Consider the following 57430-nt stretch of genomic DNA (forward strand, 5'->3'; position numbering starts at 1 on the left):
GGCCACCTACATGATGGAAGACCCGCGCTCTATCTCGCGGGTCTTGAACATTATCTGGGTGCTGCGTTCGCTGGAGCGCATCGGCGACCACGCGCGCAATATCTCCGAGCTGGTCATCTACCTGGTGCGTGGCACCGACGTGCGGCACATGGGCCTCAAGCGCATGAAGGCCGAAGTTGAAGGCACTGCCGACCAAACCCCTAATGTTCCGGGCGAAACTGACGATAAGTAAGGTTGCCCGAGAACTTAACGCCCGGCCCTTGGCCGGGCGTTTTCGTTTGTGGCTTCTGAATTTTTTGCACAGCAGGCGACATAAAGTCCTTCTGTGACCCGCGAGTTTTGGCAAACTGCCATCAGTCAGGCGTTTTGCGTGCCGAAGTTTTTATAGGATGAAGGGTCGATGAGTAAAGTCAGTGTATTGGTGGTGGATGACGCCTCGTTTATCCGCGACCTGGTGAAGAAGTGCCTGCGCAATTACTTCCCGGGGATCAAGATCGAAGACGCGGTGAACGGCAAAAAGGCGCAATCCATCCTGATGCGCGAGACCTTCGACCTGGTGCTGTGTGACTGGGAAATGCCCGAAATGTCAGGCCTTGAACTGCTGACCTGGTGCCGCGAGCAATCCCACCTCAAGGCCATGCCCTTCATCATGGTGACCAGCCGTGGCGACAAGGAAAACGTGGTGCAGGCGATCCAGGCCGGCGTTTCCGGCTACGTCAGCAAGCCGTTCACCAACGAGCAGTTGCTGAACAAGGTCAAGCAGGCCTTGCACAAGATTGGCCGCCTCGACGCGCTGATCGCCAGCGCGCCGACCAAGATGAACTCGGCCTTCGGCAACGATTCCCTGAATGCCCTGACCGGCGGCAAGCCGGAAGCCACCCGCCCGGCGCCGGTCGCCGCCCCCAGCAAAGGCCTGCTCAACAGCCCGCCTGTACAGGCGCCTGCGGCTACCTCGCCGGCGAGCGGCAGGGGTCAGGGCCAATTGCGCCTTTCCAGCGGCAACCAGCAATGCGTGATCAAGGCGCTGAGCATCAAGGAGGCGCTGCTGGTGGTGCGTCGCGGTGAAGTGCTGCCCCAAGTACTGGAAAGCGCTGTGCTCGACCTGGAGCAAGGCGACAACGCCGAAGTCGCCCGTCTCAACGGTTACCTGCACGCCATCGTCGCCTATGAACCCAAACCCGACAGCGACTGGCTGCAACTGACCTTCCGGTTTATCGACCAGGACGCGCAGAAACTCGACTACATCTCCCGCCTGATCGCACGCGGCACGGCGCAGAAGCACTTCGTGCCGGGGGCGTAAGCTTCGCAACGCCACATAACCCTGTGGGAGCGGGCTGTGGCGAGGGAGCTTGCTCCCGCTCGGCTGCGCAGCAGTCGCCCGCTTTTTGGGGCGCTCCGCACCCCAGCGCAAGCAAGCTTGCTCGCCACAGCAAGCCCGCTCCCACATTTGATCTTCAGCGCTGCCCACACAGGGTTGTCATCAAACCTCGCTAACCTGCCGCTCAGTCATCCCGGCAGGTTCACGCCATGTTCATGCGTTTATTGTTGCTTTGCGGGCTGGCCACGGTGTGCACTCCAACCTTGGCCATGACCCTCTACCGCTCCACCGACGCCAATGGCGAGGTGTTTTTCAGTGACCGGCAAACGCCTGGTGCCCAAGCGTTCGAGATCTATGAGCGCAAGGTCCTGCGCCCGGCGCCCGAAAGGCCGCAACGCGCCTATCCACCGCAAGCCTACCGCTACCCGCTGCCCTGGCGCGGCGGCCCGTTCCGCTTGACCCAAGGCCCCAATGGCAGCTTCAGCCACACCGATGCCAAAAGCCGCTACGCCATGGACATCGCCATGCCCGAAGGCACGCCGATCATTGCGGCGCGCAGCGGCGTAGTGGTGAAGACCGAGAGTGAGCAGGTGGGGCGCGGCAATGATGCGTCGGGGAATTTTGTGCGGGTGCGCCACGATGACGGCACCGAAGGGGTGTACCTGCACCTCAAGAAAGGCTCGGTCAGTGTGACGGCAGGGCAGCGTGTGGCGGTGGGAAGCCCGCTGGCGCTGTCGGGCAATACCGGCAACAGCAGCGGGCCACATCTGCATTTCGTGGTGCAGCGCGCCACTGAAGCGGGGCTGGTGTCGATCCCGTATGAGTTCAGCAGCCCCGTCGGCACATTGCCCAACTTTGCGTTGGGCAATTAATCGTCAGTCCAGCAGCAGGACTTTGGCCAGCACGATCTTCGGCCCTTTCATCTTTTTGATGATGATGCGCAGGCCTTCGACCTCCAGCACTTCTTCCTCTTCGGGCACCCGTTTCAAGGTGTCGTAGATCAGGCCGGCCAGGGTTTCGGCTTCGATGTGGTCCAGGTCCACGCCCAGCAGGCGTTCCACCTTGAACAGCGGCGTGTCGCCGCGTACCAGCAACTTGCCCGGCTGGTAGGCGAGGATGCCGCGCTCGGCCTTGCGGTGTTCGTCCTGGATATCGCCGACCAGCACTTCGAGCACGTCTTCCATGGTCAGGTAGCCGATGATCTTGCCGTCGGCTTCTTCCACCAGGGCGAAGTGTGCGCCGCCTTTGCGGAACTGCTCCAGCAACTGCGACAACGGCATATGCCGCGACACGCGCTCCAGCGGGCGGGTCAGCTCGGCCAGGTTGAACGATTCGGGAATGTGGTCCAGCGCCGCCAGCTCCAGCAGCAAGTCCTTGATGTGCAGCAGGCCGACAAATTCATTGCGATCGGCGTCATACACCGGGTAGCGGCTGAATTTGTGGCGACGGAACAGCGCGAGGATTTCCTTGAGCGGGGCATTGAAGTCCAGGGTGACCAGGTCTTCCCGGGAGTTGGCCCAGTCCACCACTTCCAGCTCGCCCATTTCCACAGCGGAGGCCAGTACGCGCATGCCTTGGTCGCTCGGGTCCTGGCCACGGCTGGAGTGCAGGATCAGCTTGAGTTCTTCGCGGCTGTAATGGTGCTCATGGTGCGGGCCGGGCTCGCCTTGGCCGGCGATACGCAGGATGGCGTTGGCGCTGGCGTTGAGCAGGTAGATCGCCGGGTACATGGCCCAATAGAACAGGTACAGCGGCACCGCCGTCCACAGCGACAGCAGCTCGGGTTTGCGGATGGCCCAGGACTTGGGCGCCAGCTCACCGACCACGATGTGCAGGTAGGAAATCACGAAGAAGGCGGCAAAGAACGACACGCCCTTGATCACCTCAGGGGACTGCACGCCCACGGCGCCGAGCAGCGGCTCAAGAATGTGCGCAAACGCTGGCTCACCGACCCAGCCCAGGCCCAGGGAGGCGAGGGTGATACCCAGCTGGCAGGCCGACAAGTAGGCGTCGAGCTGGCTGTGCACGGTGCGCAGGATCTGCCCGCGCCAGCCGTTCTTGTGGGCGATGGCCTCGACCCGGGTGGCGCGCAGTTTGACCATGGCAAATTCGGCCGCAACGAAGAAACCGTTGAGCAGTACCAGGATCAGTGCAAAAAGAATCATGCCGAAGTCGGCGAAGAGTGTCGCGAGGGTGATACCAGGGGAAGGGTCCATGATGGGGTTTTGCAGGTTCCGTATGTTCAATAAGGGGTGACAGAAGGGCCTGAAAGGCAGGCGCAAGTCGGCCAATGTAGCGGCTGACGGGGCGCTTGCCTAGTGCCCGCTGCCGGGCGGGACCTGCAGAAACAATACAAATCCAATGTGGGAGCTGGCTTGCCTGCGATAGCGGTGTGTCAGTTGGCATATTTTCAGCTGACTAGCCGCCATCGCAGGCAAGCCAGCTCCCACACTTAGATTTGAGTTGTTTTCGGGTTATTCATCATTCCCGACCAGCCGCGAACGCGTCACCTGCATCGGCGGAAAATGGCAGGTAAACGTGCTGCCATGCCCCAGCACACTGCTGATTTCCAGGCGTGCGCGGTGGCGCAGCAACACGTGTTTGACGATCGCCAAACCCAGCCCGGTGCCCCCGGTGTTGGAGTTGCGGCTGGAATCGACCCGGTAGAAACGCTCGGTCAGGCGCGGCAGGTGCTTGGCGTCGATGCCGATGCCGGAGTCTTGCACGCTGAGGTGCGCGCCGTATTCATCGGCCCACCAGCGGATGCGGATATTGCCCTTGTCCTGGGTGTACTTCACGGCGTTGAACACCAGGTTGGAAAACGCACTGCGCAACTCGCCCTCGCTGCCTTTGAGCAGCACCTGCGGGTCGGCTTCCAGGGTGATTTGCTGCCCGCGCTGGCCGGAGAGGGCCTGGGCGTCGTTCTTGATGGTCTGCAACAGGCTTTGCACGGTGACCGGGTGGTTGTCCGACGGGTAATCCGTGGCTTCCAGCTTGGCCAGCAACAGCAGGTCGTTGAGCAGCGTCTGCATGCGTGAACCTTGCTGCTGCATTTGCTGCAGGGCGCGGCTCCAGCGCGGGTTGATTTCGTCGACGTTGTCCAGCAGCGTCTCCAGGTAGCCGCAAATCACGGTCAGCGGCGTACGCAGTTCGTGGGAGACGTTGGCGACGAAGTCTTTGCGCATCTGTTCAAGCTGGTGAATGCGGGTCACGTCGCGTACCAGCATCAAATGTTCGTTGTTGCCGTAGCGCGTCAGGTACAGCTGGATGCGCACGCGGTCATTGGTGGGCGAGGGGATTTCCAGCGCTTCTTCATAGTTCTCCTGTTCGAAGTACTCCTTGAAGCGCGGGTGGCGCACCAGGTTGGTCACCGGCTGGCCGCTGTCCTGGGGCGTCTTGAGGCCCAGCAGGGTCTCGGCGGCGCGGTTCCACCATTCCAGGTTGCCGTCGCTGTCGAGCATGATCACCGCGTCTTTGAGCGCGGCGGTGGACTCCTGCACCCGGTCGATCACCGCTTGCAGGCGCCCGCGTACCCGTTGGTCGCGACGTTGCAGGTGGTAGATGCTGTCAAACACCTCGCCCCACAAGCCGTAGCCGTCGGGTGGCGCTTCGTCGGGTTTGTGCTGGCGCAGCCATTCATGCAGGCGCAGCAGTTGCTTGAGGGTCCAGCCCAGGTACAGGCCGATACCCACGGCCAGGGCCCAGCCATATTGGCCAGTGACCAGGCCTACCACCAGACAGCCGGTGATCAACAGAAGCATGTGGCGGATCAGGGTGCCATGCCAGTTTTGATTCACTTGAACATGCGTCCTTGTCGGCTGTTTAAGGAAAGAAAGGGGCCCGCTCAGCCTTTGGTGGAAAAGCGATAGCCAGTGCCGCGCACGGTTTGTACCAGATTCTCGTAGGCATCGCCCAAGGCTTTGCGCAGGCGGCGAATATGCACGTCCACGGTGCGCTCTTCCACATACACGTTGCCGCCCCAGACCTGGTCGAGCAACTGGCCGCGGGTGTAGGCGCGTTCCTGGTGGGTCATGAAAAATTGCAGCAGGCGGTATTCGGTCGGGCCCATCTCGGCTGGTTTGCCATCGATGGTCACGCGGTGGCTGATCGGGTCCAGGATCAGTCCGTCGACTTCAATCGGCGCTTCGCCATCGGTCGGGCCGGCGCGGCGCAGTACGGCCTTCAGGCGAGCAACCAGCTCGCGTGGGGAAAACGGCTTGGTGATGTAGTCGTCAGCCCCCACTTCCAGGCCCTGGATCTTGTTGTCCTCTTCGCCCTTGGCGGTGAGCATGATGATCGGGATATCCCCGGTCAGCTCATCACGCTTGAGGCGGCGGGCCAGCTCGATGCCGGAGGTGCCGGGCAGCATCCAGTCCAGCAGGATCAGGTCCGGCTTGCGGTCGACGATAATGGCATGGGCCTGCTGGGAGTTCTCCGCCTCCAGGCAGTCATAGCCGGCCATTTCCAACGCAACGGCGATCATTTCGCGAATGGGCGCTTCGTCGTCAACGATCAGAATGCTCCTGCCAACCATGCCTAAATCCTCTTGTCATTTAACTGTCTTGCGCCGCATTAGATAACGGAATTATTGCAGTCGTGTGACAGTAATTTAGTCGCTCAGGCAAATAACGGCACTCTGGACTACCCTTTGGGTCCGAATCCTGACAACCAAAAAAGGAAGGTTCCGATGACTTACAGCACGATTTCCTGGAAAGCCCTGTTGGTTACGGCTGCGTTGACGCTGCCGACCCTGGCGTTCGCCGCAGAGCCGGCGATGACCAAAGACGGTCTGTTGGTGGATCACAAGGGCCTGACCCTCTATACCTTCGACAAGGACGCAGACGGCAAATCAGTGTGCAAAGACCAGTGCGCGACCAACTGGCCACCGCTCAAAGCTGAGTCTACCGATACGAAAGTGGGCGATTGGACGGTGATCACACGCGATGACCAGACCAGCCAGTGGGCCTACAAAGGCAAGCCGGTCTACACCTACAAGGATGACAAGAAGGCGGGTGACAAGACCGGTGATGGAAAGGGCGGTGCGTGGCACGTCATCAAGCCCTGAACCTGCGGCGCTGCTGAAATCATCGCGGGCAAGCCCGCTCCCACACTTGGAACGCGTTCCATATGTGGGAGCGGGCTTGCCCGCGATGGCGTCATCTCTGGTTACCGAAAGGCATAGTCCAGCACGATCCCCACAAAAATCGCCAACCCCGCCCAATGGTTATGCAGGAACGCCTTGAAGCACTTCATCCGGTCCTTGTCGCGGGTGTACCAGAACTCCCAGGCGAAACACCCCGCCGCCGCCAGCAACCCCAGGTGAAACCAGCCGCCCAGCTCAAACCGCAGGCCCGCCAGGAACAAGCAGACCAGCGACAAACCCTGCAGGCTCAAAATGATGACGCGGTCGGCGTCGCCGAACAGGATGGCGGTGGACTTCACGCCGATCCTCAAGTCGTCATCGCGGTCCGTCATCGCGTAATACGTGTCGTAGCCCACCGTCCACAGCAGGTTGGCGATGTACAGCAGCCAGGCCGTGGCGGGCAGGTGACCGGTCTCGGCGGTAAACGCCATCGGCATGCCCCAGGAAAACGCCGCGCCCAATACCACCTGCGGGTAATAGGTGTAGCGCTTCATGAACGGGTAGCTCGCCGCCAGCGCCAGGCCGCCGAGGGACAGCAGGATAGTGCTGGCGTTGGTCAGCAGCACCAACAGGAAACTGATCCCCATCAGCACTGCAAAAAACACCAGCGCCTCTTTTGAGCTGATCTTGCCGCTCACCAGCGGGCGTTGCTCGGTGCGTTTCACGTGGCCGTCGACCTTGCGGTCGGCCCAGTCATTGATCACGCAGCCGCCGGCGCGGGTCAGCACCACGCCCAGTACGAAAATCACGACATTGGTAAAGGAAGGCGAGCCCTTGCCGGCGATCCACAGTGCCCACAGCGTTGGCCACAGCAGCAGGTAAATGCCGATGGGCTTGTCCATGCGGGTCAGCTGAATGAAATCCCAGGCCCTGGGGTTCAAGTGGTTCAAGGATTTGAGCAGACGTTGGTACATCAGCAGTTCTCCGGGTGGTCGTGCAGCGCGTGCCAGAAGCTTGGCAGGAATATTTCTGCCACCAGCACGCTCAGCGGCCCGCGGTCGAAACGCGAACGGCGGCCCCAAAGCCCCTCAACCTGGTCGGCGGTGGGCAGCCATTGCCGAGGGTAATGGCACACTTCGATAGCCTGGCGGGTGAACGCCCGGTCGCAGAACAGCAGTTCACCCAATGAACGGCTGCCGAGCTCATCCATGTGCAAACCGTCACCCTGCAAAGCGCTGCGCGCCGCCACACTGCGTGCAAATACCCACGGTTGCCCGTGCCCGCGCAGATACACCTCGCGTACCCAGCCGACAGTGGCCGGGGCCAGGCCCAGCGTGGCACATTCGTCATCGCGCAGCGGCTGCCAGCCTTCGAACAGCGGCGTCACGCTGAAGCCGCCGTGGGACAGCCACGTCAACCGGCGCGTCAGCGAGTCTTCATTGAACAGCCAATTGAGGGTCAAGGGCGCAGGCAATGGCGTCAGAAGGCTCTGGGTCAGCCATTGGCAAGCATCGGGCAGGGCGGTTGAGTGCGGCACAGTGAGTCAATATTGGCAGCAAAAGAGGCGGCGAGCTTACCATGGTGCCCGGCACTTTTGCCGGGCTGAACCGGCCCCACGCGTCGATCCCGCTTGCATCTGGCGGCCCCGATCAGTACAAAACGCCCTGAGCCGCGCGGCAACGTTGGTCTATCGACCGTCGGCCAAGATGCCTGGACCCTGAGGAAGCAAGTGATGAAGAAGTGGCAATGTGTAGTGTGCGGCCTGATCTATGACGAAAAAGACGGCTGGCCGGATGACGGCATCGCGCCAGGCACCCTGTGGCAGGACGTCCCGGAAGACTGGCTGTGCCCGGATTGCGGCGTGGGCAAAATGGATTTCGAAATGATCGAAATCGGCTGATCTGATTTTAAGAAATGGTTTACAAGGAGAACGGAATGAACGCACCTGTCGTGATCATCGGCACCGGATTGGCCGGCTACAACGTGGCCCGGGAGTTTCGCAAGCTCGACAGCGAGACCCCATTGCTGCTGATCACCGCGGATGACGGGCGCTCCTACTCCAAGCCCATGCTCTCCACCGGTTTTGGCAAGAACAAGGAAGCCGATGGCCTGAGCATGGCTGAGCCGGGCGCCATGGCCGAGCAACTCAAGGCCGAAGTGCGCACTCATACGCGCATCAGCGGCATTGACCCGGGCCATAAGCGCCTGTGGATCGGCGAGGAAGCGGTGGCTTATCGCGACCTGATCCTGGCCTGGGGCGCAGAAACCGTGCGTGTTCCGGTGGAAGGTGACGCGGCTGACCTGATCTTCCCGATCAACGACCTCGAAGACTACGCACGCTTTCGCACGGCTGCGGCCGGCAAACGCCGTGTGCTGTTGCTCGGCGCCGGTCTGATCGGCTGTGAGTTTGCCAATGACCTGATCCTCGGCGGCTATGAAATCGACCTGGTGGCGCCGTGCGAGCAAGTCATGCCGACCCTGTTGCACCCGGCGGCGGCCGCTGCCGTGCAAGCCGGGCTGGAAGGCCTGGGTGCGCGTTTCCACCTGGGGCCGGTGCTCAACCGCCTGCAACGCACGGCTGACGGGCTGGAAGCGCATTTGTCGGACGGCGAAGTCATTCCCTGCGACCTGGTGGTTTCGGCCATTGGCCTGCGCCCGCGAGTGGACCTCGCCGCCGCCGCCGGCCTGCAAATCAACCGTGGGATCATGGTGGACCGCCACCTCAAGACCTCCCACGCCAACATCTACGCCCTGGGCGACTGCGCCGAGGTCGACGGTTTGAACCTGCTGTACGTAATGCCGCTAATGACCTGCGCCCGCGCCCTGGCCCAAACCCTGGCCGGCAATGCCACCGCCGTCAGCTACGGCCCCATGCCCATCACCGTGAAAACCCCGATTTGCCCGCTGGTGGTATCGCCACCGCCACGCGGCACCGAAGGCGTGTGGAGCGTCGAAGGGCAGGGTGCCGACATCAAGGCTGTGTGCCGCGACGCCAGCGGCCGCCTGCTGGGGTATGCGCTGACCGGCAGCGCCGTGATGGAAAAACTGGCGCTGAACAAAGAACTTCCGCCGTTGCTGGCGTAAATACCGGTCGTTCTGTCGGAATCAGCACGTTCCTACCCCCAGAAAGGTCGCCGCGAGACTGGCGCAGCGCCTTGGGGCATGCCATCCTCACTCCCGTCTGCCGCAGAGTAGAGCCTGCGGCGCCTTGGGCGCTGCTCCACCAGAGAGCAGCACGGACATAACAACAAAAAACCGTCAAAGAGGCTTCATATATGCGTAAACCAGAACTCGCAGCCGCCATCGCTGAAAAAGCGGATCTCACCAAAGAACAGGCCAATCGCGTACTCAACGCCGTTCTCGAAGAAATCACCGGCGCCCTGCACCGCAAGGATAGCGTCACCCTGGTTGGCTTCGGCACCTTCCTGCAACGCCACCGCGGCGCCCGCACCGGCAAAAACCCGCAAACCGGTGAGCCGGTGAAAATCAAGGCCAGCAACACCGTTGCGTTCAAGCCGGGCAAGTCGCTCAAAGACAGCGTCAACCCGTAAGAGCAGGACCGTCTGAAGGGAGGCGGGATGGTAAAGAAAATGGGCACGCCGACTGGGTTGGGTGCCCATTTTTTGTGGCTATCAGTTGAGCAGAATTTTAAAAGACGTAGACCCAGAGCTCGTTGAATACAAAGTCGAGATCGAGATGATCGGTCAAGGCATCAAAATCATCGCATTCCTCAGGCAATGAGAGACCTACGCCGCTGATATTATCTATTTGTACAAAACCTGACCAAGCCACTTGCTCCCTGGAGTGCTTCAGGACATCGGCTACCGTCATTCCCGGCCATAGCCTGTTGTCAAAATTACCCTTGAAATCCACATTGCACGAGAGGGCAGAAATAACGCCATTAGCATCGTGATAAGCCGTAATTAACCCGTTTTCTATCGTGAGTGAGTGAGCGCCATTTTCGGTTTTATATCTGCCTGATAAACGTGCTTGTACCTTACTAATGTTTTCTCCGATGGTTACTCCACCGATAGAAGTTTTTGGCACTATTACGTGGGTCAATTCCATAGCTACCTCTATTTCGGCGCGTTCATCAATGCGCCGTCTACATAAACTGGGCTGTCGACAATTTTTTCGTATTTCACAAAATCTTTGGGAGCAATACGCCCTTGGACCTCTCCATTTCGGTAAACCTTCCAGTAGCCGGCTTGGTGGACACCGCCACCCGGATGGTAATCCAAGACATCCTTGTTCTTTCCAGACTTCGTCACCCTGGTAAATTGAGTGTGTTGAGTCTTGTTGGTGTTCAAGTTTGTGATGCTTTTGGTAAAGCCTTTTTTCAGCAGCGCCGCTTCAACTTGATCAGGCGTTTTACTGGAAAGCTTGCTTACCCATCTTTTGGAAATAGTTTGTCTTTTGTTAAAGGCCTTGGTGCAAGTCAGTCCAAGAGGATCTATCCACTCGATTGGGTTTTTTGCATAGGCATAGAGGTTAATCCCCCCGCTTAGGCCAATCGGATCCGGCGTCGTAAACCGCCCCACCTCCGGATCATAAAACCTGAACGTATTGAAATGCAGCCCCGTTTCCCGGTCCAGATACTGCCCCTGAAACCTCAGGTTCTGCTCTTCAATGTAATAAGGTTCGCGCACCTCCTCCAGCGTGTTGCCCCACACCCGATAAGTTGCCTGCCAGATGTTGTGCCCGTCAGCTTCGGTCAGCTGTTCCGGCAACCCGTTCAGGTCGTTGTGGTAGTAACGAATCTTCTGCAATGCACCAACGCCGTCGACGCGGGCAAGGGGTTCGTAGCCATCCTCTTCGTAAACATAGAGGCTGGTCTGGCTGTGCTTGTGCTCCTGCAATAACCGCAGCCCGTCCCACACAAAGCGCGTCTCGCCCAGCGGATACCCATCGCTGCCATGTTCGGTCTTTTCAATCCTGCGACCTAACGGGTCGTAGGCCATCCTGACCACGCTGCCGTTGTCATTACGCACTTCAACCAACCGACTTTCCGCGTCATACGCAAACCGCTGCACGCCACGTTTGGCACTGCGCTTTTCAATCATCCGGCCAAACGCGTCATAGCGATAACGCTTGTCCTGATAGGTCAGCAGCTTGTTATGCACCACCAGCCCGGCACCCGCTTGCGGGCCATCCAGCAAGTTGGCGGCGGCGTCGTAGGCGAAGGTTTCGCGCTGGCCGTGCAGGCTGTCCTGGCTGGCGATGATGCGGCCGGTGGCGTCGTAGTGCAGCAGTTGGCGATGTTGCGCGGCGGGTTGTTGGTCGAGTTTGCCGATCAGGTTGTCGGCGGGGTCGTATTCGAACTGCTTTTGCACCGCTGCAGGCATCAGCGAGGGCTGACTGTTAAGGCGGCGCTGGCGTGAGCGCAGGCGGCCGCTGCGGTCGTATTCGCTACGGGTGCTGAGTTGGCCTTGGGTGCGCAGCACTTCGCGGTGCAGGCGGTCGCGTTCGAAGTCGCTGATGACCTGGCCGTCGAGGTTGATCTGGTGCAGGTGGCCGCTGCCGTAGTAGAGGCGGTTGAGCCAGCGGCCGTCTGGTAGCTGGGTCTGGATCAGGTTGCCGAGTTCGTCGTAATGGTGTTGCAGTTTGCCGTCGGCACTCTGTTCGGCGAGTAACTGGCCGAGGGCGTCGTAGGCAAAGCCCAGGGCCTGGGCGTTGCCTTGCAGATCGGTGAAGGTCACAGCCGTGAGCTGATCCACTGCATCGTAGCGGTAGTCGGTGCGGCCATCGTCGGTGGTTTTGGCCACCAGTCGCCCGACCGCATCACGCTCCAGCCGATGAACGATGGGCGCGGGTGGTGTCTCGGGCACCACCGCCAGTCCATTGCCATAAGGCGCAGGATGCGCAGTCACCGCGGTGATGTTGTCGAGCAAGTCGTAGTCGTAGCGCTTGGCACTGCCGTCGAGGTCTTGCTGCTCGGTCAGCCGATCCCCGGCGTCCCATGCGAACCGATAGCTTTCACCGTTCTCGTTGACCAGCGCTTGCAACCGCCCATAGCCGTCGTAGCCAAACTGCACCTGCCGACCGTGGGCATCGGTGCGCTGGCGTACTTGGCCTCGCCGGTTGTGCTGATAGAGTGTGGTGTGCCCGGCAGGGTCGGTGTAGCCCACCAACTGCCCGCTGGCGTCGCGCTGATACTGCTCGGTGCGTCCATCCGGTAATTGGCTGGTGAGCAGTCGTCCTTGAGCGTCATAGCCGAATAGGGTGCGCTCGCCGAGGGCGTCGGTGATGACCTGCAAATTGCCGCGTTCGTCGTAGCTGAAGCGCGTTGGGTAGCCTGAGCAATCCACGTGCTCGACCAACTGCCCGAACGGGTTCCAGCGCAGCTTCTTGCTTTTGCCGGTGGCGTCGATGATTTCTACAGGCTGGCCGTGATCGTCATAGCGGTAGCGGGTGACATAGCCCAGCGGATCGGTCTCGGCGATGCAGTTGCCGCGCGGGTCGTAGCGATACGCCCAGCTATTGTCGGCGGCATCGGTCTCCACCAGCGGCAGTGCCCAGTGCTCAAGCCATAAGGTCGAGTCGCTGCGGCCCAGAGGGTCGGTTTCGCCGATCAGGTTGCCGGCGTCGTCGTAGCTGTAGGCATAGCGCCCACCCTGCGGGTCGGTGGCGCTGAGCAGTTGGCGCTCGTCATTCCACTCGAACAGCCAGGTTTGATCGAGGTTGTCGCTGTACCGGATGATCTGATGCTGAGTGTTCCAGTGCCGGATGCTGACGCGCTGCAAGCCATCGGTAATCCGCGTGATGCCCGCCTGCAAGTCATAGTCGAACTGGTAGGCGTCGCCTTCGTCGGTCCAGTGCCGGACCACGCGCCATTCCACACCTTCAACCAGCGCCCAGTCATAAAAGCAGCGCAAACCGGCAGGCAGTTGGTGTTCCACCATTCGCCGCCCCGCGTCGTAGGCAAAACGCCGCTGCACTTGGCCGGTTGCGTCACGCACTTGCGCCAGGTTGCCCGCCGTGTCGTAGCCGTAGCTGACCAGCACTTCACGACGTTGATCGGGATAGAGCCGTTCGATTCGCGCCAAATGACCCTGATCGTGTATCAACTCAACCTGCACCAGATCGAAGGTGTCGCGCAGCCGCACAAGGCGCCCGGCCTCGTCATAGTCGACATGGATGCGGTTGTCGTTACGATCCCCCAGCTGGCTCAAGCGCAAATGTGACGGGTTCGCCGCCGTGGCTTCGAACAATCGGTAAAGGCCGTCATCGCTTTCAATCAGCAATTGCCCGTTGAGGTGTCGCCGCACGGCGAGCCCCTCACCGGCACTGAACACCGCGCCGCCGAGGGGAACCCAGCCCATGTCGATGGGCCGCCCTTGCTCGTCGGTGTAGACCAGTGTTTCGCCGCCTTCGGGATGGGGTTGCATCTCGACGCACACTTCATAGGGCACGCTCCAGCCGGTACCCAGCAGGCTGCCCGCGCGCTCGTCGCGGCTGTTGTAAAAGCGTTGCCAGTCGATCGGCAAGATGCCCGGTAACGCGAAATCCAGCTCCCCGGTATCGCCCAGCACCTTTGCCCCCGTCGCGGCATGGACCGGGTTCGACGAGCCCATGGCGGCGTTGGCCGCAGCGCCCATCGCGCTGCTGATGGCCATTGAGGTCACCCCGCCGAGAATCATGCACGGCAGCTTGCTGAAGAATTTGCCCTTGCCGCCCTTGAGCATCAATATCGCCGAAACGGCTAGCCCGACCCCCGGTGTCTTGCCGCTGCGAATCTCCCGCACCACCACCGAGCCTCCGCCAATGGTCACGTTCGATGAGATCAAGCCGGACGACACCACCGTCGCATCGCAGGTACTGCGGTCACCGCTGCGCACCGCCGGTTGGCCGTTGATCGTCACCTTGGCCGAGCCCTCTGCCAGAAACTGCGGGGGCATCGGCGGGTGTTTCATGCACACCACCAGGTCCAGCGGCTTGGGCACGGCGCCAGGCGCAGGTGTTGCGACGGTGGGGCGCCACATCTGTGAGAAAAAACTCTGGGCCATGTCCAGGTAGCTGGCTTCAGGCTCGGGCTCGGGCGCTTCCAGCTCGGTGCCGGCGGGCGCTACGTGGGAACTGATCGCCCCGGCGGCGCGGGCCGCCGGGATGTTGTTGGTGAGGGTATCGGTAGAGCCGGTGAGAATGTTGGCCTGCACCGTGGGCGGAAAGAGGGCATTGCTGAAACTGTCACATAAATTCGTCAGGCCTTTGTCCGCGCCGGTCTTGCTCATCGCCAGGCCGACTATCGTGCCCACCACCGCGCCGAGCAGGAAACAGCCGAGCCCACCGGTGGCCACGGTGATGCCAGTGGCGGCCACCACGGCAGCTGTCGCCACAGCCGTGATCGCAATATTGGCCGCCACCTCCAGCACACCGCCGAGGATGTCGGCCATCATTGAGGTATGGTCGAGCGCGTCGCCCATGCGGGCTGCCCATAGCGCGTCAGACATGCAGGCGGCTCATCAGGAAATGGCGTCGAACGACAGCGAGTTTTTGATCAAGGCCCAGTGCGCAGCCTCGGCATCGCCGAGTTTTTCCGCCTTCACGTAACTCAGCGCGAGCATCTTGCGCGTGCCCGGAAGCACCAGCGCCAACTGGAACTGGAACACTTTGTCATTGCCCTTGTTGAACTGGCTGCGCAACTCAATGCCTTCCACCTCTTGAGCCGCGCCCAAACGCACCTCCACACTCGGTTGGCAGCGCAAATCCTGCACCTGTTTTTCCAGGCGCTGGAGCTGGTCGTTGAAGTTGCTGTGCAGGGTTTCGCCCTCGTTGAGCAGGCTGCGGCTGATGATCAGCGACGTGCCCAGCTCGGGGAACTTGAGGATATTGATCGACGCGTCCTGCAGCTCGGCGGCAGGCAGTTGGAACTGGAATTCGTTGATTCGGTACGTCATGGCAAACAGGTCTCGTCAGGAGCTTTTGGGCGCTGGAAACGCGGCTTTGATATTGGCGTCGATGCCGGCTTTCACGCCCTGTCCATCGGGTGTCGCGCCGGGGCCGCCGCCGTTGTTCAGGTGCAGCACGCCACCGGTGTTGAACTCGGCATCACCGCTGGCGTAGAAGCTGATCTGCACGCCGGTGAGGTTGATCTGGCCGCTGGCGTTCAATTCCAGAATGCTTTCGCCACACACCAGTCGCAGGTTTTCACCTACTTCGATGACGTAGCTCTGGCTGATGCTGTCAGTCTTGCGCTGACCCACCGAAAGGATGTCTTCCTGCTTGACGATGCGCAGCCGGTTATTGCCAATCGTCACCGTCTCGTTATGCCCAATGCTCTTGTTGCGGTCATGCCCCACCGAGTGGCTTTCGTCCACTTCCACCACGATGTCCTGATTACGCTCGGCATGGATGTACAACTGCTCCAGGCCCTTCTTGTCCTCCATGCGGATTTCATTGAAGTTGGCCGGCGTGCCGCCTTTGCTCGAACGGCTTTTCATGCCGCTCTGGGTCGCGTTTTCCGGCAGGTCGTAAGGCACGGTCTGCTCGGCGTTATAGACGCGCCCGGTGATGATCGGCCGGTCCGGGTCACCTTCCAGAAAGCTCACAATCACTTCCTGGCCGATGCGTGGAATCTGCATCGAGCCCCAGTTCTTCCCGGCCCAGGATTGCGACACACGAATCCAGCACGAGCTGTTTTCGTTGGACTGGTCGTGGCGGTCCCAATAGAAGTGCACCTTCACGCGGCCGTACTGGTCGGTCCAGATTTCCTCGCCTTTGGGGCCGACCACCAACGCGGTCTGCGGGCCTTTGACGATGGGGCGGTGGGTGCTGGCCAAGGGGCGGAAGCTTTGCTGTGCGTCGATGCAGGTCAGGCTGCTTTCGAATTGCGCCGACCCCGAGCCGCCGCCACTTTCCAGGCTTTCCTGAACGATGTAATAGCGGCAGCCGACGATCAGGTATTCGCGGTTCTGATCCTGGCGGCTGAAGCCGGTGAGGCTGAACAGATGCCCCGAGCCCAGGCCGCGCGCGTTGCCGGCGAATTCGATCTGTTCATGCAGGGTTTGCAGGGCTTCGATGCGGGTGCGCGCGTAGTGTTCGCCGTCGGCGCTTTGCACGTAGGTGCCGGGGTAGTCGTACAGCGGATAGTCGCCGGCGGTGTGCGGGCGCGGCATGGCTGAACGTACGTCGATGCTGGCGCTGGGGCGCTGAAAGTCGTAGTCGTTGAGCTCCAGCGAGCCAGGTTGTACCTCCTGCGCCAGGTGCCAGTTGTGCATGTGGTCGCGTTCGCGCTGCTGCTCGTCCTTGGGGTAATACGGAATCGACGCGTAGCCCGGTACCGTGGTGTGGGCGCCGTAGGCGTCGGCCAACACCAGCACATGGCGGTCCTGCTCGTGGCGGAAGAAGTAGTAAATGCCTTCCTGTTCCATCAAGCGGCTGACGAAATCGAAGCTGGTCTCGCGGTACTGCACGCAGTATTCCCACTCGCGGTACGGCCGGCTCAGGGCGTCTTCGAAGTCGGAAAAACCCAGGTCGCGAAACACCTGCTTGATGATCTGCGGGATGCTCAGGTTCTGGAAAATCCGGCAATCCGACGTGCGGCTCAGCAGCCACAACCACGGGCGCAGCGTGACTTGGTAACTGGCGAACTGGCCCTGATCGATGTTCTGGCTGCAGCGCGCAACGATGCCGTGGAAGTGGCGTTCACCGCCATCCGCCAGTTGCACGCCGACGCTCATCGGCTTGCCGAGCAACTGGTTAAGGTCGATGTTGGCGTCGAGCGAAGTCAGTTGCAGCTCATAGTTGAACAGCCTGCCCAACTCCTCGCCGCCGCCCATTTCATTGAGCAACAGCACATCCGGCCCGAGGGGGCTGGTGATCTTGGCCAGGCGTGAGGCTTGGTTGAATAGCATCGGTTAACCCGTAAATTGCTTAATAACTGGAGGAACCGGCTCCAAATGTGGGAGCGGGCTTGCTCGCGAATGCGGTGAATCAGCCACCGGATGCGTTAACTGACACACCGCCTTCGCGAGCAAGCCCGCTCCCACAGTTTTAATCGCATTCCGTCAGGTCAATCGTTGAACTGGTAGTGCAACTCGTTATCCCGGCTGCTGATCCGCACCCCCGCCAGCGCCTTGCCTTCGAGCATGCGTGTGAGGAATTCACGGCTCATGTCCGGCAGCAAACTGTTGGTCAGGATCGTGTCAATCATGCGCCCGCCGCTTTCGGTTTCGGTGCAGCGCGAGACGATCAGGTCGACCACTGCATCGTCGTAGTCGAACGCCACTTTGTGGGTGGTCTCCACACGCTTCTTGATGCGGTTCAGTTGCAGGCGGGTGATCGCCTTGAGCATCTCGTCGCTCAGCGGGTAGTAAGGAATCGTCACCAGACGGCCGAGCAGGGCGGGTGGGAAGATCTCCAGCAGCGGCTGGCGCAAGGCCTTGGCGATTTCTTCCGGCTCCGGCACGTTCGCCGGGTCTTTGCACACACGGGCAATCAACTCGGTACCGGCGTTGGTGGTCAGCAGGATCAGGGTGTTCTTGAAGTCGATCACCCGGCCTTCGCCGTCTTCCATCACGCCCTTGTCGAACACCTGGAAAAAGATCTCATGCACGTCCGGGTGGGCTTTTTCGACCTCGTCCAGCAGCACCACGCTGTAGGGTTTGCGCCGCACCGCTTCGGTCAGCACGCCGCCTTCGCCGTAGCCGATGTAGCCCGGTGGCGCGCCCTTGAGCGTCGATACCGTGTGGGCCTCCTGGAACTCGCTCATGTTGATGGTGATCACGTTCTGCTCGCCGCCGTACATGGCTTCGGCCAGGGCCAGGGCGGTTTCGGTCTTGCCCACACCCGAAGTGCCGGCGAGCATGAACACGCCAATCGGCTTGCTCGGGTTATCGAGCCCGGCGCGGGAGGTCTGGATGCGCTTGGCGATCATCTGCAAGGCGTGGTCCTGGCCGATGATGCGTTTTTTCAGGTGCTGGTCGAGGTTGAGCACCGTCTCCAGCTCGTTGCGCGCCATGCGGCCTACCGGAATGCCGGTCCAGTCGGCGACCACCGAGGCCACGGCCTGGTAATCCACGGTTGGCAGGATCAGCGGGGTTTCGCCTTGCAGGGCGCTCAGACGCTGTTGCAGGTCGACCAATTGCGCGCGCAATTCATCGTTGCCGCTGTCCACTACGCCGGCTTTTTCGCGCAAGGTGGCGCGGGTGGCGAGCAATTCATCCACCAGTGTTTTTTCTTCAGCCCAGCGGCTTTCCAGTGTTGCCAGACGCTCACGCTCGGCCGTCAGCAAGGCTTCGCTGTTCGTCTGGCGCGCGCCAATGGCAATGCCGATGGCATGCTCGCGAGCGATGATTTGCAGCTCGGTTTCCAGCGCTTCGATGCGACGGCGGCTGTCGTCCACTTCGACGGGCACGGCGTGCAGGCTGATGGCGACGCGGGCGCAGGCGGTGTCCAGCAAGCTCACGGATTTATCCGGCAGTTGGCGCGCCGGAATGTAGCGGTGCGACAGCTTCACCGAAGCCTCCAGGGCTTCATCGAGGATCTGCACCTGATGGTGTTTTTCCATGGTCGAGGCCACGCCGCGCATCATCAGCAGCGCCTTGTCTTCCGACGGCTCGGCGACTTGTACGACCTGGAAGCGGCGGGTCAGGGCCGGGTCTTTTTCGATGTGTTTTTTGTACTCGGCCCAGGTCGTGGCGGCCACGGTACGCAAGGTGCCACGGGCGAGGGCTGGCTTGAGCAGGTTGGCGGCGTCACCGGTCCCGGCGGCGCCACCGGCACCGACCAGCGTGTGGGCTTCGTCAATGAACAGGATGATTGGCTTGGGCGATGCCTGCACGTCTTCGATGACCTGGCGCAGGCGCTGTTCGAACTCGCCTTTCATGCTGGCGCCCGCTTGCAGCAGGCCCACATCGAGGCTGCGCAGCTCCACGTCTTTGAGTGCCGGCGGTACGTCACCGGCGACGATACGCAGGGCGAAACCTTCGACGACGGCGGTTTTACCCACGCCCGCTTCGCCGGTCAGAATGGGGTTGTTCTGGCGACGGCGCATGAGGATATCCACCAATTGGCGGATCTCTTCATCACGGCCAACAATCGGGTCGAGCTTGCCGCTGCGCGCTTGTTCGGTCAGGTCCACCGTGAAGCGGTTGAGGGCTTCCTGTTTGCCCATTGCGCTCGGTGCCATCGCGCCGCTGGCTTCGCCGGGTACGGCGCCGGCGTTGAAACCGTCGCTGGCACTCAGGGCATTTTCCGGCGAGTCGCCGACGTATTCGTCAAAGCGCTCGCTCAGGGCCTCGGCCTTGATCTTGTCGAACTCCGACGACAGGCCCAGCAAGGCGTGGCGCAGGCTTGGCGTCTTCAAGATGCCCAGAACCAGATAACCGGTGCGCACCTGGCTTTCACCGAACATCAGGCTGCCATACACCCAGCCGCGCTCCACGGCTTCTTCCACATGGGACGACAGGTCGGTGATCGAGGTCGAGCCGCGCGGCAGGCGGTCCAGCGCTTCGGTCAGGTCACGGGCCAGGCGCGCCGGTTCCACGTTGAACTGGCGGATGATGCGGTGCAGGTCCGAGTCCTGCAATTGCAGCAACTGGTGAAACCAGTGGGCCAGTTCCACATACGGGTTGCCCCGCAGTTTGCAGAACACGGTGGCGGCTTCGATGGCCTTGTAGGCCACGCTGTTGAGTTTGCCGAACAAGGCGGCGCGACTGATTTCACCCATGCTCTGGATTCCTTGAGGTGGTGGCCTGATCGGCGTAATGCCGGGCCAGGATTAGGTCGTTGGCGTCATGCTTGGGTTGGCCAAGCCAAGTGTTGAAGCCCAGGCGGAACTGGCCATTAAGTTGCAGCTTTGGGACTTCGGGTTGTTGCAAAACCAGGTTCAAGTCCCAGTCCAGTTCATGGCCCAGGTACTCGGCCACCCACGCCACCAGCTCGTTGAACGGCTGGCTGCCGGGCAGCATGCCCATGTAGTCATTCAGCGTGAGCGGCCCCAGGCGGATACGGAATTTATGCTGCCGGTCCCACACGAAACTGCCCAGGCAAAAGTCCACGCCCAGTTGGTTGGCGCTCACGCTGACGCGGCTGCGTTCGGGTAATTCGAGCCATTGGCCGACGTACTCTTCAATCGCCACCGGCAGGCCGAAGTATTCGCTTAGGATGGCCTTCAAACCGTCCGGGTAGCGGGTTTGCGCCGACAGGTGCCCGCTGTAATGCAGCTTCGCCGTGTCGGGAATCAGCCCCTGATTGAGCAGGCTCGGCATGCCCCGGCCACTCAGGGCGGCGAGGCGTGCGGACCAGTAGTCATCGTCCGGGCGGTCGTGGCTGACCGTCGGCCGCGCCTCGGCCCACGCCCGGTAAAACAGGCTGAGCAGACGATGGTGAAAAACGTCAAGGAACTGTTTGCTGGTGCTGTCGGCATTGTTGCGCTGGCGCTCGCGCACATACTCGGTGATGTGCAGCGGCAGCGGGCCGTTGGGGCCGCCGAGGCCAAAAAAGAATTGCTCCAGCCGCGCGGGTTTGCCGTCGCCGCCGGGGTCGACCGAGGCCAGGGTCGCAGGTGCGAACGTGCAATCGGCCTGCTGCCCGAGGCGCAACGGATCATCCGCCAGCCGCAGGGAATGGCCCAGGCGCGGCAGCTCTGGCGATTCGCACTCGATACGCCGCAGCGCCTGGAAGAAATCGTATTCCCAGGGCTCCTGATGCATTGCATCCAGGGTACTCACAGGGTCGGACGACGTCCGGGCTTGGCTTTCCATCGCATGATCTCGCCGCGTTCGGTGGTACGGATCACCGTCTCGGTAAAACTGTTGATCGACACGTAACGTGCCAGGAAGCGTTCCAGCACGGCACCGAGCAGGAACACACCGGTGCCGCGAAACGCGTTTTCATCAAATTCCAGGGTGATTTCCAGGCCACGACCAAACACGATCGGGCCGGGCATCGGCAGGCGCCGGGTCACGGCTTTGCTGCTGACCTCGCGCAGGCCTTCGATCTGCAATTGCAGGGCGGCGTCGTTGCTGTCGCCATACAGGCGCAGCAGTTCGCGCAAGGCGCCGGCGCCCTGGCCTTGTTCGCTCAAGGACAAATAGTTGAGTGAGAGTTGGCTGATCAGGCGCCAGGCCTTGGCGTCATGGGCGTGGCTGGCGCGCGGGCGGCTTGGGCCGGCCACACAGCGCACGGACAACACCGGGGCGCTGTCGGCGAGGGTGAAGTCGGTCTTGCCGTTACCCACGCTCATGAACAGCGGCAAGTCGCGGTTGGTGCACAGCGCCGTCACGCCGAGTTGGCGCAGGTCGTGGCTGTACGGCGCTTGTTGACTGTCCACCAGGCTGACGAAGGTTTCGCTGCCCACGTAAGTCGAGCGCGGGCCATTGCGGCGCTGGTCGCTGGACAACACCCGTGGCTCGCGGCGCACGGTGTAATACGCGAAGTCGCGGCCATAACGCGACGGGTCACGCACCGCATAAAACGGCAAGAACGGCTGCTCCGGCCCGGTGCCATGGCCGGTGAGGCCGCTCAGGGAATGAATTTCGAAATCCATCGGCCGCGTGCGGTCGGCGATCACGTGGTGCTCGTTGACCCGGTCGGACAAGTGGATACGGTCCACACGTTTGGGGAACAGGTTGATCGCCGGTGTGCAGAACGGCAGGAACTGCGCCGGGCCGACGCTGCCTTCCAGGCTCGGCTCATGGCGGTCAAACAGCACGATCAGTTCCAGTTCCTGGCCGTCGCAACGTTTGGCCGCACGGCTCAGTTCGGCGAACTCGACGAACAGGAAGCGGTGGGGCAGGGCGAAGTATTCCTGCAGCAGGCGATAGCCCTGGAACGCTCGCGCCACCACCGGCATGGCGGCGTCTGCATCGTCGAATCCACGGGAGCGCAAGGCGTCCTGGGGCAGGCGCTCGACCCAATCGCCGCCTGGCTTGCGTGCGAACACCGCGCAGGCATTGCCCAGCAGTTGTTCGTAGAGGCGGAACGGCTGCTCGTCGGCGCCGCTGAGGTACAGCGGCAGGCTGTCGAGGTCGAGGCTGTTGAACGGCAATTCGGCGCCAGTGCGTAGGGTCAGGCGCAAGCCGGCCTTGGCTTTCGGCTCGCTGGCGGCCAAACGCCCGAGCACGGCGGCGGGGTTGCCGAAGTACTCGGCATTCGCGACTTGCAACGGCCACAACGTCACCGGGTGCGCGGTGCGGTAATCGCAGCAGGTTTGGGTTTCGCGGCCCAATGCGGCACGCAACACGGTGTCGCGGGGCAGGGGGAAACCGCTGGCCAGCGAGCCCTCGTCCGGGTCGGTCTGCAACTGCACCACGGTCATCGACGGCGTCGGCGCCAGGTAGTGCGGGTAGGCGATTTCCAGCAGGTTGTGGGTGAAGGTCGGGTACTCGGCGTCGAGCTTGAGCTGCACGCGGGCCGTGAGGTAGGCAAAGCCTTCGAGCAAGCGTTCGACGTACGGGTCGGCGCAGTCCATACCGGACAGGGTCAGCCGACTGGCGATCTTCGGGTATTCCTTGGCGAACTCGGCGGCGCTTTCGCGCACGTGATGCAGTTCCCTGTTGTACAGCTCCAGCAGGCGCGGGTTCATGGGCGCCTCCGCTGGTCGGCATTGACCACGCGCACGTGGCCGGACTCCAGGTCCAGGTCGGTTTGCAGCAGCAGGCGCAACGGTACCGGCTGCGCCCACAAGTCGCCTTCGATCTCGAAGCTCAGCGCGTTGTGGTTCATCTCGCCATGGCCGACACGGGCTTTGACGCGCAGGCTGTGGCGCAGAATGCGCGGCTCAAAGGTGGCGATGGCCTGGTAGATCAGGGCTTCCAGGGCTTTGATGTCGACGCTGGACACGCTGTTGCCCGCGAGTGCCGGCAAGCCGTAATTGACCACCGAGGTGCCGGCCGGGGTGTGCAGCGTGGCATCGGCATCGAGCAACGAGGTGGTGTTGAGCAGCCACGCCAGGTCGCGCAGCACCGAGGCTTTCAATTGGGTCAGGGACAGCACGCGTTTGTCGGCGCTTTCCTTGGGGTTGGTCGGGTCGTCGTCGGTCAGCCGGTCCAGCAGGGACGGTTGCAGACGGTCGCGGGAAGCGATTTCAGTTACCACCAAAGCAGCTCCACGGACGGGTTGCGAGAGGGACAAAAAACCTTGGGCCGCGGCGTGAAGCCGCGGCCACAAGGGCTATCAGCGCTTGGTGTTGGAACGGATGTTCCAGCCAAACTTGATCGCGCCGCCGTCTTTGGTGCCATCGGCTTTCTGCGGCTGGTAGTCGACCATCACTTGGGCAAAGTTCAGGGTGACGTTTTCGGTCAGGCGATCATCAGTGCCCGAACCGCCGGTGCTCAAGGACGTGACCAGCACTTCTTCCAGGTTGATCACCATGTACTCGACCTGGCTTTCGCCACCGGCCTTGCGCACGGTCAGCTTGACCTTGTCGATGTGCTTGCCGCTGGCGCAGTGCATCATCAGGTTGGGGGAGGCCTTGTCGACGTATTTGGTCAGCGACAGGTCCTGGATATTCACCTTGCCCGCGCCGCCGCCACCGCCCACATGCATGTTGCCGGACTGGGCCATGCCCCAGCTCCAGTTCAGCACGTCGATTTCGTCCTTGTGGGCCTTGTCCATGGACTCGCCCTTGATGTCGCCGATCTTGATGAAAATATCAACAGCCATGTTTTCTCCCTGTGTGGTCTCAGCCACAGTATTTGGTTACCGCCAATGGGGCAGCGCTTTTCTGTGGGAGCTGGCTTGCCTGCGATTGCATCACCGCGGTGTGGCTGGCAGACCGCGGTGCCTGCATCGCGGGCAAGCCCGGCTCCCACAGAAGAGCTAGCTCTTCTGTGGTTTAGGCGGATTTCGCCGAAGGCAGCTTCGATACCAGACGCAACGACACCGTCAGCCCTTCAAGCTGGTAGTGCGGGCGCAGGTAGAACTTGGAGTTGTAGTACCCCGGGTTACCTTCGACTTCTTCCACGATCACTTCGGCCGCAGCCAACGGGTGCTGGGCCTTGGTGGTTTCGGTGGAGTGCGCAGGGTCACCGTCTACGTAGTTGAGGATCCAGTCCTGCAACCAGCGCTGCATTTCGTCCTTCTCTTTGAAGGAACCGATCTTGTCGCGCACGATGCACTTCAAGTAGTGGGCGAAACGGCAGGTAGCAAACAGGTACGGCAGGCGCGCGGCCAGGTTGGCGTTGGCGGTGGCGTCCGGGTCGTCGTATTCGGCCGGTTTCTGCAACGACTGGGCGCCGATGAACGCAGCGAAGTCGGTATTTTTCTTGTGCAGCAGCGGCATGAAACCGTTCTTCGCCAGCTCTGCTTCACGGCGGTCGCTGATGGCGATTTCGGTCGGGCACTTCATGTCCACGCCGCCGTCATCGGTCGGGAACGTGTGCGCCGGCAGGTTTTCCACTTCGCCGCCGGACTCGATGCCACGGATGCGCGAGCACCAGCCGTAGTGTTTGAACGAACGGTTGATGTTCACCGCCATCGCGTAGGCGGCGTTGGCCCAGGTGTACTTGGAGCTGTCGGCGCCGTCGGTGTTTTCTTCAAAGGCGAAGGCTTCCACCGGATCGGTTTTGGCGCCGTACGGCAGGCGCGCCAGGAAACGCGGCATGGTCAGGCCGATGTAGCGCGAATCTTCCGATTCACGCAGCGAGCGCCAGCCGGCGTATTCCGGGGTGGTGAAGATCTTGGTCAGGTCGCGTGGGTTCGACAGTTCCTGCCACGAGCCCATACCCATCACGGTCGGCGAGGCCGCAGCGATGAACGGGGAGTGCATGGCGGCGCAGACTTTCGACAGCTCGCCCAGCAACTCCACATCGGGAGGCGACTGGTCGAAGTAGTAGTCGCCCACCAGGCAGCCGTACGGTTCGCCGCCGAACTGGCCGTATTCTTCTTCGTACATCTTCTTGAAGATCGGGCTCTGGTCCCACGCGGTGCCCTTGAATTTCTTCAGGGTCTTGTGCAGTTCGGGCTTGGAGATGTTGAGCACGCGAATTTTCAGCTGCTCATCGCTCTCGGTGTTGTTGACCAGGTAGTGCAGGCCACGCCAGGCGCTTTCCAGCTGTTGGAAATCCTGGTGATGGATGATCTGGTTGACCTGGGCAGTCAGCTTGGCGTCGATGGCGGCGATGATCGATTCAATCGACTTGATCGCGTCGTTGGACACCAGGTCGGTTTGCGCCAGAGCCTGTTCGGCCAGGGTGCGCACGGCGGTTTCCACAGCTTCGCGGGCACGCTCGGTTTTGGGTTTGAATTCTTGCAGCAGCAGGTTGGCGAACTCGCTGGCTTCTTCGGTGGCACCCAGAATCTGGCTGCCTTCGCGGGCGGTATTGTCGGTCATGATTACTGGTCCCCTGCCGGCTTCGGCGCGCTCGCAAGGGCCTGCAGCAATGCCGGGTCCTTGATCGCTTTCATGATGATTTCTTCAGCACCGGTCTTGCCGTCCATGTAGGTCAGCAGGTTGGCCAACTGGGTGCGGGCCTCAAGCAACTGGTTCAGCGAGTCGACTTTGCGCGCCACAGCGGCCGGGCTGAAGTCGTCCATGCTTTCGAAGGTGATGTCCAGGCTCAGGTTGCCTTCACCGGTCAGCTCATTCGGTACGTGGAAGGCTACGCGTGGCTGCATGGCCTTGAGGCGCGAGTCGAAATTATCGACATCCACTTCAAGAAACTTGCGGTCGGCGACAGCGGCGAGCGGCTCGGCGGGCTTGCCGGCGAGATCAGCCATCACGCCCATCACGAAGGGCAGCTGGACCTTTTTCTCGGCGCCGTAAAGCTCGACGTCGTACTCGATCTGCACTCGAGGCGCGCGGTTGCGCGCAATGAATTTCTGAGAACTTTGCTTCGCCACGATGCTGCTCCTGGTCGCTTGAGCGACAGTGTTGTTACTGCACGGTCCGGCGGCTTATTCGCTGTCCGGGCCGCGCAGGTTTTCAAATTGGGACATGCCGTCGGGAATCAGATTGCGCACGATGGCCGCGAAGTCGGCGTGCACCAGATGCTTGGCCCGGTTCAACAACACCGGCAGCGGGCTCGAAGGCTCGTGCCGGGTGTAGTACGCGAGAATCTTGTCGAGGCTGCGCAGCACGTCGTCGCGGGTGGCGATGTCGCCAGCGGGGCGAGGGGCTGCGGGGGCGGCGGCGTAATCGGCCGAGGGGGCATTGTCGTCACTGACAACCTCGGGTTCGCCGCTGCTTTCGGTGCCGGGCACCGCTTGATTGAGTAGGTTCAGGGCCTGCTTGAGCGGTTGCTTCAAGATGCTCAAGTCCACGCCTTGGGCGGAACCGACCTGGTCGTTGACCTGTTGTTCGATGGCTTCGCACGCCGCACGCGCCGCGCTCAGGGCCTCGCGGGTGGCTTGCAATTGTTCGGGGTCACTGTCGAGGAACGCCGCATTGAGCTGCTGGGCGCCGAGTTGTTCATCGGCAAAAATCTGCAGGCCGCTGGCGTTGAGCGCCGCACGCAGGCTGACGGGCCCGAAGGTGCGCGAGCGTGTGAGGATGCTCTCGCGCAGCAGACGAATGGTGGTGTCGCTCGTCAGGCCGGACAGCGCATTGACGCGTACTGTTGGGTCGTTATCGTCGTCGGCGTCCAGGCGTGGGTGCAGGTCGGCCCAGTATTCGCGCAGCAACGCGTTGATCAGCGTGAGGGCTTCGGCCAGCCCCGCCACACCCTGGAGGGCGAGGGTGCTTTGCAGCAAAAAATGGGTGATGCGCAGGTCTTTGCTGCGCGCGAGCAAGTCGAGGCTTTGCTGCTGGATGCTGCGCCATTCCGGCGGTTCGGCGGGCAGGATGGAGTCGCCCATGCTGCGCTCGGGCTGGCCCTTGGCGTCACGTTCCAGCTGAAGAAATTGCGCGTCATATTCCATGTCTTCGCCACATGGCGAAGTCGCGGAAACGGCGGCGAGCAGCAACGGCACATCCACTTGATTCGATCTCCCTATCAGCCCGTTAGATGGCGGGCAGTTCATGCCTTAGTTGCGTAATGAACTTTGCATGTTTTCCTGATCATATAGTCAGAGTGCCACTAATGTGCCATCAATGATGTTCAAGAAGTTGTGCATTTTTGGTGTAGTAGTTGGGCCTTGTCAAGGTAAGCTATTCGCCCTCTGTGACAGATGTGCGGTGCTTAACAACCTGCGCGACTGGTGGGTCGGGTGACGCACCGGAACAGGATTTCTGTCATGGAGGCCGGTTAAGATCAGCGATCATGCTGGTAAAAGCCGGTTGCAAGGGTCGTTTGCACGATCTGGTAGGGATTGCCCGGGAAGTGTTGCCCCGGGCGTCGACTGCGCGCGAAGTATCAGCAAGGAGGCAAGATGTCGCTGTGTTTGACTATTACTAGTTATCACAAGATTACCCCTGGGCAGTGCCCCGAAAAGTCCTTGAACCAGGGCTCGATGGCGATCGGCCGCAGTTCGGATAATGACTGGGTATTGCCTGATCCAGAGCGTCTGGTCTCTTCGCAACACTGTGTTATTCAATACAAAGAGGGTCGTTATTATTTAACCGATAACAGTACCAATGGCGTGGAGTTGGTTAACGCCGGTATTCGTTTGCGTCGGGGTAACAGCGAACTGTTGCAAGATGGCGAACTGATCCGTATCGGCGATTACGAAATTCTGGCGCGCATCGACTTCAACGTGCAAGCCGTTGATAGCCAACCCTTTGCCAATGAATCACCGAACAGCTTTGAAGCGTTGATGGGCGCCGTGGTGAACACGCCCGCGCCTGTGCCGGTGATCGCGCCGCAGTTTCAGGGCGCCTCGTCGATGGACACCCTGCCAGACCTGTTCGACTTTCTCAGCCCCACCGCCGTACCGCCACCGACCGTGCCGGATCATGTGCCCTCCGAGCAGCACGATTTCCGTCCGCCGACGCCGGTTGTCGTCGAGAAACCGGTGGTATCGGGCTCTGTGATTCCCGACGACTGGGACCTGTTTGCCGATACGCCGCCAACACCCGTCGCGTCGCCGCCCGCCGCCGTCATCCAGCCGCCACCCGTGGTCGAGCCCGTGCTCCCCGTGGCAGACAGCAGCCAACAACCCGATCTGCTGCAAGCCTTTCTGCGTGGCGCCGGCCTCGACCAATTGCGCCTCGACAAAGCCCAGGCAGAGGCCCAAATGGAAAGCATCGGGCGCAGCTACCGCCTGATGGTCGAAGGCCTGATCGACGTCTTGCGTGCCCGCGCCAGCCTCAAGGGCGAGTTTCGCATGCAGCAAACCATGATCCGGCCCGCCGAAAACAACCCGTTGAAATTCGCCCCGAATGCCGACGAAGCGTTACTGCTTTTGCTTCGCCACGGTAACCAGGCGTTTATGGCGCCTGACATCGCCGTGCGCGACAGTTTCGACGACCTGCGCGCCCATCAATTGGCGGTGATGGCCGGTGTGGAAGCCGCGATCAAGCACCTGCTGGCGCGCTTCGAACCGGGGCAACTGGAAGAGCGGATGGGCAAGCCGGGCGGGCTGTCGAGCCTTTTCAACGGCTCGCGCCAGGCCCAGTACTGGCAGCAGTTCACCGAGCTTTACAGCAATATTTCCCGCGAAGCCCAGGAAGATTTCCAGGACCTGTTCGGCCGCGAATTCAGCCGGGCCTACGAAGAACACAGCGCACGACAGCGACGCTAAAACGCGTCGCAACCATGGATAAAACGGATAGCTAAGTACGTCATTGAGGACGCAGGATGATTCCCAGGTTTTTACTCGCAGTTGCCACCGCGTTGCTGTTGACGGCGTGTGCCAAGGATGCCGCCAAACCCGAAGCCGCCGCCCAGGCGGATGCCGACACGGCCGCCGTCGAATTGCACTTCCACGCCATTGCCGGGCTCAACCCCGGCGCCAACGGCCACGCCGCCCCGGTGCGGGTGCGCATTTTCGAACTGAAAAACGCCGCCACCTTCGGCCGCTCCGATTACTTCGCCCTGGCGGATCGCGCGCAATCCACCCTCGGCCTGGACTTGCTTGACCAGGACGAAGTGATGGTCCAGCCCGGCCAGCAGCTGAGCATTAAACGCGACCTCGACCCGTCCACCCGCCAGATCGGCTTGCTGGTGGGCTATCGCGAACTCGACCGTGCGCAATGGCGCACGGTGTTAGAGGTGCCGGCGCGCCAATACACCGAATACCAGATCAGCCTCGATGTGCACGCGGTGCGTGCCGACGTCGTGGTTCCCCCCGCAAGCCCTGCCCAATAACAAGAGATCGGAGCCCCCATGTCCTGGAACAATCGCGTGGTCTGGTCGGAAGGCATGTTCATCGGAACGCAGCACTTCCAGCAGCATGACCGTTACCTGGAAAACCTGATCGACGCGCGCAGCCGCCCGTTGTCCGCAGGGGCCTGGGGCTTTTCCGAGTTGCTGATCGATCAGGGCCTGCTCGCCCAGGGCAAGCTGGCGATTGTGTCGGCGCGGGGCCTGCTGCCGGATGGCACGCCGTTCAATATTCCCCAGGATGATGTGGCGCCGAGCCCATTGAGCATTGACGACAGCCTGCGCGACGGGCTGGTCTATCTGGCGCTGCCGCTCAAGCGCGCGGGCGCCCGTGACACCGTGGATGAAGGCGAAGCGCTGGAAGCGGCGCGTTTTGTCAGCCAGGTGCGTGAAGTGCGCGACGATAACGCGCCGTTCGAAAACCGCGCGCCCGTGGCCGTCGGCTCGCGCGCCTTGCGTTTGCTGACCGCGCAGGATGGCATCAGCGATTACGCCGCCATCGGCCTGGTGCGCATCAAGGAAAAACGTGCCGACCGCGCGCTGGTGCTTGATGACACTTACATCCCGCCGGTACTGGACGTCGCTGCAAGCAAACCACTGACCGCATTTCGCAGTGAACTGCTCGGCTTGCTGCATCAGCGTGGTGAAGCGCTGGCGGGCCGCGTGGTGGCGTCGGGCGCCGGTGGTGCGTCGGAAATTGCCGACTTCATGCTGCTGCAACTGGTCAACCGCGCCCAGCCGTTGATCCAGCATTTGAGCCAGCTGACTCCGCTGCACCCGGAGCGTTTTTTCAGCGAGCTGGTGAGCCTGGCGGGTGAATTTTCGACCTTCGCCACCTCTGGCCGACGCCCGCAGGAGTATCCGCAATACCAGCATGACGACCTGGCACTGAGCTTTACCCCGGTGATGCAGGCCTTGCGTGAAGCACTGTCGATGCTGATCGACAGCAAGGCCACGCCGATCCCGATTGTGGAAAAAGCCTATGGCATTCACGTGGCGATGCTGGCCGACAAAACCCTGATCGACAACGCCAGTTTCATCCTCGTGGTGCGCGCCGATGTGCCCGGTGAAACCCTGCGCGCGCGCTTCGGCCAGCAGAGCAAGGTCGGCTCGGTGGAGCACATCCGTGATTTGGTCAACCTGCAATTGCCGGGCATCAGCCTGCTGCCGTTGCCGGTGGCGCCACGCCAGTTGCCCTACCACGCAGGCTCCACCTACTACGAGCTGGACCGTGGCAGCGAGCATTGGCAGCAACTGAGCAACTCCGGTGGCTTTGCCTTCCATATCGCCGGGCAGTTCCCGGGCTTGAACCTGGCCTTCTGGGCGATCCGAGGATAAACCGCGATGCATCCCAATGATGATGAACGCACCCAGTTCATGCCGCGTCCGGGTGGCCGCTCGCCTGAGCCCGCACGTGCGGAACCGGCCCCTTTGTCCATGCCCGCCGCGCCGATGCTCACCGGCAAGAGCCATGGCCTGAACCCGCTGGAAAGCGCCGCCGGCCCGCTATTGGCCTTGCTGACGCGCCTGCGCAACACCATCGCCCATCCGGCGCCGGCCAGTTTGCGCGCACAGTTGCTGGCCTACCTGCGTCAGTTCGAAGAACGTGCTGAAGCTGCCGGTGTGGCGCGCAACGAAGTGCTGCTGGCGCGTTACGCGCTGTGCACCGCGCTCGACGAAGCCGTGCTGAGCACGCCGTGGGGCAGCACCAGTGACTGGGGCAAGCAGAGCCTGTTGATCACCGTGCACAACGAAGCCTGGGGCGGCGAAAAGGTTTTCCAACTGCTCGACCACTGCCTGCAGAGCCCGCGCGAACGCTTGTACTTGCTGGAGCTGTTGTACCTGTGCATGTGCCTGGGTTTCGAGGGCCGCTACCGGGTGATGAACGACGGCCGCAGCCACCTGGAAGCGTTGCGCGAACGCACCGCCGCCGCGATTCGCAGTGCGCGCGGCGAACACGAACGTGAGCTGTCGCCGCACTGGCGGGGCGTGACCGTGGCGCGGGACCGCCTGGCGCAATTCATGCCGCCGTGGATCGCCGTGGCCATCGGCCTGGCGCTGCTGTTGGCGTTGCTGTTCGGGCTGCGCATGAAGCTGGCGTCGGATGCGGAGCCGGTGTTCAAGAATATCCATGCTCTGGGCGAGATTCCGGTGCAGGCCATCGATCGCCCGGTGGCGCAGCCAAAAGTGGTTGAACGGCCGCGCCTGGCAGGTTTTCTGGCGGAAGACATCAAGGCCGGCCGCGTCGCCGTCGAAGATAAAGTCGACCGCTCTGTCGTAACTATTCGTGGCGATGAATTGTTCGCCTCCGCCAGCTCCAGCATCGTCGATGACTACCAGCCGCTGATGCTGCGCATCGCCGACGCCATCCGCAAGGTCAAGGGCCAGGTGCGCGTGACCGGGCACAGCGACAACCGCCCGATAGCCACGCTGCGTTTCCCGTCCAATTGGGCCTTGTCCGAAGCACGGGCCAAATCTGTATTGGAAATCCTCGCGGCCAAGACCGGCCAGGCAGACCGCTTCAGCGCCGAAGGCCGCAGCGACACCGAGCCTGTGGCGACCAACGCCACCGCAGAAGGCCGTGCCCGCAACCGGCGGGTTGAAATCACCGTATTGGCGGAGGGCGTCGAGTGAAGGCGTTTTTCAGTTTCATGATTCGCTGGGTGATCCCCGTGCTGGGCCTGATCGCCCTGAGCCTGATTATCTGGTTTGTCGGGCCGCTGCTCGACGTGCTGGTGCCCGAAGGGCGCCGCTGGGCGCTGATTATCCTGGTGTTCGCGGTGTGGATTGCCTACCGCGTGTTCCGCATCATCCAGGCGCGCCGTCAGGCCGCCGAAGTGCTGCGCAGCCTGGCAGCAGAAACCCCGGCGGACCCCAACAGTGTGGCCACCGCCGAAGAACTCACCACCCTGCGCCAGCGCATGGACGAAGCCCTGGCGCTGCTGAAAAAGGCCAAGCTGGGCGGTGATGAGCGCCGTAACCTCTACGAGCTGCCGTGGTACGTGATCATTGGCCCGCCGGGTTCGGGCAAGACCACGGCGCTGGTCAATTCCGGGCTGCATTTTCCATTGGCTGCGCAGCTGGGCGCCGGAGCGGTGCGTGGCGTGGGCGGCACGCGCAACTGCGATTGGTGGTTTACCGACCAGGCCGTTTTGCTCGACACGGCGGGCCGCTACACCACACAAGACAGCAACTCCACGGTGGATAAAGCGGCGTGGCTGGGCTTTCTCGACCTGCTGAAAAAACAGCGCTCGCGACGCCCCATCGACGGTGCTTTCATCGCCATCAGTTTGTCGGACCTGCTGCTGGGCACCGACGCTGAGCGCGCTGCCCACGCCGCTGCGATCCGCCTGCGTATCCAGGAGCTGTACACCCAATTGGGTGTGCGTTTCCCGATCTACCTGATGCTCACCAAGCTCGACCTGGTGCCGGGCTTCATGGAGTTTTTCGACAACCTGAGCAAGGAAGACCGCGCCCAGGTGTGGGGCATGACCTTTGCGCTGGACGATGGCAAAAACAGCGAGAGCCCGCTGGCCCATCTGCAAAGCGAATTCGCCGGTTTGGAGCAACGCCTCAACGAACGCTTGGTCGAGCGCTTGCAACAGGAACGCGACCCGGCGCGGCGTGACCTGATCTATGGCTTCCCACAGCAATTCGGCGCCTTGAAAGATTGCCTGCAGAGCTTCCTCGAAGGCGTGTTCAAACCCAACGCCTATGAAGAGCGCGTGCTGCTGCGCGGCGTGTATTTCACCAGCGGCACCCAGGAAGGCAGCCCGATTGACCGCCTGATCGGCGCCATGGCCCAGAGCATGAACCTGGACCGCCAGCACCTGGCGCGCCAGAGCAGCACCGGGCGCAGTTACTTCATCGAAAAACTCTTCACCGCCGTGGCGTTTGCCGAACGTGGCCTGGTCGGTGTCAATCCGAAGGTCGAGCGCCGGCGCAAGTGGATCGCACGCGGCGTACTCGCGGCCACCGTGGCGCTGGTCGTCGTCGTCAGCGGCTTGTGGTGGGTCAGCTACCGCGCCAACCAGGCGTATATCGCGCAGGTTGACCAGAAGGTCGCGCCGCTGGGCCAAGCGGTGCAAACCCTCAGCCCGGCGCAGCGCGACGTACTGGCCGTGTTGCCTCTTCTGAATGCAGTGAAAAGCCTCGCGGGCGATTCGCCGAGCTGGGCCGAGGGCCTGGGCCTGTATCAGGGCGATATGCTTGAAGCCGAGTCGGGCAGCGTCTACCGCAAGCTGTTGATCGCCGTGTTCGCGCCACGCCTGGTGACGCGCATCGAAGAGCAACTGCACGGCGGTGGCAATTCCGACTTCCTCTACGAAGGCCTCAAGGCCTATCTGATGCTGGCCGACAGCGAGCATTACGACCCGGACTTCATCAAGGCGTGGATTGCGCTGGACTGGGACCGCAGCCTGCCGCGCGACCTGCCCGCCGATCAGCGCCAGGCATTGACCACGCATTTGCAGGCCTTGTTCGACCGCCATCCGCCGAGCGCGCGCCTCGACCCTCGGCTGATCGACGACCTGCGTCGGCAGTTGCAACAGTTGCCGGTGGCCCAGCGCGTCTATGACCGGGTCAAACGCCAGAAACTGCCCGAAGGCATCCCGGATTTTCGCCTCAACGAAGCCGCCGGCCGTGATGCCGCGCTGGTGTTCAGCCGCAAAAGCGGCAAGCCATTGGGCGAGCCGTTGAGTGGTTTCTTCACTGCCAAGGGTTATCGCCAGGCCTTCTTGCTGAGCAGCCTGAACCAGACCGGCACCCTCGCCGAAGAGCAATGGGTGCTCGGCCATGAGCAGGCCAATCAGCAAAACGTGGTGAGCCTGGCCGGTGATGTCCGCCGCCTGTATTTCCAGGACTATCAGCGCCAGTGGGACGCCTTGCTCGCCGACATCGACTTCGTGCCGATCACCAGCGTGGCCCAGGCTGCCGACGTGCTGCGAGTGATTTCCGGCCCGACCTCGCCGCTGAAAAAGCTGCTGGTGGCCGTGGCCAAAGAAACTGACCTGCAAGCCGAAGAACGCCAGCTGGCTGCCAAAGGCGTGCCGGTGGAAGGTGGCGTGGACAAGCTCAAGGAGCGCCTCGGCAGCCTGCTTGGCCAGGAGCAACAGGCGGCCAGCAAACCCGAAGCGGCAGATGATCCGGTGACCGCGCACTTTGCCGAACTCAACGGTATCGTCAGCAAAAACGAAGGCGAACCCGCGGCCATCGACGGCCTGCTGGCCGATATGAACGCGCTGTATGTGCAGGTCAGCGCTATGGTTGGCGCCAGTGGCGACGCGTTGCTCGGTGAGGCGAAGAACCAGGCTGCGGCGGCGGCCACGCGGGTCAGCCTGAATGCCGAGCGCCAGCCGCCGTTGGTGCAAGGCATGGTCAAGTCCGTGGTCAATTCCACCACCAACAGCATGATGGGCGGGGTGCGTAACCAGCTGAACGCAGCCTGGGTCAGCGAAGTGGTGAATGTGTATCGCCAGTCCCTGGCCGGGCGTTATCCGATGGCGCCGGGCAGCGCCCGCGATGCCACGCTGGATGACTTCGGCCAGTTCTTCGGGGTAGGCGGGGTGATGGATAACTACTTCCGCAAATACCTGCAGCCTTACGTGGACACCTCCACCCAGACCTGGCGCTGGCAGCCGGGCGCGGCGCAAAAACTCGGGATTGCGCCGGGCGTGCTGCAAACCTTCCAGCGGGCGGCGACGATTCGTGACGCGTTCTTCCGCGCCGGTGGCACTCAGCCAATTGTGCGTTTTGAACTCAAGCCGGTCTCGATGGACCCCACCATCACCCAGTTCCTGCTCGACCTCGACGGCCAGCAATTGAGCTATGACCACGGCCCCAGTCGCCCGGTCGCGATGCAATGGCCGAACCCCGGCAGCATTGGCGTGGTGCGCATTTCCATCATGCCGCCATCTGCCAGCGGGCGTTCGGGCGTGACCCTCGACGGGCCGTGGGCCTGGTTCCGCCTGCTGGAACAATCGGACCTCACGGCTGGTAACTCACCGGACCGCTTCAACCTGCGCCTGCGGGTCGATGGCGCGAGCATCGCCTATGAACTGCGTGCGAACAGTGCCTTCAACCCGTTCAAGAGCCGTGTGCTCAGCGGCTTCAGCCTGCCGGAGCGGTTATGACGGCGCCCGGTTTCTACGGCAAGTTGGCCAGCCGCGGGGACTTTGTCAGCCGCGCCTTGCCCCAGCGTTTTATCGGCCCGTGGGACAGCTGGCTGGCGGCGGGTTTGCTCGCCAGCCAGAACAGCCTCGGCGGCGACTGGCTAAACGTTTACCTGGTCAGCCCGCTGTGGCGTTTTGTGCTGGCGCCGGGCGTGTGCGGGCCGGACGCGGCGGCGGGCGTGGTGATGCCGAGCATTGACCGGGTCGGGCGCTATTTCCCGTTGGCGGTGGTGGCGATGCTGGATCACGACACCAACCCCGCTTCCTTGGTCGGCGGCCCGGACACCTGGTTCGAGCAGGCCGAGGAGCTGTTGCTCAGCACTCTGGATGCCGGTGCCACCTTTGAACGCTTCAGCGATGGCGTCGACAACCTTGGCACTCCAGCCAGCGAGCCGCGAGCAGCAGACAGCCGCTTTGCCGGCCTGCAGCGGGTGGCCGCCACAGTGCCTCACACTCGAATGAGCGCCCTCGCAGAATTGGCCTGCGAAGGCGCGAGCTTGTGGTGGGGCCGAGGCTCGGAACGTATTTCCCCCGGTTTATTGCGGTGCCAGGGTTTGCCTGCCGCCGGCGATTTTGCGCAGTTTTTGCTTGGCCAAGAAGGTGTGGTGTAGATGGGCTCGACGTTCAAATCCGCAAGCAAAAGCCATGTGGGCATGGTTCGCCAGGTCAACGAAGACGCGTGCCTGGACCTGCCGGAAAACCGCCTGTGGGTGGTGGCCGACGGCATGGGCGGGCATGCGGCGGGCGACTACGTCAGCAGCCTGATTGTCGACAGCCTGCGCACGGTGCCGGTGGGCCGCTCCCTCGATGAATACTCGGCGGCGCTGCGCAATGACCTGATCCGCATCAACGCCACCGTGCGCGAAGAAACCGCCAACCGTGGCGTGACCATGATGGGCAGCACCGTCGTGCTGTTGGCCGCACGCGGGTTGCGCGGTGTGTGCCTGTGGGCCGGTGACAGCCGCCTGTACCGCCTGCGCGACGGTGTGCTGGAAAGCATTTCCCGCGACCACAGTTATGTGCAGGACTTGCAAGACAGCGGCCTGCTCAGTGAAGCCGACGCCCGCGTGCACCCGCGCGCCAATATCGTGACCCGCGCGGTGGGCGTGGAAGCCCAGCTGGAACTGGCGGTGGCCGACTTGCTGATCGCCCCCGGGGACAGCTACCTGCTGTGCAGCGACGGCCTGAACAAAACCGTGGAAGACCATGAGATTCGTGAAGTCCTCGGCCACGACACGCCGGATGAAATCGTGCGCAGCCTGGTGCACCTGGGCCTGAACCGGGGCGCACCGGACAACATCACCGCCATTGTTGTGAAGGTGTCGTCATGACCATTCTGATTCCAGGCTATGACATCGAAGGCGAGATCGGTGAAGGCGCCATGGCCAGCGTGTACCTGGCGACTCAGCGCTCCCTTGAGCGCAAGGTGGCGTTGAAGGTGATGGCGGCGGCGCTGGCGGCCGACCCGAGTTTCTGCGAGCGTTTTTTGCGCGAGGGCAAGACCCTGGCGCGCCTGTCGCACCCGCACACGGTGACGATCCATGACATCGGCAATGTCGGTGAGCTGTATTACATGGCCATGGAATACCTGCCCAATGGCACGCTCAAAGAACGCATCGCCGCCGGGCTGACGCCGGAGCAGGGGCTCACGTACATCCGCCAGATTGCCTCGGCGCTGGGTTACGCCCACGCCCAGGGGCTGGTGCACCGCGACGTCAAACCCGCCAACATTCTGTTCCGCGCCGACGGCACGGCAGTGTTGTCGGACTTCGGTATCGCCAAGTCGCTGGATGATCGCACCCAATTCACCCAGGCCGGTTTTGCCGTGGGTACGCCGAGCTACATGAGCCCGGAACAGGCCCGGGGCCAGGAGATCGATGGCCGCGCCGACCTGTATGCGCTGGGCGTGGTGCTCTATGAAATCCTCGTCGGCAAGCTGCCGTACAACGGCACCGACGCGCTGTCGACAGCGCTGGCACATCTGACCGAACCCTTGCCGGAATTGCCGGTGCACCACGGGCGTTATCAGGATGTGTTGCGCAAGTTATTGGCCAAGGACCCGGCCGAACGTTTCCCGGATGCGGCGGCGCTTTTGCGGGCACTTGATCAACTGCCGACGGACTCGCCGGAAGCCACGCTGGTGCGGCCGCTGCCGATTCCACTGAGTTTTGATTTGGGCGGTATCACGCCCGAGTCCATCGAAATCCCGACCGACAAGCCTCAGTCCGTGCGCCAACCGGTGGTGACGCCGACGCAGCACCGCGCCGTGTCCGAGCAACGCCGTGGCCCGGTGGTGGCGTTGGCTGCCGTGGCCGTTGCGGTGGCGCTGGCCATTGGCGGTGCAAGTTATTGGTGGTTAAGCGCCAGCGAGGCGCCGGCCAAGCCGCCAGCCGCCGTGATCCCGAAAACGCCGCCGCCGGCGTTGAAACCCGTGGTGGCTGAAGTCGATGGTGGCCAGCGACCTTTGCTGATGGCCGGCAAACGGACTCTGTTCCAGCGTGTGCTCAGCAAGCCCGGCGCGAAACTCTCCCATGACGCTGGCGGCGCATCAAGCGAAGGGCTGGCGGCGTTTTCCGTGCTCTACGTTTACCAGCGCAAGGACGTCGATGGCAGCCCGTGGTTACGTGTGGGCACGGCCACTGACGGGCGCAGCGACGGCTGGCTGCCTGCCTCGCAAGTCAGCGATTGGAAGCAGAGCCTGGTGCTCAAGTTCACCGAGCGTTCGGGGCGGGCGCCGGTGATGTTCCTGCGCCAATCCGCTGAAGTTGAAAAGCTGTTGGCTGACCCTGCCGCCGCCAAAAAAGTGCTGGCCAAGGCGCAGACAAACAGCGAAGACAATCAGCAAGTGTTGGCGCTGGAACCGACCGCCAGCGCCGTGCCGCAGAACCAGTTCTACCTGTTGCCGATCTTTGATTCCAAAGAGAGCTTCGACGAAAACGGCCAACCGGTGCAGTTGCTCAATGTGGCGTCCATTGATCCCGGCAGCGTGGCGGCCAAGCCCGCCGCCCGGGCGGTCAGCGCCAATGCCGACGCCTTCCGTACCGCCGTGGTGCTGGTGGTGGACACCACCGTGTCGATGCAACCCTACATCGACCAGGTTCGCGACGTGGTGCACGCGTTGCAAACCCGCATTGGCGAACGGGGCGAACTCGACAGCGTGAGCTTCGGGCTGGTGGGCTTTCGCAACAGCATCAAGAAAACCCCGGGCCTGGAATACGTGGCCAAAACCCTGATCACCCTGGATCAGGGGCGCGACCCGCAACGCTTTCTCGACATGGCGCGCCAGGTCAAAGCGTCCACGGTGTCCAGCCATTCGTTCAACGAAGATGCGTTTGCCGGGGTGATGCAGGCAGTAGACGGCATGGATTGGTCCGGCTACGGCGGGCGCATTATTTTGCTGGTCACCGATGCCGGTGCCCTGCGCAAGAATGACCCGTTCGCCACCACGCAGATGAACGAGGCCGAAGTGCGCCAGGCCGCGTTGGGCAAGCAGATCAAGATTTACGCGCTGCACCTGCGCACCGACGCCGGCAAGAAAACCCACGCGGGTGCTGAAAGCCAGTACCGCGTCCTGACGGCCGATGCCAACCCGCAAATCGGCGACCTCTACACGCCAGTGCCGGGCGGCGATGTACACAAACTGGGCGAGCGTGTTGACGAGATCGGCAGCGTGTTTGCCAACCTTGTGCACCAGGTGCGCAGTAACACGCCGCAACCGGTGCCGTTGTTGAGCTCGGCGCCGAGCCTGGCGGACAAGTCCGCCGCCGTCGGCTACGCGATGCACATGGATTTCCTCGGCCGCAAAACCGCGAGCCAGGCGCCGCAACTGGTCAGCGCCTGGACGGCCGACCGCGACCTCACCAACCCGGCACTGCCGGCGTTCCAGGTGTGCGTGATGCTGACCAAGTTGCAGCTCAACGACCTGCAGCAATCGCTGAAACTGATCGTGGACGCGGCGCGCAAAACCCAGACCTCACCCAAGGATTTCTTCCAGGAAATCGCCAGCGCCTCGGCTTACATGAGCCGCGACCCGCAGGCCCTGCGCAAGGGCGGCAACCTCGCCGACGGCGGCATTCTCGGTGAATACCTGGAAGGCCTGCCGTACCGCAGCAAGTCGCTGAACATGACGCAGGATTTGTGGCTGTCGCTGAGCGTGGCCGAACAGGAAGACTTTATCGACGAACTGGATTCGAAAATCCGCCTCTATGAAACCTTCCACAATGACCTGGCCAATTGGGTCCGTTTCGGCGATGCCGAGCCGGGCGACGCGTTGTACCGCGTGCCGTTGTCGACGCTGCCGTGATGCTGAACCTGAGCGCGGTGCACAAGAGCCGGGGCAGCGGTAGCCAACGCTACAGCCTGGTGATTCCGGGGCTGAGCCTGCGCGCGGGCGAGCAATTAGCGATTGTCGGGCCGAGCGGTTGCGGCAAAAGCACCTTGCTCGATCTGCTGGCGTTGGTGCTGGCGCCGGATCAGGTGGGGCAGTTTGAGTTCAATCAGCAGGATATCGGTGGGCTGTGGCGGGCGGATCAGCAGTCCAGGTTGGCCGCGCTGCGCAGCCAGCATCTGGGCTATGTGCTGCAAACCGGCGGGTTGCTGGGCTTTCTCGATGTGCGCGGCAATATTGCGTTGTCCCGGCAACTGCTGGGTTTGAAGGATGACGGCAGCGTGGCGCGGCTGGCTGAGCAGTTGGAAATCAGCGATCAGTTGGCCAAAAAACCGGCCGCGCTCTCAGTCGGCCAGCGCCAGCGCGTCAGTTGCGCCCGCGCCCTGGCCCATGCGCCGCAACTGGTGCTGGCGGACGAGCCCACCGCTTCCCTCGACCCGCTGAACGCCGAGCGTGTGATGCAGGCCCTGCTGGCCCAGGCCCGCGAGCACCGCGCGGCCTGTGTGATCGCCACCCATGACGAACCCCTGGCCCGCGCCAGTGGCTTGCAGGTGCGGCGCATCAGTTGCCGTCGCGACAGCGATGGCGGCGTCACCGCCACCCTCGGGGAGGCATGCTGATGCGCATCGGTCTGGTGGCGTCGCTGGCTTGGCAGGATTACCGCAACGACGCGTGGCTGTCAGCGTGTTCAGTGCTGGCGTTGGTCGCCGTCATTGCGCCGTTACTCGTGTTATTCGGCCTGAAATTTGGACTGGTTAGCAGTTTGACCGAACGCTTGGAGACCGACCCCGCCACCCGTGAAATTATCCCGTTGGGCGGCGGTCGATTCAGCCATGCATTCATCGAGCAGCTTGGGGGGCGCGGTGATGTGGCGTTTGCCATTGCGCGGACACGGCAGATTGCGGCGACGGCGCAGGTGGGTACGTTGACTCTGGAAATGCTGCCGACCGCGCCGGGTGATCCTTTGCTGAGCGGTTTGCCGGTGCCCAGGGGGCTGGACCAGATTGCGTTGAGCCACACCGCCGCCGAGAAGCTCGCGGCGCGGCCTGGCGACTGGCTGGAAACCGGCTTTGCACGGCAAGTGGCAGGGCGAGTTGAAGCTCAGCATACGCGGCTGCAGGTGCTGGCGGTATTGCCGCTGGAAGCTTTTGCCCGGGATGGTTTTTTTGCTGATTTGAGTGTGTTGCAAGCCGCAGAAGATTACCGCGATGGTCGTGCAGTGCCAGCGTTGGGCTGGGACGGTGAAGCGGTCGGTGTGAATGAGCAGCGCGTTTACCCGGCGTTTCGCCTGTACGCGCGCAACCTCGCGGATGTGGAAGCGCTGCGGGTGTATTTCGCCGCGCAGAACCTGCTGGTGTCGACCCAGGCGAACACCATCGCGCAGGTGCAGTCGTTGAGCCGCAACCTGTCGATTGTGTTCTGGATCATTGCCGGGCTGGCGCTGGCCGGGGCATTTGCAGCGATCTTTGCGGGGGCCCTGGCGGCGGTGGCGCGCAAGCGTCGCGAATTGTCGGTGCTGCGCCTGTTGGGGTTTTCCACCGGCGGGCTGTTGTTGTTTGTGGTGCTGCAAGCGCTGTACAGCGCAGGGTTTGCAACCGTGCTCAGTGCCGGCCTGTACGGCCTGGCTGAGGCGGCTTTAAACAAATTGTTCGGGCAGGTACCGGGCGAATACGCCAGCCATCTGTTGGCGCGTCATTACGGCCTGGCCCTGGTTGCAATCCTCGGCGTCAGTGCCGTGGCAGCGGCCTGCGGTGGTTGGCGGGTGGCGCGTATCCAGGCTTCTGAAGGAATCAGAGATGTTTAAGTTACTGGGCGCCGCCGTGGCGCTGAGCCTGGCCTCGATGGCCTGGGCCGATGAGGCGAGCGACAAGCTCGACAACCCCAAACCGCTGGCGGATGACGTGAGCCTGCCGCTGCCCTGCGAGGGCAACATGGTGTTTCGTTACGCCTACGTGTTGGCCCAAGGCACGCTGGATGACCGTGAAATCAGCCTCGGCTACCCCTTCGCCGAGGGCGAGGCGGGTTATCAGCAATCGTTTATTTCCGGCTACCGCCGCGACTTCATCAACGGCCAGTTCACCCTCAAGGATTTGCCCAAAGACTGGAACAAGGTCATCGCGCCACTGATGCCGAAGACCGACGCCAAGACGCCGCTCAAACCGATGCTGTATTTCATCGGCAAGTACGAAGTAACCGCACGCCAGTACGCCGCCGTGATGGCTCAGGCGCAATCCCTGGCCAGCGGCGAACCCGCGCCAGCCTGCGACCTTCCCACCGGCATGGCCGCGCGCTTGCCAAAGGTGAAGCTGTCGCGATTTGAGGCCGAGCGTTTCTCGGCGGTGTACAGCGCGTGGCTGATGAAATACCACCGCGACCTGCTGCCGGTGAGTGGCCGTGGTTCTTCTGCCGAAGACGGTGGCCTGGGCTTTGTGCGCCTGCCGACTGAAGTGGAGTGGGAATTCGCCGCGCGCGGTGGCCAGGCGGTGAGCCGCCAAGACTTGGAAGGCCGCCTGTTTCCACGGCGTGTCGAAGGCAGTGAAAGCGACGGCCCGCTGGGCGACTACGCGGTATTCAACCAGGTCGCCGGCGGCACCGGTCAGGCCGCGCGGCTGATGCCCATCGGCACCAAACTGCCCAATCCGATCGGCCTGTTCGACGTGATTGGCAACGCCGCCGAAATGGTCCAGGAATCCTTCCAACTGGTGCACGCCGGGCGGCGCCAGGGCACTTACGGCGGCTTTGTGGTCAAGGGCGGCAACTACCTGGAAGGCGAGGGCACGCTCTTTACCGGCATGCGCCGCGAGTACCCGTTGTTCGCCGCCGACGGCACCGAACAGAGCAACGAAACCACGGGCTTTCGCGTAGCGATTGGCGCGCTGTCGGCGCCGCGTTCGCGCTACAAGGAATTGTTCGAGCAGTGGAAAAAAGAAGGCCGCTTGGCGTCGCTGACCGACGCCATCGACGACGCCCAGGACCCGACCAAGCGTCTGGACAGCATCATCGCCGGCAGCGTCGACCCCAAGCTGCAAGCCGAACTCGGGCTGGTCAACGAAGAGCTCAAGCGCAACGTTTCGTTGATCGCCCAGCAACGCGAAGAGGCGGCGGGCAACCTGATTCAGTCCGCCGCGTTGGTGGCCGAGACCATCAGCAATTACAACATCCGCCTGGCCAACCTGCAGAAAAGCCGCCAGCAAGCCAAAGACAACAAGGACGAGGCCAGCGCGCAGTTGTTTGACATGGCCATCACCAATGGCCGCAGCGCCCTCGACGGCGCCGTGGCGATTTATATCGACAACCTGGCCACCGGCACGCGCTACACCGATGCGGTGATCCAGGCCCAGTTTCAACGGATCAAGGAAGAGTTGGATCGCAAGCCAGTGCTCGGCAAGAGCCTGGTGACGCGCGCGACACTGTTCGTTCGTCATGTCGGCAACTACCGCAAGCAACAGCGGGCCGACCCGGCGACGATCTTGAAGGAATTGCTCGCAGCGAGCGGTCAGCGGTCTTGACCGGTGGCTGTAAAGCGAGCTTGGAAGGGACTCAGGCGGCGGTGGGCCGTGCTGGGCAAGTCAAACTTAACAGAGAACACACCTATGCTTTTTTCCCGTAAGGCGGTTTCCAAGCGTCACCTGCTGCTGATCGCAGCCGGTTTCAGCACCGTGTTGACCGGTTGCGCCACGTCGCCGGCCTCCAAGGTCGCGTCGAGCACCAAGGTCGAGTACTACCCGAACTGCTACGAGCCGGTGCAGCACTTGCGTGCGACTGATTCGAACATGACCAAGTCGGTCGTGACCGGCGCGGCCATCGGCGCAGCGGGCGGTGCACTGCTGGGCGCCCTGACCGGCGACTCCGACAAGCGCGGGCGTAACGCGGCGATCGGCGCAGCGGGCGGCGCCCTGGCCGGCGGCGCGGCGGGTTACTACACCGAGCGCCAGAAGCAGATCACCGATGACAACCAGCGCATCGCGTCGTACTCCACCGACTTCAACAAAAGTGCCTCCGACATCGACCGCAGCACTGCCTACGCCAAGGCGTCCCAGCAGTGCTACCAGAGCGCGTTCACCAAGCTGGTGAATGATCGCAAGGCCAAGACCGTCAACGATACCGAAGGCCGCAAGCGCCTGGCGGAAATTGTCTCGGGCCTCAAAGAGTCGAACGACCTGATCGTTGCGGTCAACGGCAAGGCCAGCGAAGACCTGAACAACTACACCCAGGCCTACGAGCAAGACCTGCAACAAGTGGGTGTCCAGCGTGCCGACGTAGTGACCGTGGCGACCGCCGACACCACGCCGCCTGTGGCTGCGGCCAAAGGCAAAAAAGCCGTGAAACCGGCGAAAAAAGCCGCGCTGCCCACCGTGCCGAAAGAAGCGGTGACCACCGAGAAGAGCATCCAGACCGTGCAGGCCAAGCAAGCTGAAAGCAAGCAGGTTGCCAGCGCCGGTAAAGCGCAGATCGAAGGCACGTGCCGCGATCCGAACCTCGCCGACTGGGCGCCGGTGCCGTGCCCTAACGTTTAAGTAACATGCTGCTATAAGCGTCAAACGCCAGCCGATCTTCCGCTAATGCGCAAGATCGGTGGCGTTCTTTTTGCAAATCGTTAAACTGCTGCGGCCACTCAATAATTACACCGAGGCCGTGTGCATGAAATTTCGTCTTTTGTTGTGGGTGCTGGGCCTGATGATGGGCAAAGCCAGCCGCACCAATCCTGCCTTCCAGCAACAGTTGGGTGACAAAGACCTGGCGTTCCAGTTGCAGACCCTCGACGGCAAGGTTGCCCGTCACTTCATCGTCAAAGACCAGCGCATCACCAGCCGCTCGGGTGTTCACCCGGCGCCGGCGTTTGCCATCGCGTTCAAGGATGCCGCCTACGGTTTCGCCACGATGCAGGCGAAGAACAAGCAACTGGCGTTCATGACGGGGATTCAGGACAAGTCGATTCAGATCAAGGGCAACCCGGCGCTGGTGATCTGGTTCCAGGGGTTGACCAAGTATTTGAAGCCGAAGAAAAAGAAGTAAGGCTTTCAGTTAGACCGAGGTGGATTCTTCGCGAGCAAGCCCGCTCCCACATTCGACCGCATTCTCATGTTGGAACTCGGTCAACTGTGGGAGCGGGCTTGCTCGCGAATGCGGTCCAACAGGCTACATGTTTAACCCTGGCTGAACTGGGACGCCAATTCGCGCAACAGCACCTCGGCATCCAGCACCTTGCCCACCACTTCCTCCGCCTTGTCGCGGCTCAAGCCCAGACGCTCAAGCAGTGCATCCGGAATGGCCTCATCCGGCCCGGACCCAATGCCCCGGCTGCGCAACAAGCGCACCGCCAGGCAGACCAGGTTCGGGTATTCGGCGTACTGGCCGTCGTAGCTCGGGTCGTGCTGGAAGCGCAAGGCGGTGGACAACTCGTCCGGCATGTCCCAGTAGCGCATCAGCCAGGCGCCGATCTGCTCGCGGCTGATGCCCAGCAAGTGTTGCTCGACATAGCTGTGGCACAGGTGCGGGTTGACCTCCAGGTGCCGGCAGATCAGCGAGAAGTGTGGCGGAAACACGTGAGCCAACAGCAGATAACCGAAGTTGTGCAGCAGGCCGGCCAGGTAAGTCAGGCCGGCTTCCGGGCGCTGGGCGCGGGGCATGGCACGGGTCAGGCCTTCAATCACGGCGGCGGTGTAGATCGACTGATGCCAGTACGGCGTGGACTGGTGCGGGTGGTCTTTGGGCAAGCTCAGGGTTTTACCCAAGGCCAGGCCCAGCGCCAGGTTGATCACCAGATCGAAACCCAGCACGCGCACGATGGCGTCTTCCACCGAACGAATTTTGCCCGGCGACGCGTAGTACGGCGACGCGGCCCAGCTCACCACTTGGGCGGCCAGGGCCGGGTCGGTTTCGACAACGCCGGTGATGTCATCGATGGTGGCGTTGGGGTCGACGCGCAGCTTGATGATCTTCTGCGCGGTGTCGGCCAGCGGCGGAATCTCGAGAGTCGCTTCCAGGCGCTGCTGGATGCGGCGGGCGGTGAACGCCTGCATGGCCTGGGTGATTTCCTCGCGGTCATCATTCGGGCGGTCGAGGTTGGGGCGGATGTTGCTCAACGGCTCGCCGAAGTGCCCGGCAGTGGCTTTGGTGAGCATGGTCTTGAAGTCGCCGCTGGCGATTTCCAGCAGCAAGCCGGCTTCACCCGAGTGCACCAGCAAGCTCGGTTGATCGAGCAGGCTGCCTTCGTACAGGCAAGGCGAGGTGGTGAGCGCCGGCAGGCCCGGCAGCAGGCTCAGGCTGTGTTTGCCCAGCATGCGCTCGACGCGATCCGGCGACACGGCCGTGAGGCGGCGCCCGGTCAGTTCGGCGAGGCGGTTGAGGTCCAGCAGTTGGTTCTGGGGGAACAGCACCATGAGTGCGCCAACGGCATCTTCCAGCAGAACGGCCTGGACCTTTCGCGCGGGATTCAGGCCAGGTTGCTCTGCAACCTCCGTGAACGGAATAGCGAGCTTTGCGAGCAGAGCCCGAATGACCGGCGGGGCGGTCAGTGGGGCTGTGGCGAGGGCAACTTCTGACATGGCCTGATCCAAATTCGTACAGTCACCGAAGTATAACCAGCTTGATACAACTGTTGGTCGACTAAGTGAGTCAGGCGTCACACTTGGCCATATTGCTGCCCATGCCGCAGCCAGCGGTCGAGCAACGGGCTGACGTGATCCGGCCATCGCTCCAACAACGCTTGCGCGGCGTCACGCACGGCAGGCAACAGGTCGGCATCGCGCATCAGGTCGGCGACCTTAAATTGCAAAAGGCCCGTCTGGCGGGTGCCGAGCATTTCGCCGGGGCCGCGCAGTTCGAGGTCTTTTTCGGCTATCACAAACCCGTCGTTGGTTTCGCGCATGATGCCCAGGCGCTGGCGGCCGATCTGCGACAGCGGCGGATGATAGAGCAGCACGCAATGGCTCGCGGCGCTGCCCCGGCCGACACGCCCGCGCAATTGGTGCAGTTGCGCGAGGCCCAGGCGCTCGGGGTTTTCGATGATCATCAGGCTGGCGTTGGGTACGTCCACTCCGACCTCGATCACCGTAGTGGCCACCAGTAACTGCAGGTTGCCGGCCTTGAATTCGGCCATGACCGCCGCTTTTTCCGCAGGCTTCATGCGCCCGTGAATCAAGCCGACCTTGAGCTCGCCCAAGGCGCTGGTGAGGTCTTCAAAGGTGGTTTCGGCGGCCTGGCAGGTCAGTTCTTCGGATTCTTCAATCAGCGTGCACACCCAGTAAGCCTGACGACCTTCGGCGCAGGCGCCGCGCACGCGCTCGATCACTTCGACGCGGCGGGTGTCGGTGACCAGCACGGTGTTGACTGGGGTACGACCGGGCGGCAGTTCGTCGAGGATCGAGGTGTCGAGGTCGGCGTAGGCGCTCATGGCCAGGGTGCGCGGGATGGGGGTGGCCGTCATGATCAACTGGTGCGGGTTCATGCGCCCGCCCACGCCTTTCTGGCGCAGGGCCAGGCGCTGTTGCACGCCGAAACGATGCTGTTCGTCGATGATCACCAGCGCGAGGTTCTTGAACTGCACTTCGTCCTGGAACAGCGCGTGGGTCCCCACCACCATCGGCGCGCCGTTGGCGATTTGCTCCAGGGCGGCGGCACGCACTTTGCCCTTGAGCTTGCCCGCCAGCCAGGCGACTTCCAGGCCCAGGGGTTCAAGCCAGCGCTTGAAAGTGATGAAGTGTTGTTCGGCGAGAATCTCGGTCGGTGCCATCAGCGCAACCTGGTAACCGGCCTCTAACGCCTGCAAGGCGGCGAGGGCGGCGACCACGGTTTTGCCCGCGCCCACGTCCCCCTGAATCAGGCGCAGCATGGGTTCGTGCTGGCTGAGGTCGTAAGCGATTTCATTGCCCACGCGCTGTTGGGCACCGGTCGGCGCGAAGCCGAGGTTGGCCAGGTATTGTGCAGGCAGGCGTGTAGCTTTCGGCATCGCGGGTGCGCGCAAGGAACGCATGCTTTCGCGCAGGCGCTGCTGGGACAGTTGGTGGGTCAGCAGCTCTTCGAAGGCCAGGCGGTGCTGGGCCCAATGGTGACCCAGGGCCAACTCGTCGACATCGGCGTCAGCGGGCGGGTGATGCAGGTAACGAATCGCATCGTCCAGCGACGCCAGTTGGTAGTCGCGCGCCAGTTCGAGCGGCAGCCAGTCGGGCAGGCTTTTCGGACCGAGCATCGTCAGGGTTTGCATGCACAGTTGGCGCAGGCGCTGTTGGGTCAGGCCTTCGGTGAGCGGGTAGATCGGTGTGAGGGTGGTGTCGACCGGCGGTGGCTCGTCGCCGGTGATGGCGCGGTATTCCGGGTGGTAGATTTCCAGGCCCGATGCTCCGGGGCGCGCTTCGCCGTAACAGCGCACGCGCGTGCCACGCTTGAGACCTTCTTTCTGCGCATTGCTGAAATGATAGAAGCGCAGGCTCAGGCCACCGGTGCCGTCCTGCAGGCGCACCACCAGGCTGCGGCGCTTGCCCATCACCACGTCGGCGCCGCTGACGGTGCCTTCGACCACCGCGTCCTGCCCGGGGCGCAACTGGCCGATGGGCACCACTCGGGTGCGGTCCTGATAGCGCAGGGGCAGGTGAAACAGCACGTCCTGGAGATTTTCCAGGCCGACCTTGGCCAGTTTCTCGGCCATGGCTTCACCGACACCCTTGAGTGCCGTCACCGACACCTGTGACAGCTCAGTCATACGTCTGTTTAGCTCGCAGCAGGCGGCTTGGCCACCGAACACAGGCGGATCGAGTCGGCGAGGATCTCAATGGCTTTCGGGCGCGGGAAGCTGGCACGCCAGGCAATTGCCACGGTGCGGAACGGCACTGGCGGCGTGAGCGGGCGCACAGCGATCACGCCGGGGGCGTAGTGATGGCTGTCCACGGCCGACAACGGCAGGATCGAAATGCCCAGGCCGGAAGCAACCATGTGGCGTATGGTTTCCAGGGAGCTGGATTCCACGGTGGTGTGTTTGGCGCCGTCGTTGCCCTTGGTCAGGGTCGGGCAGGCTTCCAGCACCTGGTCGCGGAAGCAGTGGCCTTCGCCGAGCAGCAGCAGGCTCTTGTCATTGAGCAGGCCGGCGTCGATGGTGTCTTTCTGCGTCCACGGGTGCGAAGCCGGCATCAGCACGTAGAACGGCTCGTCGTAGAGCGGCAACGTCAGCACGTCGGCTTCGTTGAACGGCAGGGCGATGATGATTGCGTCCAGCTCGCCGTTGCGCAGTTTGTCGCGCAGCACGTGGGTGAAGTTTTCTTCGATATACAGCGGCATCTGCGGCGCGACGCGGTGCAGTTGCGGAATCAGGTGCGGGAACAGGTAAGGGCCGACGGTGTAGATGGCGCCGACTTTCAGCGGGGCCGTCAATTGGTTCTTGCCGGCCTGGGCCAGTTCGCGAATGCTTTGGGCTTGCTCCAGTACCTTCTGGGCCTGGGCAACGATGCCTTCGCCGACCGGAGTCAGGCGCACGGCGCTCTTGCTGCGCTCGAAAATCAGCACACCGAGTTCGTCTTCAAGCTTTTTCACACCCACCGACAGCGTCGGCTGGCTGACATGGCAACGCTCGGCCGCGTGGCCGAAATGCTGCTCTTGGGCGAGGGTCACGATGTAGCGTAATTCTGTAAGAGTCATAGCGAGCGTCCATGAGGTTGCGGGCCAAGCATACCGGCTGCAATCGATAGACGCACGTTATCAGAGACAGTGGTACTTACGACACCCGGTAATCGGGTGTCGTGAAGCATGACTCAATTTTGTGGGTACTTGAACGTGAAGGTTTCGGTGAACGGGCCCCACCATTCCGGCACACCGGTTTCTTTGTCGATATGGTGGAAGAAGCCGTTGATCTGCGGGCTCTCATAGCGCAGCACCACGGTGTAGGTGCCAGGGCCGTCCATCTTCACGTTGTTGGCGTAATGGGCGCCGTCTTTGGCGACCATGGGCAACAGCGTGCCGATTTCCTTGTAGTTCGGCGAGCCCTGCTTGACCAGCGAATAGCTGATGCTCAGGTACGGTATCCACTCACCGTTGGCGAACCCGTATTTGTTGTCGGCGGTGGCGTGCACATCGGTTTCCAGGTGCACCGAGTCTTTGTCCATCACCATGCCTGGCGGCATCGGCGCCATCTCGATGCCGGTCAGGTAGGACGAGGCGATCTCCATGTCGTGGGCCTGCACGGGCCCGCCAATAGGATACTCGCGCGCTTGGCTGTAAGCGGAAAACGCCAGCGTGGTGGCGAGTGCCAGTGCTGCGGCGACGGGTTTGCACAGGTGCTTCATGGGTGATGCTCCAGGGTGGGTGGTCAGGATTGAGAGGGGCGCGAGTGAATCAGGCGGCTGCCCACCACAAGGACGGCGAGGGTGAGCAGCCAGGCAAACAGCTGAACGCCCAAGGGGCGGTCGGTGTAGCCGGTCATGGCTTGCAGGGCGCGGCCGCCGAGGCTGGCGTCGGAGACCAGCCATGAGGTGTCCCAGAGCTGATAGCCCCAGGCGGGAATCAGGTTGATGCCCGCCAGAATGGCCGCGGCGCGACCGGCCATGCCGGCGGCGAGCACGGCGATCATCCAGCTGGTCACCGAGAACAGACGCTTGAGGCTGATGACCAGCAGGCCGCGATACAGCAACCACGACAAGGCGCCGCCAGCCGCAATGCCGAGCAGGCCGCCGATCAGCATGGTCAGTGGTTCGGTGTGGGTGGAGGCGGCGATGCCGTAGAGAAACAACACAATCTCCGAGCCTTCACGCAGCACCGCGACGGTAATGACCACAGCCAGGGCCAGCAGGGATTTGTCGCCTTTTTGCACGGCCAGGCCGGTGCTGCGCAGCTCGTTCGCCAGCTCGCGGCCATGGCTGGCCATCCACAGGTTGTGCCAGCCCAGCATGAACACGGCGACGATCAGAATGGCCGCGTTGAAAATTTCCTGGCCGAAGCCATCCAGCGCTTGGGTGATGGCGCCGGTGAACAACGCCAGGATGCCGGCCCCGCAAACGCCCGCGACGATCCCGCCGGCGATGAACAGTCCGCGCCGGGCCAGGCCCTGGGTAGCGGCCATGACAATACCGATCACGATCCCGGCTTCCAGCACTTCTCGAAACACAATCAACAGGCAGGCGAGCATGGCTTACTCCTTGGCCGCGACGGCAGTGACGGTGCCTTTGGCCTGGTCCGGGTGGTAGTCGTCGAAAAAGCTGTAGGTGCCAGGGTGCATCGGCCCGGCGAACACGGTGATGGTGTTGCCGGGCACGACGATTTTTTCGAACTTCATGTCGTAGCTTTCGAACTCGTCGACGCTGTCATCGTTATTGGTGAGCTGGATGCGAAAGCGTTCGCCGGCCGGAACCGTGAAGGTCGAGGGCGAAAAGGTATGGTTCTGGACGGCCAGGGTGATGACCTGATCGGCATGGGCTGCGCAAGACGCGCCAGTGAGCGCGAGCAGAAGGGCGGGGGTGCGCAGAATGCGGGGCATCGCGAAAACCTCTCAAATGAGAACTGTTCGCGCATGCTTGGCTTTGTATTGGAATGTTACAAGTGAAGACGCATGACATCGGTCATGCATTCAGCTGCGGTTCAGCAGTAAGCGGGCGGGGTGCCCAAGAAGGGAAATGGGCACCCGCAGGTGCCCATTGGGAGTGGCTCAGCGGCGGCGCTTTTCAATGTTGTAAACGAACGGCGCGACGATTTCGACGCTGCCGCCTTTCAACATATCCGCCGGTGGCTTGGGCAGTGGCTGGGCACGACGAATCATGTCCAGGGTCGCGCGGTCCAGGTCGGCGTTGCCGGAGCGGCCCACCAATTCATAGGACAGCACGTTGCCTTCTGCATCGACCACGAAACGCAGGCGGTTCAAGCCTTCCTTGCCACGTTGTTGCGCGCCCGGCGGGTACTTCTTGTACTTTTGCAGGTGCGCCAGCAGGGTGCCTTCCCAGGACGCTTTGGCCGCGACCTGTTGAGGCGACGGGCCTGGCGTTGGCTGGGCCGATTTTTCAGTCGGTGCATTGTTCTGCGGGCTCTCGCTCGGCGGCTCTTCGGAAGGTTTTTCCTTGGGCGGCTCGGGCTTCTTCTCCACAGGCTTTGGCGGCTGAGGTTTGGGCTTGGGCTTGACCGGCTTGGGCACCTGAATCGTTGGCTTGGGTGCCTCGGCCAGTTTCGGCAGGGGCAGCTCTTCCACCGGTGCAGGCGGCTGCGGCGGCGTGATCACCTTGGGCGGAGCCGGCGGCGGCGGTGCGGGCATCGGCGCCAGGTCGATGACCATGGCCGCCGGTGGCAGCGTCACCGGATGCGGCGCGGACCATTGGAGCGCGATGATGATCGCGACGGCATGCACGCCCAGCACGACGGCGAGGCTGGTGCCATACCGCGTCAGTTTGTGGCGCGTCGTGATCATTTCTTGGCTGCCGTCTCAAGTCCGACCAGGCCCACCTTGAGGTAGCCGGCTGCCCGCAGGGCATCCATCACGCTCATCAGGTCGCCGTAGTCCACGCCCTTGTCGGCCTGGAAGAAGATCGTCGTGTCTTTCTTGCCTTGGGTCTTGGCGTCGAGCACCGGGCCCAGGGTTTCAGCTTTGACTTCTTCTTCGCCCAGGTACAGGCGTTGGTCCGCCTTGACGCTGAGGAAAATCGGTTTCTCCGGCCGCGGCGCAGGCTTGGCGCTGGACGCGGGCAGGTCAACCTTGATGTCCACGGTGGCCAACGGTGCGGCCACCATGAAGATGATCAGCAGCACCAGCATCACGTCGATAAACGGCGTGACGTTGATTTCGTGGTTCTCGACGAGTTCATCGTCGCCTTGATTCAAATGCAGGCCCATGGCCGATTACCCCACTTTCACCATGTGCGGTTGCGAGCTGCGCTCGGTAGGCAGGTGATCGAGGTCGCGGCTGACCAGCAGCAGGACTTCTGCCGACGCGTCCGACACCTGGGCCTTGTAGCCGGCAATCGAACGGGCGAAGACGTTGTAGATCACCACCGCAGGAATCGCGGCAACCAGGCCCAGGGCCGTGGCCAGCAGGGCTTCGGCGATGCCGGGGGCAACGACGGCGAGGTTGGTGGTCTGGGTTTTGGCGATGCCGATGAAGCTGTTCATGATGCCCCACACGGTACCGAACAGGCCCACGAATGGCGCGGTGGAACCGATGGTCGCCAATACGCCGGTGCCGCTGCTCATGTTACGGCCACAGGCTGCAACCAGGCGCTCCAGGCGGAAGCTGACGCGTTCCTTGATGCCTTCCTTCTCGCGGGTGTTGGCCGACAGGCGCATTTCTTCCAGCGCGTCGTGTACCAGCAGGTTGGCCAGCGTGCCCTTCTTGGTCGCGGTGTCGCTGGCTTCCTTGAGGGTGGTGGCTTTTTTCAGGTGGACGATTTCAGTGCGCAGGCGACGCTTGGCGCCGAGCAGCTCGAAGCCCTTGGCGATCCAGATGGTCCAGGTAATGATCGAGGCGATGGCCAGGCCGATCATCACGGCTTTCACCACGACGTCAGCATTCTGGTACATGCCCCACGGCGACAGGTCGTGAGCCATGCCCAGCGAGTTGTCTTCTTCCAGTACAACACCGCCATCATCGGCAGGCGCGGGAGCCGCAGCCTGGGCCGGGTCGGTGGCCGCAGGTGCCGCAGCAGGTGCGGCCGGTGTCGCTGCATTGTGTTCGGCAGCGGCCGGAGCGGCGGGTGCGGTGGCATCAGCGAATGCGGCGGTCGGCGCCAGCAGTACGCTGAACAGCATCGCAGCCAGCGCACGCCAGGCGCGGGATGGGCTGTGAGGCTTGGTTGGCGAAGCGGGGTTTGTATTACGTGTCATGCTGGCCGGACCTGAGAGAAAAAATGAGTGATCGTCCTGCCAGACCCAAGAGGGTCGAGGACAAATGGGTAGTCATTATTGCAAGTAATTCTTGTTAACAGAAGTAATACAGTTACTTTATTTGTCCTTTTGCTGGCCGCTGGTCATCTCCGGCGGCTAATCTGCGCCTTTAAGAATGGAGTTTTCGGATGTCTGCGCCTTCTGTTGTGATTGCCGGTTGCGGCGATGTGGGTAGTCGGCTAGCCAGCCAATTGCTGGCCTCGGAATGGGAGGTACATGGCCTGCGCCGTGATATTTCGAAGCTTCCCGAGGGTGTGATCGGCATTGCCGGCGACCTGTTCAAGAAAGACTGCCCCGACACTTGGCCGATCGGCGGGGTGGATTACCTGGTGTATTGCGCGGCTGCGACCGACCACGACGAGGCGGGTTACCGCGCCGCTTACGTGCAAGGTTTGCAGCATGTACTGGAGTGGCTGGGCGACTACGGCCAGGAGCCCAAGCACCTGTTGTTTGTGTCCAGCAGCAGTGTGTACGGGCAGCAGAATGGCGAGTGGGTCGACGAAACGTCTGACACCCAGGCGCAGGGCTACTCCGGCAAAGTGATGCTGGAAGCCGAGCAAGTGGCGCTCAACAGCGGTATCCCAGCGAGCATCGTGCGTTTGACCGGCATCTACGGCCCTGGCCGTGAATGGTTGTTGACCCAAGTGCGCCAAGGCTACCGAGTAGCGATCGACCCACCTTTATATGGCAACCGGATTCACGCGGATGACGCGGCGGGCCTGTTGGCCTTTTTGCTGCGTCATGTGGAGCAGGGCGGTGCGTTGGACAAGGTTTATATCGGCGTGGACGACGTGCCTGCGCCGTTGGCGGAAGTGGTGGGCTGGTTGCGCGAGTATCTCGGTGTGACCGAATGGGCGGACGATGCGAGTGTGCGTAGGGCGGGGAGTAAGCAGTGCAGTAATGCGCGGGCCAAAGCGCTGGGCTGGGTGCCGACGTATCCGAGTTACCGCGAAGGCTACGCGGCGATTCTCAAAGGCTGAAACGCGGTTAGGCATGTGGGAGCTGGCTTGCCTGCGATGCGGGCGCCTCGGTGTATCAGTTGTACCGAGGTGATGCATTCGCGAGCAAGCCCGCTCCCACACAAGCCCGCTCCCATATTTGGATCCAGGTGACGCGGTTTACTGTTTTTCCAGCAGCCACTGCCGTGGGCCGGGCGTAAACGAAGGCACTTCATCCGCCAGCGCCGTATTCACCGCCTGGAAGATTTCCAGCTTCTTGCCCTTGCGCATGAAGATCCACGGGTTGCCCTGGCCGTTCAGCTGCAGCCAGATGCTGTCATAGCCGCCACTCATGGAGGCGCAATCGCCGGCCAGGCACAGCGAATACTGATCAACCCCAGGCAGGCCGGCGACTTTGCCGTTGGCCTGGAATTGAACGGTGGCACCGTCACCATTGCCGTCCTTGATCTTCCAGTCACCGCCCAGATAGGCCGCATACAGCGCACGCTCGAAGTTGGCGCCCAATGGCGCGCCTTCCGGGGCCGGGTCTTTGGCGCGGGCGAACAGTTGCTCGGGCTCGTTGTCGTTGGCAACTTGCAGCAATTGTTTGCCTTTGCGCTTGAGTTCGGTAGCGGAGCTGCCGTAGAACTCGACGCTCCAGGCGCCGGATTTCTCACCGAGCAATTTGCCTTCAGCTACTTCAAAACCGTTGTAGTAGCGGGCCTGCGAAGCCTTGGGGTTGACCTCCCACTCGAGGTTCGGGCCAAAAGTTTGCAGGGCTTCACGCAAAGGGCCGCCCTTGGCTGCCGCGTTGATGGCGGCCTGGTTGATCCAGGTGCCGCTTACATCCAGGTCGGCGGGGTTGCTGGCACAGCCGCCGAGCAACAGGGCGAGCAACGAAGAAGCTAGAAGCGCTTTGCGCATTACGAAATCCTTCTGAAACGAAGTCGGCGCAACCTGAAAAGGTTGCGCCGGATGTTTTTACTCGATGACCAGAATCGCGTCCATCTCAACCTGCGAGCCCTTTGGCAGGGCGGCAACGCCAATGGCGGCACGGGCTGGGTACGGCTGCTCGAAGTACTTGCCCATGATCTCGTTGACCTTGGCGAAGTGGCTCAGGTCGGTGAGGAAGATGTTCAGTTTGACGATGTCCTTGAACGAACCACCGGCCGCTTCGGCCACCGACTTGAGGTTTTCGAAGACCTGTACGGTCTGTGCTTCGAAACCTTCAACCAGTTCCATGGTTTTTGGGTCCAGTGGAATCTGGCCGGACATGTAGACGGTGTTGCCCGCCTTGATCGCCTGGGAGTAAGTACCGATGGCGGCCGGGGCTTTGTCGCTGGTGATAACGGTCTTGGTCATGTGTGACTCCTTGTAAGAGGTTTATTAGGCACGCATACGGGTGATGCGGATGACCCCGGTCAAGGCGCGCAGTTTCTTGATCACGCGGGCCAGGTGCACGCGGTCGTGCACGCTGACCACCAGTTGGACCACGCTGATGCGACCATCGCGCTCGTCCATGCTGATTTTTTCGATATTGCCGTCGGCGGCGTTGACGCTGCTGGCCAGCAGGGCGATCAGGCCGCGCTGGTGCTCCAGCTCGACGCGCAACTCGACGTTGAACTCGCCGGTGACATCCTTGGCCCACGAGAGCTGGATGCATTTTTCCGGGTTGTGGCGGATTTCGGTGATGTTGCGGCAGTTGTCCAGGTGCACGACCATGCCTTTGCCTGCCGACAGATGGCCGACAATCGGGTCGCCCGGGATTGGCGTGCAGCACTTGGCGTAGCTGAGCACCAGACCCTCGGTGCCGCGGATGGCCAGCGGGCCTTCGGGGCTTGGCAACTGTTCGCCTTCGCCGAGCAGACGGCGGGCGACCACGTAGGCCATGCGGTTGCCCAGGCCGATATCTTCCAGCAGGTCTTCGATGGTTTCCTGGCGGTACTCGTGGAGCATCGCTTGCACGCGCTCGGCCGGGATTTTGTCGAGGGCGCTGTCGAAGCCGTTGAGTACCTTGTTCAGCAGGCGTTCGCCCAGGCTGATGGACTCGGAACGGCGTTGCAGTTTCAAGGCGTGACGAATGTGTGTGCGCGCCTTGCCGGTGACCACAAAATTGAGCCAGGCCGGGTTCGGGCGCGCGCCCGGTGCGCTGACGATTTCGACCGTGGAGCCGCTTTGCAGCGGTTCGGACAGCGGCGCGAGGCGACGATTGATCCGGCAGGCGATGCAGCTGTTGCCCACGTCGGTGTGTACCGCGTAAGCAAAGTCGACCGCCGTGGAGCCTTTGGGCAGCTCCATGATCCGGCCTTTGGGCGTGAACACGTAGACCTCGTCCGGGAACAGGTCGATCTTCACGCTTTCGATAAATTCCAGGGAGTTGCCGGCACGTTGCTGCATTTCCAGCACGCCCTTGACCCACTGGCGGGCGCGGGCATGGGTGCCTTTGGGCTGCTCGTCGCCGCTGGATTTGTACAGCCAATGGGCGGCGATGCCGTTGTTGGCCATCTCTTCCATTTCACGGGTGCGAATCTGGATTTCGATC

50 protein-coding genes (2 of these 50 cut by a window edge) are annotated in these 57430 nt (G+C 62.3%); 21 read left to right on the forward strand and 29 right to left on the reverse strand.

The window, feature by feature from the left end; translation table 11 throughout:
* The 3 genes from phoU to AB4P94_RS06945 all read left to right on the forward strand — a co-directional run.
* Positions 1–232, forward strand: the end of a protein-coding gene (gene phoU / locus AB4P94_RS06935; protein ID WP_395609947.1) for a phosphate signaling complex protein PhoU. 530 nt of this gene lie to the left of the window's left edge; the window shows 232 of its 762 coding nt (coding positions 531–762); the start codon falls outside the window, past its left edge; it ends in the stop codon at positions 230–232.
* Positions 233–400: 168 nt separating this feature from the next.
* Positions 401–1300, forward strand: a complete 900-nt coding sequence (locus tag AB4P94_RS06940) for a response regulator (RefSeq protein ID WP_395609948.1) — start codon at positions 401–403, stop codon at positions 1298–1300.
* Between the two features lie 227 nt (positions 1301–1527).
* Positions 1528–2190, forward strand: coding sequence for a peptidoglycan DD-metalloendopeptidase family protein (locus AB4P94_RS06945; protein ID WP_395609949.1), 663 nt, complete (start codon positions 1528–1530; stop codon positions 2188–2190).
* Positions 2191–2193: 3 nt separating this feature from the next.
* Here the strand turns inward: AB4P94_RS06945 and AB4P94_RS06950 are convergent, their stop codons facing one another.
* The 3 genes from AB4P94_RS06950 to phoB form a co-directional block, all read right to left on the reverse strand.
* Entirely contained in the window at positions 2194–3534 is a 1341-nt protein-coding gene (locus AB4P94_RS06950; RefSeq protein ID WP_078739814.1) for a hemolysin family protein, read from the reverse strand.
* 258 nt (positions 3535–3792) lie between these two features.
* Positions 3793–5079: a phosphate regulon sensor histidine kinase PhoR gene (phoR, locus tag AB4P94_RS06955; protein ID WP_395611305.1), complete on the reverse strand. Its 1287-nt coding sequence runs from the start codon at positions 5077–5079 to the stop codon at positions 3793–3795.
* An 83-nt stretch (positions 5080–5162) separates the two neighbouring features.
* Entirely contained in the window at positions 5163–5852 is a 690-nt protein-coding gene (gene phoB / locus AB4P94_RS06960) for a phosphate regulon transcriptional regulator PhoB (protein WP_003195617.1), read from the reverse strand.
* A gap of 153 nt (positions 5853–6005) precedes the next feature.
* Between phoB and AB4P94_RS06965 the strand changes: the two genes are divergently transcribed.
* The gene (locus AB4P94_RS06965) at positions 6006–6383 is read left to right on the forward strand and encodes a hypothetical protein (protein ID WP_395609950.1); all 378 of its coding nucleotides are present in this window, start codon (positions 6006–6008) and stop codon (positions 6381–6383) included.
* Positions 6384–6484: 101 nt separating this feature from the next.
* On the opposite strand, the gene ubiA is transcribed toward AB4P94_RS06965, so the two are convergent.
* Both ubiA and AB4P94_RS06975 read right to left on the reverse strand, forming a co-directional pair.
* A complete protein-coding gene (ubiA, locus tag AB4P94_RS06970) occupies positions 6485–7375 on the reverse strand; it encodes a 4-hydroxybenzoate octaprenyltransferase (protein WP_395609951.1) in 891 nt (296 codons plus the stop codon).
* Complete coding sequence (locus tag AB4P94_RS06975) at positions 7375–7938, reverse strand: chorismate--pyruvate lyase family protein (protein ID WP_395609952.1); 564 nt, start codon at positions 7936–7938, stop codon at positions 7375–7377. The genes ubiA and AB4P94_RS06975 overlap by 1 nt, the downstream gene beginning before the upstream one ends.
* Before the next feature lie 195 nt (positions 7939–8133).
* Between AB4P94_RS06975 and AB4P94_RS06980 the strand changes: the two genes are divergently transcribed.
* The 3 genes from AB4P94_RS06980 (at position 8134) to AB4P94_RS06990 (ending at position 9952) form a co-directional block, all read left to right on the forward strand.
* The gene (locus tag AB4P94_RS06980; RefSeq protein ID WP_003213373.1) at positions 8134–8301 is read left to right on the forward strand and encodes a rubredoxin; all 168 of its coding nucleotides are present in this window, start codon (positions 8134–8136) and stop codon (positions 8299–8301) included.
* 35 nt (positions 8302–8336) lie between these two features.
* Positions 8337–9485, forward strand: a complete 1149-nt coding sequence (locus AB4P94_RS06985) for an NAD(P)/FAD-dependent oxidoreductase (RefSeq protein ID WP_395609953.1) — start codon at positions 8337–8339, stop codon at positions 9483–9485.
* Positions 9486–9676: 191 nt separating this feature from the next.
* Entirely contained in the window at positions 9677–9952 is a 276-nt protein-coding gene (locus tag AB4P94_RS06990; RefSeq protein ID WP_003213368.1) for an HU family DNA-binding protein, read from the forward strand.
* Positions 9953–10049: 97 nt separating this feature from the next.
* On the opposite strand, the gene AB4P94_RS06995 is transcribed toward AB4P94_RS06990, so the two are convergent.
* From AB4P94_RS06995 to tssA, 12 genes are all read right to left on the reverse strand, one after another.
* On the reverse strand, positions 10050–10469 hold the full coding sequence (locus tag AB4P94_RS06995; RefSeq protein ID WP_395609954.1) for a hypothetical protein: 420 nt from the start codon (positions 10467–10469) through the stop codon (positions 10050–10052).
* A gap of 8 nt (positions 10470–10477) precedes the next feature.
* Complete coding sequence (locus tag AB4P94_RS07000; protein ID WP_395609955.1) at positions 10478–14851, reverse strand: RHS repeat-associated core domain-containing protein; 4374 nt, start codon at positions 14849–14851, stop codon at positions 10478–10480.
* 12 nt (positions 14852–14863) lie between these two features.
* Positions 14864–15298: a DcrB-related protein gene (locus tag AB4P94_RS07005; RefSeq protein WP_395609956.1), complete on the reverse strand. Its 435-nt coding sequence runs from the start codon at positions 15296–15298 to the stop codon at positions 14864–14866.
* A gap of 15 nt (positions 15299–15313) precedes the next feature.
* A complete protein-coding gene (locus AB4P94_RS07010) occupies positions 15314–17254 on the reverse strand; it encodes a type VI secretion system Vgr family protein (protein ID WP_395609957.1) in 1941 nt (646 codons plus the stop codon).
* Positions 17255–17412: 158 nt separating this feature from the next.
* Entirely contained in the window at positions 17413–20070 is a 2658-nt protein-coding gene (gene tssH / locus AB4P94_RS07015) for a type VI secretion system ATPase TssH (RefSeq protein WP_395609958.1), read from the reverse strand.
* The gene (gene tssG / locus AB4P94_RS07020) at positions 20063–21106 is read right to left on the reverse strand and encodes a type VI secretion system baseplate subunit TssG (protein WP_395609959.1); all 1044 of its coding nucleotides are present in this window, start codon (positions 21104–21106) and stop codon (positions 20063–20065) included. The genes tssH and tssG overlap by 8 nt, the downstream gene beginning before the upstream one ends.
* On the reverse strand, positions 21070–22929 hold the full coding sequence (gene tssF, locus AB4P94_RS07025) for a type VI secretion system baseplate subunit TssF (protein WP_395609960.1): 1860 nt from the start codon (positions 22927–22929) through the stop codon (positions 21070–21072). The genes tssG and tssF overlap by 37 nt, the downstream gene beginning before the upstream one ends.
* A complete protein-coding gene (gene tssE, locus AB4P94_RS07030; RefSeq protein ID WP_395609961.1) occupies positions 22926–23441 on the reverse strand; it encodes a type VI secretion system baseplate subunit TssE in 516 nt (171 codons plus the stop codon). Before tssE ends, tssF begins: the two co-directional genes overlap by 4 nt.
* Positions 23442–23519: 78 nt before the next feature.
* Positions 23520–24008, reverse strand: coding sequence for a type VI secretion system tube protein Hcp (locus AB4P94_RS07035; RefSeq protein ID WP_005792512.1), 489 nt, complete (start codon positions 24006–24008; stop codon positions 23520–23522).
* A gap of 172 nt (positions 24009–24180) precedes the next feature.
* Positions 24181–25677 (reverse strand): type VI secretion system contractile sheath large subunit, encoded by a 1497-nt coding sequence (tssC, locus tag AB4P94_RS07040; RefSeq protein WP_375065601.1) that lies wholly within the window; start codon positions 25675–25677, stop codon positions 24181–24183.
* 2 nt (positions 25678–25679) lie between these two features.
* Positions 25680–26186: a type VI secretion system contractile sheath small subunit gene (gene tssB, locus AB4P94_RS07045; RefSeq protein WP_003231688.1), complete on the reverse strand. Its 507-nt coding sequence runs from the start codon at positions 26184–26186 to the stop codon at positions 25680–25682.
* A 54-nt stretch (positions 26187–26240) separates the two neighbouring features.
* The gene (gene tssA / locus AB4P94_RS07050) at positions 26241–27260 is read right to left on the reverse strand and encodes a type VI secretion system protein TssA (protein WP_395609962.1); all 1020 of its coding nucleotides are present in this window, start codon (positions 27258–27260) and stop codon (positions 26241–26243) included.
* A 393-nt stretch (positions 27261–27653) separates the two neighbouring features.
* On the opposite strand from tssA, the gene tagH reads away from it, so the two are divergent.
* The 13 genes from tagH to AB4P94_RS07115 all read left to right on the forward strand — a co-directional run bounded on the left by tagH (position 27654) and on the right by AB4P94_RS07115 (position 45118).
* Entirely contained in the window at positions 27654–28964 is a 1311-nt protein-coding gene (tagH, locus tag AB4P94_RS07055) for a type VI secretion system-associated FHA domain protein TagH (RefSeq protein WP_395609963.1), read from the forward strand.
* A 56-nt stretch (positions 28965–29020) separates the two neighbouring features.
* A complete protein-coding gene (tssJ, locus tag AB4P94_RS07060; protein WP_395609964.1) occupies positions 29021–29530 on the forward strand; it encodes a type VI secretion system lipoprotein TssJ in 510 nt (169 codons plus the stop codon).
* A gap of 18 nt (positions 29531–29548) precedes the next feature.
* On the forward strand, positions 29549–30883 hold the full coding sequence (gene tssK / locus AB4P94_RS07065) for a type VI secretion system baseplate subunit TssK (protein WP_395609965.1): 1335 nt from the start codon (positions 29549–29551) through the stop codon (positions 30881–30883).
* Positions 30884–30889: 6 nt separating this feature from the next.
* Positions 30890–32179, forward strand: a complete 1290-nt coding sequence (locus tag AB4P94_RS07070; RefSeq protein ID WP_395609966.1) for a DotU family type VI secretion system protein — start codon at positions 30890–30892, stop codon at positions 32177–32179.
* The gene (gene tssM, locus AB4P94_RS07075) at positions 32176–35676 is read left to right on the forward strand and encodes a type VI secretion system membrane subunit TssM (protein ID WP_395609967.1); all 3501 of its coding nucleotides are present in this window, start codon (positions 32176–32178) and stop codon (positions 35674–35676) included. Before AB4P94_RS07070 ends, tssM begins: the two co-directional genes overlap by 4 nt.
* Positions 35673–36326: a type VI secretion system-associated protein TagF gene (gene tagF, locus AB4P94_RS07080; protein ID WP_395609968.1), complete on the forward strand. Its 654-nt coding sequence runs from the start codon at positions 35673–35675 to the stop codon at positions 36324–36326. The genes tssM and tagF overlap by 4 nt, the downstream gene beginning before the upstream one ends.
* Positions 36327–37046 carry a PP2C family protein-serine/threonine phosphatase gene (locus tag AB4P94_RS07085; protein ID WP_395609969.1) on the forward strand — a complete coding sequence of 240 codons (720 nt, stop codon included), beginning with the start codon at positions 36327–36329 and terminating at the stop codon, positions 37044–37046.
* Positions 37043–40018, forward strand: coding sequence for a serine/threonine-protein kinase (locus AB4P94_RS07090; RefSeq protein ID WP_395609970.1), 2976 nt, complete (start codon positions 37043–37045; stop codon positions 40016–40018). Before AB4P94_RS07085 ends, AB4P94_RS07090 begins: the two co-directional genes overlap by 4 nt.
* Positions 40018–40722, forward strand: a complete 705-nt coding sequence (locus tag AB4P94_RS07095) for an ABC transporter ATP-binding protein (RefSeq protein ID WP_395609971.1) — start codon at positions 40018–40020, stop codon at positions 40720–40722. The genes AB4P94_RS07090 and AB4P94_RS07095 overlap by 1 nt, the downstream gene beginning before the upstream one ends.
* Positions 40722–41906, forward strand: coding sequence for an ABC transporter permease (locus AB4P94_RS07100; protein WP_395609972.1), 1185 nt, complete (start codon positions 40722–40724; stop codon positions 41904–41906). The genes AB4P94_RS07095 and AB4P94_RS07100 overlap by 1 nt, the downstream gene beginning before the upstream one ends.
* On the forward strand, positions 41899–43611 hold the full coding sequence (locus tag AB4P94_RS07105) for a formylglycine-generating enzyme family protein (protein WP_395609973.1): 1713 nt from the start codon (positions 41899–41901) through the stop codon (positions 43609–43611). The genes AB4P94_RS07100 and AB4P94_RS07105 overlap by 8 nt, the downstream gene beginning before the upstream one ends.
* Before the next feature lie 84 nt (positions 43612–43695).
* The gene (gene tagQ / locus AB4P94_RS07110) at positions 43696–44619 is read left to right on the forward strand and encodes a type VI secretion system-associated lipoprotein TagQ (RefSeq protein ID WP_395609974.1); all 924 of its coding nucleotides are present in this window, start codon (positions 43696–43698) and stop codon (positions 44617–44619) included.
* Between the two features lie 124 nt (positions 44620–44743).
* Complete coding sequence (locus tag AB4P94_RS07115) at positions 44744–45118, forward strand: hypothetical protein (protein ID WP_003195530.1); 375 nt, start codon at positions 44744–44746, stop codon at positions 45116–45118.
* 131 nt (positions 45119–45249) lie between these two features.
* On the opposite strand, the gene AB4P94_RS07120 is transcribed toward AB4P94_RS07115, so the two are convergent.
* From AB4P94_RS07120 to exbB, 9 genes are all read right to left on the reverse strand, one after another.
* Entirely contained in the window at positions 45250–46650 is a 1401-nt protein-coding gene (locus AB4P94_RS07120) for an HDOD domain-containing protein (protein ID WP_395609975.1), read from the reverse strand.
* A gap of 77 nt (positions 46651–46727) precedes the next feature.
* On the reverse strand, positions 46728–48803 hold the full coding sequence (gene recG / locus AB4P94_RS07125) for an ATP-dependent DNA helicase RecG (protein ID WP_395609976.1): 2076 nt from the start codon (positions 48801–48803) through the stop codon (positions 46728–46730).
* Between the two features lie 8 nt (positions 48804–48811).
* Complete coding sequence (locus tag AB4P94_RS07130) at positions 48812–49732, reverse strand: hydrogen peroxide-inducible genes activator (protein WP_003213305.1); 921 nt, start codon at positions 49730–49732, stop codon at positions 48812–48814.
* Between the two features lie 113 nt (positions 49733–49845).
* A complete protein-coding gene (locus AB4P94_RS07135; RefSeq protein ID WP_395609977.1) occupies positions 49846–50376 on the reverse strand; it encodes an iron transporter in 531 nt (176 codons plus the stop codon).
* Between the two features lie 23 nt (positions 50377–50399).
* Positions 50400–51215: an FTR1 family protein gene (locus AB4P94_RS07140; RefSeq protein WP_395609978.1), complete on the reverse strand. Its 816-nt coding sequence runs from the start codon at positions 51213–51215 to the stop codon at positions 50400–50402.
* Positions 51216–51218: 3 nt separating this feature from the next.
* Positions 51219–51563, reverse strand: a complete 345-nt coding sequence (locus tag AB4P94_RS07145) for a cupredoxin domain-containing protein (protein ID WP_395609979.1) — start codon at positions 51561–51563, stop codon at positions 51219–51221.
* 168 nt (positions 51564–51731) lie between these two features.
* The gene (locus AB4P94_RS07150) at positions 51732–52481 is read right to left on the reverse strand and encodes an energy transducer TonB (RefSeq protein ID WP_395609980.1); all 750 of its coding nucleotides are present in this window, start codon (positions 52479–52481) and stop codon (positions 51732–51734) included.
* On the reverse strand, positions 52478–52903 hold the full coding sequence (exbD, locus tag AB4P94_RS07155) for a TonB system transport protein ExbD (RefSeq protein WP_099236655.1): 426 nt from the start codon (positions 52901–52903) through the stop codon (positions 52478–52480). Before exbD ends, AB4P94_RS07150 begins: the two co-directional genes overlap by 4 nt.
* A gap of 6 nt (positions 52904–52909) precedes the next feature.
* Positions 52910–53890, reverse strand: coding sequence for a tonB-system energizer ExbB (gene exbB, locus AB4P94_RS07160; protein WP_395609981.1), 981 nt, complete (start codon positions 53888–53890; stop codon positions 52910–52912).
* Positions 53891–54078: 188 nt separating this feature from the next.
* On the opposite strand from exbB, the gene AB4P94_RS07165 reads away from it, so the two are divergent.
* Complete coding sequence (locus AB4P94_RS07165) at positions 54079–54930, forward strand: SDR family oxidoreductase (protein ID WP_395609982.1); 852 nt, start codon at positions 54079–54081, stop codon at positions 54928–54930.
* 138 nt (positions 54931–55068) lie between these two features.
* Here the strand turns inward: AB4P94_RS07165 and AB4P94_RS07170 are convergent, their stop codons facing one another.
* The 3 genes in view from AB4P94_RS07170 to spoT are tightly spaced (at most 57 nt apart) and all read right to left on the reverse strand, a layout consistent with a single transcriptional unit that may run on beyond the window.
* Positions 55069–55812, reverse strand: coding sequence for a hypothetical protein (locus AB4P94_RS07170; protein ID WP_395609983.1), 744 nt, complete (start codon positions 55810–55812; stop codon positions 55069–55071).
* Between the two features lie 57 nt (positions 55813–55869).
* On the reverse strand, positions 55870–56250 hold the full coding sequence (locus AB4P94_RS07175; RefSeq protein WP_025130815.1) for a RidA family protein: 381 nt from the start codon (positions 56248–56250) through the stop codon (positions 55870–55872).
* A 24-nt stretch (positions 56251–56274) separates the two neighbouring features.
* Positions 56275–57430: the 3' portion of a bifunctional GTP diphosphokinase/guanosine-3',5'-bis pyrophosphate 3'-pyrophosphohydrolase gene (gene spoT, locus AB4P94_RS07180; protein WP_056860838.1), read on the reverse strand. The gene runs 950 nt beyond the window's last position; the window shows 1156 of its 2106 coding nt (coding positions 951–2106); the start codon falls outside the window, past its right edge; it ends in the stop codon at positions 56275–56277.

Source organism: Pseudomonas sp. B22129 (assembly GCF_044218875.1).
Lineage (GTDB): Bacteria > Pseudomonadota > Gammaproteobacteria > Pseudomonadales > Pseudomonadaceae > Aquipseudomonas.

Excerpts from the sequence above, each read along its gene's own strand:
- AB4P94_RS06940 (WP_395609948.1), top strand. The coding sequence starts at position 401 with ATGAGTAAAGTCAGTGTATTGGTGGTGGATGACGCCTCGTTTATCCGC.
- AB4P94_RS06945 (WP_395609949.1), top strand. The coding sequence starts at position 1,528 with ATGTTCATGCGTTTATTGTTGCTTTGCGGGCTGGCCACGGTGTGCACT.
- AB4P94_RS06950 (WP_078739814.1), bottom strand. The coding sequence starts at position 3,534 with ATGGACCCTTCCCCTGGTATCACCCTCGCGACACTCTTCGCCGACTTC.
- phoR (WP_395611305.1), bottom strand. The coding sequence starts at position 5,079 with ATGCTTCTGTTGATCACCGGCTGTCTGGTGGTAGGCCTGGTCACTGGC.
- phoB (WP_003195617.1), bottom strand. The coding sequence starts at position 5,852 with ATGGTTGGCAGGAGCATTCTGATCGTTGACGACGAAGCGCCCATTCGC.
- AB4P94_RS06965 (WP_395609950.1), top strand. The coding sequence starts at position 6,006 with ATGACTTACAGCACGATTTCCTGGAAAGCCCTGTTGGTTACGGCTGCG.
- ubiA (WP_395609951.1), bottom strand. The coding sequence starts at position 7,375 with ATGTACCAACGTCTGCTCAAATCCTTGAACCACTTGAACCCCAGGGCC.
- AB4P94_RS06980 (WP_003213373.1), top strand. The coding sequence starts at position 8,134 with ATGAAGAAGTGGCAATGTGTAGTGTGCGGCCTGATCTATGACGAAAAA.
- AB4P94_RS06985 (WP_395609953.1), top strand. The coding sequence starts at position 8,337 with ATGAACGCACCTGTCGTGATCATCGGCACCGGATTGGCCGGCTACAAC.
- AB4P94_RS06990 (WP_003213368.1), top strand. The coding sequence starts at position 9,677 with ATGCGTAAACCAGAACTCGCAGCCGCCATCGCTGAAAAAGCGGATCTC.
- AB4P94_RS06995 (WP_395609954.1), bottom strand. The coding sequence starts at position 10,469 with ATGGAATTGACCCACGTAATAGTGCCAAAAACTTCTATCGGTGGAGTA.
- AB4P94_RS07000 (WP_395609955.1), bottom strand. The coding sequence starts at position 14,851 with ATGTCTGACGCGCTATGGGCAGCCCGCATGGGCGACGCGCTCGACCAT.
- AB4P94_RS07005 (WP_395609956.1), bottom strand. The coding sequence starts at position 15,298 with ATGACGTACCGAATCAACGAATTCCAGTTCCAACTGCCTGCCGCCGAG.
- AB4P94_RS07010 (WP_395609957.1), bottom strand. The coding sequence starts at position 17,254 with ATGCTATTCAACCAAGCCTCACGCCTGGCCAAGATCACCAGCCCCCTC.
- tssH (WP_395609958.1), bottom strand. The coding sequence starts at position 20,070 with ATGGGTGAAATCAGTCGCGCCGCCTTGTTCGGCAAACTCAACAGCGTG.
- tssG (WP_395609959.1), bottom strand. The coding sequence starts at position 21,106 with ATGGAAAGCCAAGCCCGGACGTCGTCCGACCCTGTGAGTACCCTGGAT.
- tssF (WP_395609960.1), bottom strand. The coding sequence starts at position 22,929 with ATGAACCCGCGCCTGCTGGAGCTGTACAACAGGGAACTGCATCACGTG.
- AB4P94_RS07035 (WP_005792512.1), bottom strand. The coding sequence starts at position 24,008 with ATGGCTGTTGATATTTTCATCAAGATCGGCGACATCAAGGGCGAGTCC.
- tssC (WP_375065601.1), bottom strand. The coding sequence starts at position 25,677 with ATGACCGACAATACCGCCCGCGAAGGCAGCCAGATTCTGGGTGCCACC.
- tagH (WP_395609963.1), top strand. The coding sequence starts at position 27,654 with ATGTCGCTGTGTTTGACTATTACTAGTTATCACAAGATTACCCCTGGG.
- tssJ (WP_395609964.1), top strand. The coding sequence starts at position 29,021 with ATGATTCCCAGGTTTTTACTCGCAGTTGCCACCGCGTTGCTGTTGACG.
- tssK (WP_395609965.1), top strand. The coding sequence starts at position 29,549 with ATGTCCTGGAACAATCGCGTGGTCTGGTCGGAAGGCATGTTCATCGGA.
- AB4P94_RS07070 (WP_395609966.1), top strand. The coding sequence starts at position 30,890 with ATGCATCCCAATGATGATGAACGCACCCAGTTCATGCCGCGTCCGGGT.
- tagF (WP_395609968.1), top strand. The coding sequence starts at position 35,673 with ATGACGGCGCCCGGTTTCTACGGCAAGTTGGCCAGCCGCGGGGACTTT.
- AB4P94_RS07085 (WP_395609969.1), top strand. The coding sequence starts at position 36,327 with ATGGGCTCGACGTTCAAATCCGCAAGCAAAAGCCATGTGGGCATGGTT.
- AB4P94_RS07090 (WP_395609970.1), top strand. The coding sequence starts at position 37,043 with ATGACCATTCTGATTCCAGGCTATGACATCGAAGGCGAGATCGGTGAA.
- AB4P94_RS07095 (WP_395609971.1), top strand. The coding sequence starts at position 40,018 with ATGCTGAACCTGAGCGCGGTGCACAAGAGCCGGGGCAGCGGTAGCCAA.
- AB4P94_RS07100 (WP_395609972.1), top strand. The coding sequence starts at position 40,722 with ATGCGCATCGGTCTGGTGGCGTCGCTGGCTTGGCAGGATTACCGCAAC.
- AB4P94_RS07105 (WP_395609973.1), top strand. The coding sequence starts at position 41,899 with ATGTTTAAGTTACTGGGCGCCGCCGTGGCGCTGAGCCTGGCCTCGATG.
- tagQ (WP_395609974.1), top strand. The coding sequence starts at position 43,696 with ATGCTTTTTTCCCGTAAGGCGGTTTCCAAGCGTCACCTGCTGCTGATC.
- AB4P94_RS07115 (WP_003195530.1), top strand. The coding sequence starts at position 44,744 with ATGAAATTTCGTCTTTTGTTGTGGGTGCTGGGCCTGATGATGGGCAAA.
- AB4P94_RS07120 (WP_395609975.1), bottom strand. The coding sequence starts at position 46,650 with ATGTCAGAAGTTGCCCTCGCCACAGCCCCACTGACCGCCCCGCCGGTC.
- recG (WP_395609976.1), bottom strand. The coding sequence starts at position 48,803 with ATGACTGAGCTGTCACAGGTGTCGGTGACGGCACTCAAGGGTGTCGGT.
- AB4P94_RS07130 (WP_003213305.1), bottom strand. The coding sequence starts at position 49,732 with ATGACTCTTACAGAATTACGCTACATCGTGACCCTCGCCCAAGAGCAG.
- AB4P94_RS07135 (WP_395609977.1), bottom strand. The coding sequence starts at position 50,376 with ATGAAGCACCTGTGCAAACCCGTCGCCGCAGCACTGGCACTCGCCACC.
- AB4P94_RS07140 (WP_395609978.1), bottom strand. The coding sequence starts at position 51,215 with ATGCTCGCCTGCCTGTTGATTGTGTTTCGAGAAGTGCTGGAAGCCGGG.
- AB4P94_RS07145 (WP_395609979.1), bottom strand. The coding sequence starts at position 51,563 with ATGCCCCGCATTCTGCGCACCCCCGCCCTTCTGCTCGCGCTCACTGGC.
- AB4P94_RS07150 (WP_395609980.1), bottom strand. The coding sequence starts at position 52,481 with ATGATCACGACGCGCCACAAACTGACGCGGTATGGCACCAGCCTCGCC.
- exbD (WP_099236655.1), bottom strand. The coding sequence starts at position 52,903 with ATGGGCCTGCATTTGAATCAAGGCGACGATGAACTCGTCGAGAACCAC.
- exbB (WP_395609981.1), bottom strand. The coding sequence starts at position 53,890 with ATGACACGTAATACAAACCCCGCTTCGCCAACCAAGCCTCACAGCCCA.
- AB4P94_RS07165 (WP_395609982.1), top strand. The coding sequence starts at position 54,079 with ATGTCTGCGCCTTCTGTTGTGATTGCCGGTTGCGGCGATGTGGGTAGT.
- AB4P94_RS07170 (WP_395609983.1), bottom strand. The coding sequence starts at position 55,812 with ATGCGCAAAGCGCTTCTAGCTTCTTCGTTGCTCGCCCTGTTGCTCGGC.
- AB4P94_RS07175 (WP_025130815.1), bottom strand. The coding sequence starts at position 56,250 with ATGACCAAGACCGTTATCACCAGCGACAAAGCCCCGGCCGCCATCGGT.